Origin of the sequence: Mycobacterium sp. 852014-50255_SCH5639931, assembly GCF_001665605.1 — a bacterium.
GTDB lineage: Bacteria > Actinomycetota > Actinomycetes > Mycobacteriales > Mycobacteriaceae > Mycobacterium > Mycobacterium paraffinicum.
In genome coordinates this window covers 57,672-114,396 of record NZ_LZSV01000004.1, presented here as the reverse complement: position 1 = coordinate 114,396, position 56,725 = coordinate 57,672, and the positions used below count along the sequence as shown (strand labels likewise).

The following is a 56,725-nucleotide window of genomic DNA, read 5'->3' as shown; positions in this document are numbered from 1 at the left end:
AATAGTGGGCGTCGAGATGGCTCGAGGTTGCAGCGCACTCGACGGATCTATAACGTGCCGTCGGCTGATTGCGACTGGATGGTCAGCTCCGGCATGTACCCAGTATGCGGCCGGCCCGCAAGAGGGTGTTCATCGAATTCCGGCGGTTCGCTCGGGCCGGTGTGCCAACCTGCCACTCTTGCCCTGGTACTCAATTGCCGTAGGCTCGAATTACCAGTCAGGCAGCCCGTAAGGGGGTTTCTCATGGCCTCGGACAGCTTCGGAACGCGTGATCAACTTGCCGTTGGCGGCACCACCTACCAGATCCACCGCCTGGCACGGATCGACGGCGCGGATCGGTTGCCCTACAGCTTGAAAGTCTTGCTGGAGAACCTGTTACGCAACGAGGACGGCCGGCTGGTGACCGCCGAACAGATCGGCGCACTGGCGGCCTGGGATCCGGGGGCCAAGCATGGGCGGGAGGTGGCCTATACCCCGGCGCGAGTGCTGATGCAGGACTTCACCGGGGTGCCGTGCGTGGTGGACCTGGTGGCGATGCGCGACGCCATCGCCGATCTCGGCGGTGACACCAAACGAATCAATCCACTGTGCCCGACGGAGCTGGTGATCGACCACTCGGTGATCGCCGACGTCTTCGGCCGCCCGGACGCCTTCCGGATCAATGCCGAATTAGAGTTCGAACGCAATGCCGAGCGCTATCAATTGCTGCGCTGGGCACAGCAGGCGTTCACGGATTTCAGTGTCGTGCCACCGGATACCGGGATCTGCCACCAGGTCAATCTGGAATACCTGTCCCGAGTCGTGTTCACCCGCCAGGGCCCGGACGGTCCGCAGGCCTATCCGGACACGCTCGTCGGCACCGACTCGCACACCCCGATGGTCAACGGGCTGGGGGTGCTCGGCTGGGGTGTGGGCGGCATCGAAGCCGAGGCGGCCATGCTCGGCCAACCGATGAGCATGCTGATACCGCAGGTGCTGGGCCTGAAGCTGACCGGTGAGCTACCGCCCGGCACCACGGCCACCGACTTGGTGCTGACGGTGGCCGAGCTGCTGCGTCGAACCGGTGTGGTCGGCAAGTTCGTCGACTTCTACGGGCCCGGCGTGGCCAACGTACCGCTGGCCAACCGGGCCACCATCGGCAACATGAGCCCCGAATACGGCGCCACCTGCGCCATTTTCCCGATCGACGACGTCACCCTGGACTACCTGCGGCTGACGGGTCGCCCCGAACACCAGGTCCGGCTGGTGGAGGCCTACGCGAAGGAGCAGGGCCTGTGGCACCACCCCGACCACGAGCCGACATTCTCGCAGACGATCGAACTGGACCTCGGCACGGTCGAGCCGTCGATCGCGGGGCCCAAACGACCGCAGGACCGCATCCCGTTGCGCGTCGCTCCCCAGGCGATCGCCGGGTTGCTATCGGGTCAGACATACACCGAGGCAATGGAATTGGGTCTGGACGAGGCGTCCGCGGAGTCGTTCCCCGCCAGCGATTCGATCGCGGTCAGCAGCGACCACCCCAGCGACCGCCCGCGCGCGCCGCAGACCAACGGCGACGGGACCGACTGGCCGCGCAACCCCGTCGAGATCAGCCTGCAGGGAGACCGGGTCAGCGTCGACAACGGGGACGTGGTGATCGCCGCGATCACCTCCTGCACCAATACCTCCAATCCGTCGGTGATGCTGGGCGCGGCCCTGCTGGCGAAAAAAGCGGTGGAAAAGGGGCTGAACCGCAAACCCTGGGTCAAGACCTCGCTGGCACCCGGCTCCCGGGTCGTCACCGACTACTACGAAAAGGCCGGGCTGACACCATATCTGGATAAACTCGGCTTCAACCTCGTGGGCTACGGATGCACCACCTGCATCGGCAACTCCGGGCCACTGATTCCCGAGGTCAGCCAGGCGGTGACCGAGAACGACCTCACCGTCTGCTCGGTGCTGTCAGGCAACCGCAATTTCGAGGGCCGTATCCACCCGGAGTGCAAGATGAATTTCCTTGCGTCCCCACTGTTGGTCGTCGCCTACGCACTGGCGGGCACCCTGCACACCAACCTGCTGCGCGACCCGCTGGGCACTGGAAGCGACGGACAGCCGGTCTACCTGCGCGACATCTGGCCCACCACCGACGAGATCGCCGAGGTCATCGCCGACTCCGTGCGCTCCGAAATGTTCAGCAAGGACTACGCCGACGTGTATGCCGGCGACGACCGCTGGCGCTCGCTGGCGGTTCCCGAAACCGACACCTTCCAATGGGATCCGAGCTCCAGCTATGTCCGCAAGCCGCCCTACTTCGACGGCATGCGCCGCAACCCGCAACCGGTCGCGGACATCGCGGGGGCCCGGGTGCTGGCCAGGCTCGGTGACTCGGTCACCACCGATCACATCAGTCCGGCCGGCTCCATCAAGGCCGACTCGCCTGCGGGAAAGTACTTGTCCGAACACGGGATTGCACGCAAGGACTTCAACTCCTACGGCTCGCGGCGCGGCAATCATGAGGTGATGATCCGCGGCACCTTCGCCAACATCCGGCTGCGCAACCAACTCGCCCCGGGCACCGAAGGCGGATGGACACGCGACTTCACCCAGCCCGACGGCCCGGTGGCGACCATTTACGACGCCTCGGTGAACTACGCAAAGGCGGGTACGCCCCTGGTCATCCTCGCCGGCAAGGAATACGGCTCCGGGTCATCGCGCGACTGGGCGGCCAAGGGCACCGCCCTGCTCGGGGTGCGCGCGGTAATCGCCGAATCCTACGAACGGATCCACCGGTCCAACCTGATCGGGATGGGTGTGCTGCCACTGCAATTCCCCGAGGGGCAGAGCGCGGACTCGCTGCGGTTGACCGGCGAGGAGACCGTCGACATCACCGACGTTACTGCGCTCAACGAGACCATCCCCGACGCTGTGCGCGTCAAGGCCGGCGGCGTCGAGTTCGACGCGATCGTGCGCATCGACACCCCCGGCGAGGCCGACTACTACCGCCACGGTGGGATCATGCAATACGTCCTGCGAGAATTGCTCTAGCCATGGGTACCGAAAACTCGGTTTCGGAGTCCCGGATTGCCGCGAGTGTTGCATCCTGTGTCATCCGAGTATCGGATCTGGACCGGTCGCTGAACTTCTACTGCGATGTGTTCTCATGCCGGGTGCTCGTCCGCGAGTCCGGCATGGCATTACTGTTGACGCCCAGCGGCTTTCAGCTCTACGTCCACGCGGACAGCAGTTTCCGGCATCGCAGCGCGGCCACGATCGGTGTCCAATATCTGATGTGGGCTACCGATAACGAAGCCGATCTGGAACAGATAGCACAGCGCCTCCGCGCCTACGATGTCGCCACATTCTCCTACACCCAAGGTGGGGTGACTTTCGTCGAAGGTTGCGACCCGGATCGAGAACGCGTAATCGTCGCCTATCCAAGCCCCCGCCAGCTGTCGCGTGAAGTGATTGCGAAGCGGCTTTACGGTTGATCTGGCGCTACGAAGGACACTGCGCGTGTTGGTCAAGGAGTTCACGAACTTGTCGAGGCCCGTCCAGATCGGCAGCACCACGAAGCCGATTCGCAAAAGCCAGAACGCGCGCACGCGGGATCGCTACGGGCAGGTACGTTGCCAGATGCCGGTGGTGCCGTGTATCGATGTGCCGCGTACGTTGGCAGTGCTGACCTCGTTCGCAACTACTCGATTGTCAACCGTCGCTGCTAGATTGAGGTATGTGCAGCGATGCGCGTAACGGCAATGATGTCTTGGCGCGGCTCAGGAGTTCGACTGACCGGGTACGGCGTCGGCTGTATGAATACGTGGCCTCATGCGAAGACCCGGTGGGCCGGGACAACGCGGCCGCCGCAGTCTGCATCAGCCGCACACTTGCCGCCTGTCATCCCCACAAACTCGCCGGGGGGATCCTCGTCGTCAGCTACTCGCGGTTGCCGGCCGGTCAGGCCCCGGGGCGGGGCGTCCGGCAAAGCGATACGGCCCGACGCGACCAGACGTGTCGGTGAGCATCGCCTCTTTCGGCCGGTCACCCGCGACGAAGGTACCGCTGTGTGCCAAAGGGCATCCAATTGGACGTGAAGGAGACAACGAATGGGGACTCACAAGGTGCAGGTGCGTCGGGTCTACGATGCGCCTTCCCGCGGGGACGGAAACCGCGTGCTGGTGGACCGAGTCTGGCCACGCGGCTTGACCAAGGAAAGCGCGCACCTGGACGAGTGGTGCAAGGCCGTCGCACCCTCCACCGAGCTGCGCAAGTGGTACCACCACGATCCGGAGCGGTACACCGAGTTCGCCCGGCGCTATCGCAACGAGCTGACCGAACCCGAGCGGGCGGAGGCGCTGGCACACCTGAGGACGTTGGCGAAGGGCCGAAACCTGACTCTGCTCACGGCAAGCAAGGCCGCCGACATCAGTGAGGCGACGGTGCTCGCGACGATGCTGAGTTGAGCGGTCGTGCAGGACTGCCGGCCTGGGCAACCCCCGTTCGTTCCGTGTCGAACCGTGTTGTCTGCGTTGCACTTTGCTTGAGCAGACGTGCTTGCCCAGACGTCGCTGTTCGCGCTCTGGAATGTGGGCACGTCGATTGACGCGGATATCCCGATGTCAGTACGGTACGTACCGGCGGGAACAGACACGATGACGATGGCCGTGAAACTCAACCGCCGTTCATTACCTGTGCTCAGACGAGAATGCGTAACGGGCGTCCGAGCAGTTTCACCAGGTCTTCCAGGAATACTGCGGCCATGGCACCGTCGAGGACGCGGTGGTCGATGGCCAAAGTCAATTTCACTCTGTTTGCGGCGGCGACTTGACCGTCTCGGATGACGGCTTCTTCCTGGATGGCGCCGACGGCGAGGATCGCGGCCTCGGGCGGGTTGATGACGGCAGTGAAGTGGTCGATGCCGTACATCCCCAAGTTGCTGATCGTGAATGTGCTGCCGGTCATCTCGTCGGGTGTGAGCTTTCCCGCACGCGCTCGGCTGATGAGGGTATGCGCCTCGACGCCAATCTCGTTGAGGCTCTTGCGGTCCGCGTCGCGGATAACAGGCACGACGAGTCCGTTGCCGGTAGCGACGGCGCAACCAATGTTCACGTGGCTGTGGCGCACCAGATGATCGCCGCCCCATGAGGAATTGACGTAGGGGTGGGAACGCAGGGTCACCGCACACGCGCGGATCAGCAGATCGGTGACGCTAATTTTCGGCCCGGTATCCGAAAACTCCGCGTTGAAATCAGCGCGCAACCTCTGCAGCGCACCGGCGTCAGCGACCGAGGTGAGGTAAAAGTGCGGCGTAGCAGCACTTTCGGTGAGTCGCTGTGCCGCGATCCGGCGTATCGATGACAACGGCGCGCGCTCATCGCCGGTGGCACCGGCCGCCTTATCCATTGCCAAGGGAGGCCCGACAGCCGCCGAGCCCCGGCCGATGACTGCTTCAATGTCTGCGCGCACGATGCGTCCGCCGGGGCCGGTTCCTGTGACGCCGGCCAGGTCGATTCCGTGCTCACGAGCCAGCGTGCGCACCAGCGGAGTGGCCCTTACCGGCGCCGCGGGGTGCATCGGTGTCTTTGCGGCAGGCGCGCCATGGGTCGGCACGATCGAGGCTTTTTCAGCGTCACCGGGCCGGGTATCGGGTGCCGCTTCCTGGCCGGCGATGACGGCGATGGGCTGACCGACGGGGACGGTGCTGCCGGGTGATGCGATGATGCGGGCCAGCACGCCGCTGTCGTAGGCCTCGAGCTCCATGGTGGCCTTGTCGGTCTCGATTTCGGCGAGTATGTCGCCACGCTGGACAACGTCGCCTTCGTGCTTGAGCCATTGACCGACAACACCTTCGGTCATGGTGTCCGACAACCGTGGCATCAGCACATCGGGCATAAACGGTCCCTCTCAGTAGGCGAACCGGCTGGCGTCGAGAACCTCGCCGATGACCTTGGTCAGGTCGGCGGCGTCGGGCAGGGCCGCCAGCTCGAGCGGCTTGGCGTAGGGCAGAGGCACTTCGGCGGCGGCGACCCTGCGGATCGGCGCATCGAGGTAGTCGAATGCACCTTCAGCGATCGTTGCCGCGATCTCGGCGCCGACCCCGTAACTGAGCCAGTCGTCTTCGAGGATGACGGCTCTGCCGGTCTTGCGCACCGACGCGCAGATCGTCTCGCGGTCCAGCGGCCGCAAACTCCGCAGATCGACCACCTCGATGGACACCCCGTCGGCCTCGAACTGGCGGGCGACGTCCAAAGCGATCACCGTCGACCGCGAGTAGGCGACAACGGTCAGGTCGGTTCCCGGCTTGGCAATCGACGCTATCCCGATCCGACCGATCTGCTCGCAGTCGGGAACCTCGCCCTTGGTGTTGTACAGCGCCAGGTTCTCCAGGAACAGCACCGGGTCGTCGTCGCGGACTGCGGCGGTCAGCAACGCCTTGGCGTCGGCCGGGGTGGCGGGGGTGAGGACTTTCATCCCGGGCACGTGGGCATACCAGACCTCCAGGTTCTGCGAGTGGGTCGCCGCCAGCTGCTGTCCGCCGCCGCCCGGGGTGCGGATCACCAGTGGAACCGACACCTGGCCCGCGAACATCGCGTGCATCTTGGCTGCATGATTGACGATCTGGTCGAGAGCCAACAGGCTGAAGTTGATCGTCATGATCTCCACGACCGGTCGCATGCCAAGCATCGCCGCGCCGACCGCAGCGCCGACGAATCCCCCCTCGCAGATCGGTGTGTCGACTACCCGGGTGGGGCCGAACTCTGCCAAGAGCCCGGCAGTGATCTTGTAGGAGCCCTCGAAAACGCCGATCTCCTCACCGATCAGAAATACCGACTCGTCGCGCCGCAGTTCGGCACGCAATGTGTCGTGCAGCGCCTGCCGATAGGTCATGATGGTCATGGCTGTTCCACCCGGCCGAGCACCACTGGATCGCCCGGAAGTTGGTGTGGCGCATTGGTTACCGCCGTCGCATAGACGTAGTCGAACAGCTCGCTCGTTTTCGGGTCGGGGCTGGTATCGGCGAATTCCACAGCAGTATCGACCTGCGTCTCGGCCTGCTCCTCGATGTGCTGAGCCGCCTCGTCATCGAGGACGCCCGCCTCGAGCAACCGCACGCGAAATGCCGGAACGGAGTCGAGCCGACGTAGCCGCTCCGTCTCCTCGCGGGACCGGTACTTGGCAGGATCCACCACCGAATGACCACGCAGCCGCTGGCAGACCGCCTCGATCAGACCCGGCTGACGTTCGGTGCGTGCGCGCACCAAGGCGGCCCGGGCGGCGTCGCGCACCGCGACAACGTCGTCGCCGTCGACCCGTTCGCCAGGGAGGCGGTAGGAGCAGCCGCGCTTGTACAGGTCGGGTTCGGCGGCCGCCTTCTCCACCGGGGTCCCCATACCCAAGCCGTTGTTGACGATCACGTACACGATCGGCAACCGCCACAGCCCGGCCAGATTGAGCGATTCGTGAAACGCGCCGATGTTGGTGGTGCCGTCGCCGAGCACACACATCACCGCCTCCGCGTTCCGACCGGGCGGCCCGCGGTGGGCGAGCGCGAGCGCCGCACCGGTGGCCGGCGGGATCTGCCCGCCGACGATGCCGTATCCGCCGAGTAGGCGCAGCTTGCGATCAAACAGATGCATCGAGCCGCCGCGGCCCCCGGACACGCCGGCGGCCTTGCCGAACAGTTCGGCCATGACGCGGCCCGGCTCGACGCCGCGGGCAAGGGCGTAGCCGTGGTCGCGATACGTGGTGAAGAGGTAGTCATGTGGCTCGAGCGCCGCCATCAGGCCAACCACCGTGGCTTCCTCGCCGAGGTTGAGATGGCAATATCCACCGATCTTCGCCCGCTGGTACATTTCCGCCGCCCGCAGTTCGAACGCCCGGATCAAGACCATCTGCCGGTAGTAGTCGCGCAGTGTCTCCGCGGGTTCCCCAGCCGGGAGTCCGCCGGGCGCATCGGGGACGGTTCTCGGATCGATCGGAGTGGGCTGGATGCTCATCTGCCCTCCTGCTTCCCTGCGATCGCCCAACGAGTTAGGCATTGAGACAGCTACTTACGCGCCCGGCGGCTGCTCTTGCAACTCGAATTGCGTGCTCCGCGCGTGACACTTCGGACAGGTGGCCGGGGGCTGCTCACCGCGCACCGGCTCGCCGCATACCTGACACGCCCATTCGGTGGCCATCATGGCCACCAGGTCATGGCGGCTCACGATCCCGACCAGGCGGCCCTCCCGCATCACCGGAACCCGGCGAATACGCCGGTCGATCAGAAGGTGCCGAATATCTTCGGCAGGGCTGCCCGCGGTAACGGTGATAACCGCAGTCGTCATCAGCTCGTGCGCTGCCGCGTCTGCCTTGATCAGCAGGTCGTACTCGCTGACAAGTCCCAGAAGCGTGCCAGCCTCGTCGACGACGGGCACTCCGCTGATCCCGTGCCGGGTCAGGGTGTCAGCCACCTGTTGTCTCGAAGCATCGGGCAGGACGGTGATCACCGGCGAGGTCATGATGTCGCCGGCTGTTACGTGTAGCAGCGAAACCGCTTTGCTGTCCTGCGGATCCACCCTCGCAGGGTACGCCCGTTGGGCGCCGGAGACTAAGCGTCTGCGTGAAAGGTGAACGTCCTGGCCCACGTCACCGCTCGCTCACGCATGGCATGCACCGCGTTCGATGGGGACAGTCGGCGTCGACCATGCTCACCTCCCAGGATCGCTCTAGTCAATGCGCGTGGCGCGGTCTAGAGTTTACACAAGTACCATTTGTAAAAACCTCACGCACCCTGGAAAGGGGTCAAGGAGCATGAGCATTGCCGAACGGGCCACGCAGACCGTATGGGAAGGCCCGCTGGCCTCTGGTCAAGGCACGCTGTCGCGAGGCAGCAGCGCAGCCCTGGATGGCCTGCCGTTGACCTGGGCCTCCCGGACCGAGCAGCCGGGCGGCAAGACCAGCCCCGAAGAGCTGGCGGCGGCGGCACACTCGTCATGTTTCGCGATGGCATTGGCGTTGAAGCTGGGCGAAAACCACACGCCGCCACAGCGACTCGACGTCACGGCCACCGTCACCCTGGACGCGGTCGACGGAGTCCCGACGATCACCACCTCGCGATTGAAAGTCAGGGCGCAGGTCGCGGGCCTGGACGACGAAGCGTTCGCCGCCGTGGTGGGCCAGGCTGCTGCCTTATGTCCGGTATCGCGACTGTTCGCCGGCGCCACGATCAGTGTCGACGCCGAGCTGGACGAAAGCGAATCCGTCCGTCCCGCGGGCTGACGCGAGGTAGCAGATGATGCGCGATCCGACTCTAGCTGCCGATCTGACGCGGGAACACCGCGAAATCGATGTTGCGATAGAGGCTTTCATCGCGAAGCTCGATTGCGGCGGCGTGCAGCACGAACTACTAACCGAGACGTTGGAAACGCTGCGCCGGCACGTCTACCTCGAAGAGGTGTTCCTGTTCCCACCGCTTCGCGACGCCGGAATCGTGATGCCGATCTTCGTGATGATGCGCGAGCATGGCCAGCTGTGGCGCACCATGGACGCGCTGACGGATCTGCTCGCTGACGGAAATGACAGTACGCGGCTCAGGGATACGTGCGTGCAGCTGCTGGACCAACTTCACCAGCACAACTCAAAAGAGGAGCCGGTCATCTATCCCAACGCGGACACCGACGTACCACCACAAACGAACGCGGAACTGCGCCGGTTCATCAAGACCGGCCGCGCCCCGGATGGATGGGTATGCCAGCAAGCGGGTGGGTGAGGTTCGACTGTTGCGCTCCCCACAGCCCATCCGACGGCCCGTGTCGGACTAAAGGAGGATTCTCATGCGCGTCGTGGTAGACCGTGATCGCTGTGAGGGCAACGCCTTCTGTGTCAATGTCGCCCCGAAGGTTTTCCAACTCGACGACGACGAATACGCCGTGGTCATCACCGACCCCGTACCCGTCGAGCAGGAGACGCTGGTCGAGCAGGCCATCGAAGCGTGCCCTCGCGCGGCGTTATCCCGCGCAGACTAGTGTTCGGCTGACGCTGAGTCTGCTGCGTCACAACGGATTTCGAGCTGTCTGTTTGAAGTAGCGGCCGCCTACCGCCTGGTCAGGCGCAGCCGCCAGGCCTCCGGCCCGCGCTGCTCGTACTGAATTTCGAGCCGGCCCGAGGCGCGGTGGTCAAGTTGGTGCAGGAGCGGGATTGGATCATGGGGAGCCACCAGCACCAGCGCGCCGCCGGCCGGAACGGCGTCGAACGCGCCGAACACGGTGGCATGCCGGATCGAGTGCGGCACGTCGCGAACGTCGAGCACGGGAGCGTCGGTATCGGCTTCGCCACAGCCGCAAGTGTGCGATGGCTCGGCGCCGTTGGTTGGGTGGGCATGGCCGAGGAGTTCGTGCATCCCGTGGGTCACCTCGACGAGGGAGACCTCCGGATCGCCGGCCACGATCGGCAGGATCCGCTCGTTCTCGTCGGTCAGGTGGGCGTCGAACACCACCCGCAGGGCGTGGCCGGACGCGGCCGCGCGCAGCGGTGGCTCGATGCGGATGCGCTCGACGAGTGAGCCGATGATGCGGTGCACCGCGATCATCGATTCGACAAGCGGTCGCGCGCGCTCGGTGCGGGTGGCGGCCGGGTACAGGCGGTCCTCTTCGGCGGCGGCGTGCGGCAACAACTCGCCGGTCAGGAAGACCAGGGCCGCGGCCCGCGCCGGCTCGAACTCCGCACCGCGCTCGACCGCCCACAGCATCGCATCGGTGAGCACCGCAAGCTGTCCGGCGAGCTGAGCGTGATGACCCTTGATGGCTTCGACAGCCTCGGCGTCAGCAGCTGTGGACGCGACGATCACATCGTTGGCTGGCATGTTGGTTCCTTCCCGTCGAGTCCAGAAGCTCCGCTGAGCGAATGTGACTCATTGCCCTATGTGCATTCCCCTCTAATTTACTACACTAAATTCCGTGAAAAAAGGTTTGGCTGTTCTGGGGCCCGAACCGACGCCGGTGCTCCGGTCCCCGGTAGCGCTGTCCGGGCAGCGGCTGCGCGTACTCGAATACGTGCGCGCGCACTCCCCGGTCCGGGTCGCCGACACCGCCACCGCCCTTGATCTGCACCCCAACACTGTTCGAGAACACCTCGACGCGGTCGTTGGGCTCGGGCTTGTGGAGCGCTCCACGGCAACCGCACTCGGACGCGGACGTCCGGCGACGTTGTATCGCGTGTCGGCCGCCGACCCCGCGGTCGCGGTCCGCGATTACGCGGGTCTGGCGACCGCACTGGCCGGTCATCTGGCTCGCACCAGCGCCCACCCCGAGCGCGATGCGCGGGCCGCCGGCATCGAGTGGGGGCGCGAACTCATCGACGAGGGGAATCAGGCCGGCAGCGATCCGCGGCAGTCCGTGCTCGAGGCGCTCACCCGCCTCGGCTTCGCACCCGACGACGAAAAAGGCGCCCCGGACGCCCGGCGAGGCATCGCGTTGCGCCGCTGTCCGTTGCTGGACGCCGCACGCCGTTATCCCACCGTCGTCTGTCAGGTCCACCTCGGCATCGTCGGGGGAATGCTGGAGCGGCTGGGCGCCCCCAGCGGCCGCGGACTCGATCTCATTCCGTTCGCCGAACCCGGCGCCTGCCGGCTGTTCCTGCCCGATCCCGTTGTGCGACATGGTGACTGACCGGCGAATCCCAGCCCGAGCGCTGCTACTGGTTCCCGGCGGGTTCGCGCTCTTGGCCGGACTCGATGCGGCGCTGGGGCTCCTCGGCCTGCCCGCACCGTTCACGACGACGCGGCTGGGTGAAGTGCACGGCGTCCTACTGGTGCTCGGGTTCGTCGGCACGGTGGTCGCGCTGGAGCGAGCCGTGGCCGCGCGTCGATGGTGGGCCTACCTGGGCCCGGCATTCCTCGGCGCCGGTGCGGTGCTGTTGATCGGACCGGCACCCCGAAACCTTGGCGGTGTGCTACTGCTCGCCGGGTCCGCGATGCTGGTTGCGGTCTATGTGTCGTTGTGGCGGCGGTCTGCCGACATCGCGATTCTGGTCCAGGTGGCCGGCGCGGTGCTGGCGACCGGTGCGGCGCTGTTGTGGCTGGGCGGTGTGCCGGTTCCCGACCTGTTGCCCTGGCTGTCGGGTTTTCTCATCCTCACGATCGTCGGCGAGCGCCTCGAGCTCGCCCGCGTGACGATGCACGATACCCCCGCCGAGACGCTGCTGATCGTCGTCGCGGTGGTGATGGTCGCCGGTACCGTCGCCGCGTTGCTGTGGCCGGTGCCCGGCTACCCGGTGCTCGGCGCGGCGCTGCTGGCAACGGTGGTGTGGCTGGGCCGGTTCGATGTCGCTCGCCACACCGTGCGCGCGACGGGCCTGACCCGATACATGGCGCTGTGCCTGCTTGCCGGTTACGTGTGGTTGCTGGTGCCGGCGTCGACCTGGCTGCTCATCGGCCAAATCCGTTCCGGTGCCGGCTATGACGCGGTGGTGCACGCGGTGATGCTCGGCTTTGTGCTTTCGATGATCATGGCGCACGCGCCCGTGATCCTGCCCGCCGTGTTGCGTCGCCCGCTGCCCTACACCCCTTTGATGTACGGCCCAGCCGCGCTGTTGCACCTGTCGCTGCTGGTTCGGCTGGCGGTCGGTGACGCACGCGGCGTCCACTGGGCACTCCACGCGGGTGGCGTACTGAACATCTTCGCTGTCCTCGGATTCATTGCGGTGGCCGGTTATTCGGCGGCGCGCGCAGCAACTCGGGTGCCGGCATGAATCGCTCGGGATGGCATCTGCGTGTCGGGGTGGTCGTGTTCGCCTGGCTCGCTGCGCTCGTCGTCGTGGCGATCGCGCACCGGTTCCTTCCGATGTCCGGCTGGCTCCTGGTCCATCTGCTGGCACTCGGCGCGGCCGGCAACGCCATCCTGATCTGGAGCCGCCATTTCGCCGATGCGTTGCTGCGCCGGCCGCCCGATCCGGCACGGACGGCGGAAGTGTTGCACCTCACCGCCTTCAACGCCGGCGCCGTCACGGTGGTCGCGGGCATGCTGGGCCGGTGGTGGCTAGTGGTGTTGACGGGCGGTGTCGTGGTCGGCGTCGTCGCCCTGGCGCACGGAGCGACACTCCTGCGGCAGCTGCGCACCGCGTTGCCCGCCCGCTTCGGCGTCACCGTCCGTTACTACATCGCCGCGACGGGCTGTTTAGCGATCGGCGTGGGACTTGGTGTGGCGATGGCGAATCCGGCGCTGCCCGGCAATGTCCACGAGCGGTTCGTGATCGCGCATGCGGCGCTGAACTTATTCGGCTGGGTGGCGCTCACGGTGCTGGGCACGCTCGTCACACTGTGGCCGACGATGCTGCGCACCCGGATGGCCAACGGAGTCGAGGTGGCCGCCCGCCACGGGCTGCCGGCGCTGCTGACCTCCCTGGCCATCACCGCCGGTGGCGCGGTGGTGGGCTCGCCCCCGATCGCCGGCCTGGGCGCCGTCGGGTATCTGGGTGCAGTCGGGATCGTCCTGCGACCGCACCTCGACGAGATTCGCCGCAAGCGGCCCAACGACTTTGCGACCTTGTCGGTATTGGCCGGTGTCGCCTGGCTGATGGGGTCGCTGGCCTTCGCCACCGTCGCACTGGCGATCTCGCCGACCTGGCCGGTGGCGGTGGCGGCGGCCGGCAAACTCACCGCGCCGGTGCTGGCCGGCTTTCTGGTGCAGGTGCTGCTCGGGTCGCTGACCTACCTGGCGCCCGTGGTGATGGGTGGGCGTGCGGCAACGCTGGTGGCCGGAGCCGAGCTGGAGCGGGGGGCGCCTTGGCGGCTGACGGTCGCCAACGCCGGGCTGCTGCTCTGCGTTCTTCCGACCCCGAGTCTCGTGCGGGTCGCGGCATCCATGCTGGTGCTGGTGTCCTACGCGGCCTTTCTGCCGCTGCTGGTTCGGGCGGTGTGGCGGGTACACCGCGATCGCGACAAGCCCTCGGTTCCGGGCGCACAACAGGTTTCACCACCGCGGCGACGGCTCGGCATCGCCGCCGCCGGACTCGCGGTCGTCGTGCTGGCGACCGCGGCCGCCGTGGCCGCGGACCCCGCGTCTCTCGGAATTGGTACCTCGCCGCAGGTGGCAGTGGCCGCCACGGGCCACACCACCACGGCGTCGGTCCGAATCCAGGGCATGCGTTTCGTGCCGGACACGGTCGAGGTTCCCGCCGGAGACCGGCTGCAGATCCACCTTGCCAACACAGGCACCGACCAACATGACCTGGTGCTGTCCAACGGCACCCGCACCGGACGGATCACGCCGGGCGAGTCGGCCGTTCTCAATGCCGGGGTGATCGGTTCCAGCCTCGATGGCTGGTGCGCGGTGGCCGGACACCGGCAGATGGGCATGACGTTTTCGGTCCGGGTGACCGGCGCGCCGATGCCCCCCACACACCAGGGCCACCACGCCCCGGCGCCTTCCGCGCCGATCTCCGCCGCAGATATCGCGCGCAGCCTCAGCGCAGACCCGGCTCCCGGCTTCGCCGCACGCGACGCCACGCTGCCCCCGGCAGCGGCCCCGCACCGCGTGACGCTGCCGGTGGCCGAGATTCAACGGGAGGTCTCCCCCGGAATCACCCAGCGGCTCTGGACGTTTGGGGGTACCGCCCCCGGCCCCACGTTGCGGGGCAAGGTCGGCGACGTCTTCGAGATCACCCTCGTCAACGACGGCAGTACCGGGCATTCGATCGACTTCCACGCGGGTGCACTCGCCCCGGACGAACCGATGCGGACCATCCAACCCGGCCAGCGCCTGGTATACCGGTTCACCGCGACGCGGGCGGGTATCTGGCTCTACCACTGCTCGACGATGCCGATGTCACTGCACATCGCCAATGGCATGTTCGGGGCGGTGATCATCGACCCGCCAGACCTGCCGCGCGTCGACCACGAGTATCTGATCGTCCAGTCCGAGATGTACCTTGGCGCGCCCGGCGGAGACGCCGACGCCGACAAGGTTGCCGCGGACAAGCCCGACCTGGTGGTGTTCAACGGCTATGCCCGCCAATACGACCATGCACCGCTGCCCGCGCGGGTGGGCGAGCGCGTTCGCATCTGGGTGCTGGCCGCGGGACCGAACCGAGGCACCTCGTTCCACGTCGTCGGTGGCCAATTCGACACCGTATGGTCCGAGGGCGACTACCGGCTGGGAGGCAAGGGAGGCCCGGGCGCGGGCGGTGCCCAGACCCTCGGATTGTTTGCGGCCCAAGGTGGATTCGTCGAATTGACCTTCGGCCAGCCCGGTCGATACCCGTTCGTGTCACACGCGATGATCGACGCCGAACGCGGGGCCCACGGCATCATCGAGGTGGCCGGGCGGTAACCCACCGCAACGGGACCATCACATTTATCTGTTCAATCCTGCTTCAGCTGAACACCTTTGGCTACGGTGAGCAGGATGACGGAGTCTTTGACGGCTTGTACCCCATGCCGGCTCGGCGGGATCACCAGGTGATCGCCCGGCGCGCCGTCCCAGCTGGTCTCGGGCGCTGTCAGCCGGATGCGTCCCTCCAATACCTGCAAGGTAGCCTCACCGGGGCTGTCGTGGTCATGCAGCTCCGACCCGGCGGTCAAGGCGACCATGGTTTGTCGCAGCGTGTGTTGGTGACCGCCGTAGACAGTGTGGGCGCTACGGCCACTGGAGGCTCGGCGCGCGGCCGCCAACTGCTCGCGCGCGAGTGCTGTGAGCGAGATCTTATCCATCGGCAGGCTCCTTCGTCATCGCAAATCATATGCCGCACCGCGGCGGCTTGGCGACGGAGGCGCTGCGAGCGATGAACGCGCTAGCGGGTTGCTGCGGTCAGGGCCCGACTAGTTGTTGACGACGAGTGACAGTCCTCGACGACCACGTATTTTCTTGCTTTGCTTGCTGATTGCCACCAGACGCGCCACCGCTAGTTCGATTCCCCGCGCCAAGGCGTCGATATCGGCCACGGCCTCGTAGTCGGCGAGGACACCGAAGAACAGGTCCTCGGCATAGCTGAGCATCGCCACCCCAGTTCGCAATTGCATCGCGATCGGCGGGACTGGAAACACACTGAGCACCCGTTGGCCCATGAGTTGCAGTGGCAGACGAGGGCCGGGGACATTCGTCGCCAAGGTGGTGACACCGCGCTGCGGTAGCTGGGTCAACAACCGGACCGCCCATGCGGTCAGCGGGAAGGGAATGCGATTGGCCATCGACACGAATGCGTGACCCGCCTGGCGCTGGCCGTGAGACTTCGTGCGGTCCAAGCGGGAATGCACCGTCCGCAGCCGCTCTATCGGGTGCTCCTCGTCGACCGGTAGGTACGGCAGCATCACCGACACGCGGTTATCCGTCTTAGCCAACGCATCGCCAGACCGCATCGATACCGGCACCAGCGCGCGAATCGCGTCCGGCAGCGGCGCTTCGCCCCGCTGAACCAGGATGTTGCGGTAACTCTCCGTGATAGCGGTCAGCGCAACGTCATTGATGGTGACCTCGAAGGTTTGGCAGACCTGCGCGATGTCGGCGAGGGGCACCCGCGCGACGCCGTAGCGCCGCAATGTGGTTATCGGCCCGTTCAGCGACGTCGTCGTGGGGCGCAGCAAACCGGCGGCAATTTCCGCTGCACCCAATGCCGTGCGGGCGGCCGTCGCCGTGATGGTGGCCGACGCGTTCCACAGACCACCCAACGCGCTCAGTGGATTTACACCCCATACGCTTCGCGAGAGTTCTTGTACCTTCGCCGCTTTCGCGGCGCGGATATCGCTTGCAAAGCTCTCGCCGATCCCGTCGTCGCATAGGCCGGCAAGCATGTGGGTGGCCGCGATTCCGTCGGCCATGCAGTGGTGGATCTTGGTGAGCATCGCCCACCGGTTGTCGCTGAGGCCTTCGATGATCCAGATTTCCCACAGCGGGCGATCCCGGTCGAGGCGCCGGGAGATCACGTCGGCGGCCAGCTGCAACAACTCTCGGTCGTCGCCGGGCCGTGGTAAGGCGACGCGCCGTACGTGCCGGCCGAGATCAAAGGTTGGATCGTCCACCCATTCGGGTGCACCGAGGTCGAACGGGCGCGTTCGCAGGCGCTGTCCGAACCGGTCGCACGTGCGGATCCGCTGAGCAAGTGTCTCCATCAACGAATCACGGTCCGGGATCGGCCCCTCGATGACCGCGAGACCACCGATAGCCAGACTCACGTTCCGGTCGGCGTCTTCCGCCTTGAGAAATCCCGCGTCGAGGGTTGTCAATTGATCCACGACCGCCACCTCCGAACTATCTGCAACTAGTAGTAACACCATTCTCCGCCGCGGCCGACCGCGGCAGCAGGGCCGAAAGTCCCAAGCTAAGGCGGCATCTTGCGGCCAAATGCGCTGCAGCAAAAGCATGCTCAGCGAACCAACGGCCTGTTGACGGCCGTCTGCCAACTGTTCGCGACGCTCGCCCAGACGGTCTTTAGCCATTGTGGTCATCCGCCCCAAGCACCCCTTGCCCGGTTGCCCACCACTAATTTAAATGATATTATTCATCTAAACTAGTTGGGGTGCAAGAGCAAGCCTCGAGCAAAGAGGAAACCGGAGACCGTCATGTTGGACACGGTGAAGAAGCACGATCATCGCGAAGGTAGCGATGCTTCATGGACAGACATCAGCGACGCGGTCGCGCTCCTCGATGCGAGAGTAGCTATGGGTCCCGTTGCTGTGAATGCCCGGCATCTCCCGGATGACGAGGTCATCGATGCGGTCCTCGCTCTGGCCGTCCGCGCACCGTCCATCGAGAACACCCAACCGTGGCGGTGGCGGGTGGATCGCACGAGCCTGCACCTCTTCACCGATTCACGCATGCAGTTACCCAACGCCGACCCGGATGGCCGAGACATGATCTTGAGTTGCGGTGCAGCGCTTAACCATTGCGTCGTTGCCCTGGCGGCGATGGGTTGGCTCGCCGACGTACATCGCCTGCCCGATCCGGCCGACCCCAGCCACCTCGCCGCCATCGAGGTATCCCCCTGCGCGCCCGATCGCACCGACATCACGCTGGCGACAGCAATCCCGCAGCGCCGAACCGACCGACGGACCTACAGCGCCCGGCCGGTTGCGCCGAGCGATATCGCCTCGCTGGCTGCCGTGGCTGCTCGAATGGGAGTGCCGCTGCGCCAGGTCGATGCCTTGAAGAGGCTGCACGAGATCGTCAAGCGAGCTGCATTGGCTCACGCGACCGACCGCGATTACCTCGTCGAACTCGCCAGGTGGAGTGGGCGATACCGGTCCCGGGCCGGTGTGCCGGCTCGCAACACAACCGAACATGATTGTGGCGCACCGATACCCGGCCGCATCTTCGCGGGACCGGCCCTGGCGCAGCCGCCGGGTGCCTCACCCGCCGATGACAATGCCGTCATCCTGATGCTCGGCAGCGAAGCGGATGACCGTCTGGGTCAGCTGCGCGTCGGCGAGGCGACCAGCGCGCTACTGCTGACCGCGACGGCGATGGGAATGGCCACCTGCCCGATCACCGAACCCCTGGAAATCCCGGGAACGCGCGACGCCGTCCGCGACGAGGTGTGGGGGGCGGGAGGGTATCCCCAGATGCTGCTACGGCTGGGCTGGGTGCCAGACACCGCCGCCCCGTTGCCGCCGACGCCGCGACGCCCGCTCTCCGACGTCGTGCAGTGGTCACGCCAAACCGAGCAACAGCCTTTGTAACAGCTGAACATCTGAGCCAATTGGCGACGGCGGTATTGAACGATGCGGGGCGGCCGGCGCGGGTACGCGGACCGAAACCGTCAGCTGACGCAAGCTTGCTTGAAAGCTGCCCCGAAACTGACATTGACTAATGTCACCATTTGTTATTGACTGCGTGACATGGCGGACGGCGTTCCGGCCCGCGGGTCATTGCGGTCCCGCGGCGCGGCAGCGGTAAGTGCGTACACCCTGCGGCCGGTCACGGGCCTGATACCCCCGGAGCGGGCATGGGGGTTATGGCTGTCGCGCCAGATCGTCGCCCGGATCATGGGTACGTTCGGCCCCTCGCTGGCGGGCACCCGCGTCGAACACGTCGATACGAAACTGCCCGACGGGCGCCGCGTCAAGGGTGAATGGGTATACGGACCGCGCACGCCGACGAGCGAGGCGCCGCGGTCGTCCACAACCGGGGAAGCCATCTACTACGTGCACGGCAGCGGTTACGCCGTGTGTTCGCCGAAAACCCACCGGCGATTGACATCCTGGCTCTCATCCTTGACCGGCCTGCCGGTGTTCAGCATCGATTACCGACTCGCGCCCCGCCACCGCTTTCCCACCGCGGCCGACGACGCACGGGCGGGCTGGGACTGGCTGGTGCAATCGTGCGGTGTGTCGCCGAAACAAATTGTGGTCGCGGGAGATTCGGCGGGCGGACACCTGGCCGTCGACCTGTTACTGCAACCCGAGATCGCCGCCGATCACCCCGCCGCGCTGGCGCTGTTCTCCCCGCTGTACGACGTCACCTTCGCGCTGTGCCTCGCCCGTGAACGGATGCGTCGCGATCCCGCGATCCGGGCGGTCGACGCGGCTCGCCTGGTCAGCATGTATCACGCCGGAGTAGACCCCGCCCACCAGCGGCTGACACTCAATGTGGCCGGCGGACCGCCGCTTCCGCCGACGCTCATCCAGGCCGGCGGAGCCGAGATGCTGCAAGACGACGCCCGGCAGCTTGCCATCGACATCCAAACCGCGGGCGGCCGATGCGAACTGCAGATCTGGCCGCACCAGGTGCACGTCTTTCAGGCACTGCCACGCATGACGCCCGAAGCCGCCAAGGCCGTGGCCTACGTCGCGCGGTTCATCGCCCACGCGTTGCAGGATGCGCGCGCCGTGACTCAGGAGGTGCACTGAGGGATGTTGGACAGATTGCTGGGTAGGTCGAAACCCAGCCGCGCCGCGTCGGCCGTGGTGACCGGCGCCGGAAGCGGCATCGGCGCGGCCTTCGCCATCGAACTCGCCCGCCGCGGCGGCGCTGTCGTCTGCAGCGACATCGACGAAGCCGCCGCCCAACGGACGGCCGACACGATCACCGAACAGGGCGCCAGGGCCATCGCCATCCGTTGCGACGTCTCGAAATTCGAGGATGTCCAGGCGCTGGCCGAGCAATCGCAGGCCTGGTTCTCCGGGCCGCCGACGTTGGTGATCAACAACGCCGGTGTCGGTGCCGGCGGCGCGGCCATCGGCGATGCACCGCTGGACGATTGGCGGTGGACGCTGGGCATCAACCTGTGGGGGCCCATTCACGGCTGCCATGTGTTCACCCCGATCCTGCGGGGTCCGTCGCACGCTGCCCGCGGCATCATCAACGTCGCCTCGGCGGCCGCATTCGGCGCGGCCCCGGGCATGGCCGCCTACAACGTCAGCAAGGCCGGCGTGCTGTCACTTTCGGAGACTTTGGCCGCCGAATTGGCTGGCACCGGGGTGAGGGTCACGGTGTTGTGCCCGACCTTCGTGAAGACCAACATCGTCGAGTCGGGGCGCATCAGCGAGGAATCCAGCCAGCTGGCCAATAGATTGATGCGCTGGACCGGATTCTCGGCGGACAAGGTCGCGCGGATCTGCCTGGACGCGCATGACCGGGGCGAGCTGTACTGCATGCCGCAACTCGACGCCAAGATCGGCTGGAACATCAAACGCATGGCCCCGCAAGCCTATACGCGCGCAGCTGGCCTGATATCCCGAATCAACCTGCCCTGATCACCCAACGCAAAGGAGCTCCCGGTGGCCATCGACATGGAAGCTATGCTCGCCAAGATCAAGGATCGGCAATGGGCCCTCGCCGACATCGATTGGGACGCGCCCGGTGCCGATACCATCCGGCCGGAGTTCCGCCCCAAGCTCAAGGCGTTCATGGCCGATCTGTGCTGGATCGAAAACGTGGGCGCCCGTGGGTTCGCGGCGCTGGCCAAGAAGGCGCCCGACCCCACCCTGGCGGAGATCTACCGGTATTTCCACGCCGAGGAACAACGGCATGCCAACGCGGAGATGGCGCTGATGAAACGCTGGGGGATGCTCGACGAGGGCGAACTGCCCGAGCCGAACATCAACATCCGGCTGGCCATCGAGTGGCTCGACGCGTTCTCCGACAGCATGCCGCTGTCCGTGCTGGGCACCGTCATCCCGATGCTCGAGGTGGCCCTCGACGGCGCACTGTTGAAGTTCCTGCTCGATACCGTGGAAGACCCGGTGTGCCATCAAGTTTTCGAGAAGATCAACAACGATGAATCACGGCACATCGCGGTCGATTTCGAGGTGCTCGACCTGATCGGACACGCCAGGGCACGCCGAATGGCCATCGAACTCGTCGGCCGCATGGCGTCCCCGGGCCTCATCATCGGCATGCTCATGTACGTTCCGCTGCTCAAACGCATCTACGGTGAGATGGCCGAGATGGGACTGGAGCCGGAGCGACTGAACAATGCGGTCAAGCGCTTCAAGCAGCTTGGCGAGCGTGGCGAACACACCTGGCGCGTGCCCACCTACCAGCTCCTCAAGCGGCACGCCACGATGGTCGTTAATCCGCGGCACCCCTATCAGGTCCTGGCCAGTTCGATGGTGTGGCTGTCGGATCGCTATCCCAAAACGCTGCTGAGACCGGTGCCCAGTTGGTTCAAAGAACTCACCTACAAGCCGGCGGCGTGACCATGACAGACGACCGCACCCACGCGGTGCTCATCATCGGGGCCGGCTTCACCGGGCTGGGAGCCGCGATCCGATTGGCCGACACGGGAATCGACGACATCGCCATCCTGGAACGCGGCGACCGGGTTGGCGGAACCTGGCGCGACACAACCTATCCGGGCGCCAGCTGCGACGTCCCCTCGCTGCTGTATTCGTACTCGTTCGTCAAGAACCCCACGTGGTCGCGCACCTACTCTCCCGCCCCGGAGATCTGCCGGCATCTCGAAGACATGGCGACCAGATTCGACATCCGGCGCCACATTCGATTCGGCCATGAGGTCAGCGGCCTCGCCTTCGACGAGGACAACGGGATCTGGACCGCAACCACCAAACGCCGCAAGCGATTCCGCGCGCGCACCGTCGTGCTGGCATCCGGACCACTGTCGGACGTCAGCTTCCCCGACATTCGCGGTCTGGACAGCTATCGCGGACACAAGATTCACAGCGCCCGCTGGGACCACGACTACGATTTCGCGGGCAAGCGGGTCGCCGTCATCGGCACCGGCGCCAGCGCGATCCAGATCATCCCCGAACTGGTGAAGCGGGCCGGCTTAGTCAAGGTTTTCCAACGCACCCCCTGCTGGGTGCTGCCGCGCCTGGACACCGCCACCCCGCCGGCCGTGCAGGCCCTGTTCACCAAAGTGCCCGCCGCCCAGCAGCTTGCGCGGCAGGCCATGTTCTGGGGTCACGAGGCGAGCGCCACGGCCCTGGTGTGGGACACGCCGCTGACGTCACTGGCCGCGCGCTTGGGGCGGGCACACCTGCGCGCCCAGGTGAAGGACCCTTGGCTGCGACGCCAGCTGACGCCGGACTTCCGGCCGGGGTGCAAGCGCATGCTGGTCTCCAGCGACTACTACCCCGCTCTGCAGCGCGACAACTGCAAGCTCATCGACTGGCCGATCGCCACCATGAGCCCGGCCGGTATCCGCACCAGCGACGGCATCGAGCACCACCTCGACTGCATCGTCTTCGCGACCGGCTACGACGTCCATCTGACCGGACCGCCGTTTGCGGTCACCGGGCTCGGCGGCCGGTCGCTGGCCGACGAATGGGCCGATGGCGCACAGGCTTACAAGAGCATCAACGTGCACGGGTACCCGAATCTGTTCGTTATGACCGGACCCAACTCCGGGCCGGGGCACAACTCCCTGCTGGTTTACATCGAGGGTCAGCTGGAGTACGCGGTGCGCGGCATCACCGCCATCCTCGACAACGACCTGCGCTATCTCGATGTGCGCGAAGAGGTCCAGCGCCGCCACAATGACAGCCTCCAGCGCCGCCTCACCAAGACGACGTGGATGTCCGGCTGCCGCAGTTGGTACCTCACCAAGGACGGATACAACGGGTCGATGTACCCGGGTTTCGCGACACAGTATCTTCGGCAGATGAGGAATTTCCGCTACGAGGATTACCAAGCGGTGGCGCGCCGCACCCGGGCGCTCGCCGCCGCGTCGGGCTGACGCATGACACCGGACCGCCCGCCGCGTCCCGAACCCGGCACCATCGCCAGCGTGCTGTACAACGTGCGGCGCGCGCCCAAGCGCGTTCGGCGCCAATCGCGGGAGTACCGTCAATTGATTGAGACGGCGGTCTCGCAGCTTTTCGACGCGGCGGTCCGCCACCCCCACGGCGTCCCCGCGTCCGGTGAGTACCGGATCGATGACCTGGCCCGGCTGGCCGGCACCACCACCCGCAACATCCGCGTCTACCGCGACCGCGGATTGCTCCCCCCGCCGTTGCGGGTCGGCCGCATCGCATTGTTCAACGACACCCACCTGACCCGGCTGCGACTCATCACCTCGATGCTCGATCGCGGATACAACATCGCCCACGTTCGCGAAATGCTCAGCGCCTGGGAGCAGGGCAAGAACCTGGGCGACGTGCTGGGCCTGGAGACCGCCATCGCGGGCCCCTGGACCACCGAGAAACCGGAGACCATGCCACTGGCCGAGGCGCAGCGACTCGTCGACGACCCGGACGCGTTCGAGCGCCTGGTAGCGCTGCACGTCATCCGGGTCGACGGAGCCCAAGCCACCGTCACCCGCCCCAAACTGATCGAGGCGTTCAACGAAATCCGCGGCTACGGCGTCAAATTGGAGAAGCTCGTCGACTTACACGAGCAGATCGTGCCCGAAATCGACAAGATCAGCGATATGCTGGTGCGCGCCGGAGCCGAGCACGTGCTGGACCGCATCAAGCCGGGCGAGCCGTTGCCGCCGGATGCCGAGATCGCCGAGCTGATCACGATGCTGGTGCGCTTCCGCACTCAAGCCGTGGCGACGGTCACCGCGACGCTTGCGTCGTCGATCGAGTCCAACATCGAGTCACTAGTGGGCCAGATACTCGCCGACTACCTCGAGTCCAGCTCTTCGGCAGAAACGGCGTCGGGCTAAGCCATATTGGAGTGGCGAGAGCCTCGTCAACGGAAAATCACTGTCAGTGCCCGCTCAGGGTCAGTGTCCCTTCGGTTTTCAGTACCTTGCTGGCGGTGATCCTCTCGGTCTTGCGGGCCTCGCGCTCGAGATAACGCTGCTTGGATTCGTCGAACTTGTCGGAGGCCTGCTCGAGCTCCTTGACCAACACGGCGAGATCGTCGCGCATCCGCGCGGCCTCCCCGGTGAAGTCTTCGCGCTCGAAGATGCGCCACTTCCTGAGCACCGGCATTACCACCTCGTCAAGATGGATGCGCGGGTCGTAAACACCGCCGACGGCGATGATTACCGCCTTGCGCCGGAATTCGGGCACCGTGAATCCGGGCATCTTGAAGTTGCGCAAGATGCGGTGCACCGACTTCATCGCCTGGTTCGGAGCGATGTCCAGACCCGCCCCGCTGACGTCCCGGTAGAAGATCATGTGCAGGTTCTCGTCATGCGACACCCTGGCCATCAGCTGCTCCGCGATGGGGTCTTGAGACGCCTTACCCGTGTTGCGGTGGGAGACCCGGGTGGCCAGCTCCTGGAACGAGACGTACATGACCGAGTCGAACAAACTCTCGGCAAACATGTCACCCTGCTGATTCTGCCCCGGGCTGAAGCCCCGGGTCATTTGCTCTAGCCGGAGTTTCTCCAGCTCCAGGGGGTCGACGGCGCGGGTGACTACCAGGTAGTCGCGCAACGCCGTGCTGTGCCGAGCCTCCTCGGCCGTCCACCTGTTGACCCACTGCCCCCAGGGGCCGTCCATGCTGAAGTTCATCGCGATCTCGCGGTGATACGACGGCAAATTGTCCTCTGTGAGCAGGTTCTGCACCATCGCCACCTGCGCGACGTCGGGGAGCCGGCTATGTCCGGGCTCCCAATCCTGACCGTCCAGCGCGTAGAAGTTCTTGCCGTCCGACCACGGGACGTAGTCGTGCGGATTCCACTCTTTGAACATCGACAGGTGGCGGTTGAGCAGGTCCTCGACCACCGGCTCGAGTTCGTGCAGTAGCTGCAGGTTGGTCAGATCGTTAGACACAAAGCCCTCCAGTTATGTGTGCCGTCAAGTAACGCACAATGTATCTGTGTCATGCGGTTACATAAAGATGACACGCCGGAAAGCCGGCGAACTAGGGCCAAAGGTCCCTATGGCGGGGATGGGGCCACCCCGCCGGACGGCTCCGACGGGGCACGAGTCAGTCGCGCAAGCGCTACCGGCGCGGAACCAGGTAGGGCGCGAGGGTGGAGAGCTTTTCGCAGGTCTCTTCGAATTCACGCTCCGGCGTGGACTCTTCGATGATGCCCGCCCCGGCCCGCAACCATGTCATGCCGTCGCGTTCGTAAGCCGCCCGCAACGTCAGCGCTGCGTCCAGGCCGCCGTCGGCCGAAAACATCACGACCGCACCGGAATACAATCCACGCGGCGCGCCATCGAGGCGCAGGATCGCCTCCACGCCGCCCGCCTTCGGGATGCCAGACGCGGTGACCGCGGGGAAAAGCGCTTCCAGCGCGTCCATCCGGTCATGCGACGGACTTAGCCGCCCGCTGACCGTGGAGCCGAGGTGCTGCACGCTCCCGCGTTCCCGGACCGTCATGAAGTCGGCGACCACCGCACTGCCGGGTTCGGCGATCTCGGCCATCTCCTGCAACGAGCTTCGCACCGAGATCGCGTGCTCGACAATTTCTTTGGAGTTCGATTCCAGGTCGTCGCGGGCCTGCCGGTCGCGGGCCACGCCGCGACCCAGCGCCCGCGTTCCCGCCAGCGGCTCGGTGACCACGATGCCGTCGTCATGGACGGCCGCGACAAGTTCGGGGCTGTAGCCGACGGCGCGAATTCCGCCCAGCCGCAACAAGAACGACCGTACCGGGGTGTTGTGTCGACGACCCAGCCGGTAGGTGGACGGGAAGTCCAGCCGGAAAGGCACCTCTAGACAGCGGGAAAGGATCACCTTGTGGTAGCGGCCCGCCGCAATCTCGCCGACGGCCGACGCCACCCGATCGCGGTACCCAGACGAGTCGGCGATGACGTCGACGGCGCGAGCCTGCCGCGCCTCCGGCACACCGTCACCCAGCAATCCGAGTACCGCGTCGCGATGCGCCGCGGTCGCGTCCCACAGCTGGACCGCCTCCCGGTCCACCACGATGCGCGTGCGGGGCCAGAACACGCGAGCCAGCGGGGTTCGCGGCGCCAGCCGCTGCTGCAGCTTGTAGCGGTAGACGCCGAACTCGAAGGCGATCCACCCGAAGAGTTGGTCGGTTTCCAGCAACAGCCTGTCGACGGCCTCGCCCAGCACGGCCCCGGGCCGCCCCGACCACTGCTGCCGCTGAACCACCCCGTCCCGGATGACCCGCACCTCATCGCTGTCCAGCTCGACCATCGCGCGCACACCGCTGGCCAGCACCCATTGACCGCCGCGCTCGTAGAGCAGGTATTCCTCGCCGACTCGTTCGGGGAGCAACGCGGCAAGCTCGGCGGCCAGGTCGGCCGGGTCGACGTGCGCGGGGAGGGGAATCGGCGATGACGTGGAGCCGGCGGAACTCATCTGAACGCTGACCTCGGTCACGGTTAGTAAATGTAGCCTAACCTATGTAGGAGCGCGCAACTATTCCCCGCAAGCCCCGGCAAATCCGGCCGGCCCACTAAAATTCCCTTCGAGTCAATGCACCAGCGATCCCGAGGGCGGCGCCGGGCTCAACACCACGGCGGCCGGGCCAGTAACAGTTTCCGCAGGTAAACGATGCGGCAAAACTGGGGTCGCCGGCACCCGCACCCCCGAGTGTGCACCTCGACACCCCAAAGACACCCCGAACGTTTCCCCACTGTTTACGTCGTGACCGAACATCGACCGACCACGGTGACGTGACTTCTCCTAAGATCGAGTCGATCCGTGCAAACTCGCCAACCGGGGCTTCAGTAGGGCGCGGAGGCTCGGTGAGTTCCATCGCAGTAGGTAAAGGAGTGGCGCGTGAGCTCCTATCTCGACGACTATTCGAGAGCAACGCCATGTTCGTGATCCGGCTTGCGAACGGCGAAGAGGTCCAGGGCGGCGAAAGCGACGAACTCGAAATCAACCAGGAAACCGGCGTGCTTACGGTTTCGCGCGTTGACGGTTTCGAGAAAATCACCACCCATTACTCACCAATGGCGTGGCTGTCGGTGACACACCGCCAGAAGGGCGTCGGGGTCCGGCCGTCGGTTATTTCGTCGGCGCGTTGATTCTGGGCTGACCCCACAGCAAATACACAGCACTTTCCCACCAAATCCACGCCTACCAAACCGCCGGTGCGCGTTCGAAAGATCGCCGGCTACAGGCCTTTGAACAGGGGTTTTTCCGCGCGCCGGCCCGCCGGAAGCGCTTCGACACGCTCGTACTACACGCTTTGCATTCGAGTGGCGGTTTGACACCGGCGGGGATAGGTTTTGCTCGGTCGTCGGGATGTTCGTGGTGGCTCCGCTTGCGGACGGTGCTTTCCCTGATCACCGCACTCATCGAGGAAGGCATCGAATGCTGCAAGAGTTCTGGCAGAACTTCACCCATAACCTGTTCAAGCCGCTCCTGCTGTTCTTCTACTTCGGATTCCTCATCCCGATCCTGAAGGTGCGCTTCGAATTTCCCTACGTGATCTACCAGGGCCTGACCATGTACCTGCTGCTGGCCATCGGCTGGCACGGCGGTGAAGAGCTCGCCAAGATCAGCGCCGGCAGCATCGGGGTGATCGTGGGCTTCATGGTGTTGGGGTTCGTGCTCAATTTCGTGATCGGCGGTCTCGCCTACCTGCTGCTGAATTGGTTGACAACGCTACGAAGAATCGACCGAGCTACGGTCGCGGGGTATTACGGGTCCGACTCGGCCGGCACGTTCGCCACCTGCGTGGCCGTCCTGACGGCCATCGGCATGGCGTTCAACGCCTACATGCCGGTCATGTTGGCCGTCATGGAGATTCCGGGCTGCCTGGTGGCGCTGTACTTCGTGGCGCGGCTTCGCCACCGCGGCATGGACACGGCGGGAAACATGATCGACGAGCCGGGCTACATCGCGCCGGTCAGGGTCGGAGTCGGGCCCGGCACCGCGGCCCAGCCCCCGCACGGCCAGAGCCTCGAGGCCGAGCACGAGCGCGGGATCGAGGAGGAGCTCGAATTCTCCCTGGAAAAGCTCGACCATCCGGACTGGGAGCCCGACCAGAGCCCGCCCCGCACGTCGGGCAAGCGGGTGCCGATCTTCTCGCGGGAGCTCTTCCAAGAGGTTTTCCTCAACCCCGGCCTCGTCCTGCTGATGGGAGGCATCATCATCGGCCTGGTCAGCGGGCTACAGGGGCAGAAGGTTGTCGCCGACGACGACAAGTTCTTCGTCATGGCGTTCCAGGGCGTGCTCTGTTTGTTCCTGCTCGAGATGGGCATGACGGCCTCCCGGAAGTTGAAGGATCTGCGAACGGCAGGCCCAGGTTTCATCCTCTTCGGCCTGCTGGCGCCGAACCTCTTTGCGCCACTTGGCATCCTGGTCGCCCACATCTACGCCTCGCTCACCCACGTCGATTTCAAGCCGGGAACCTATGTGCTCTTCGCCGTGCTCTGCGGCGCGGCGTCCTATATCGCCGTCCCGGCGGTCCAGCGGCTGGCGATCCCCGAGGCCAGCCCCACCCTGCCGTTGGCCGCATCACTCGGTTTGACGTTCTCCTACAACGTGACGATCGGGATCCCGCTTTACATCGAGGTCAATCGGCTAATCGGCCATTGGTTCTAGTTGCGCTCGATGCGGGCCGGCATCGGCGAATCGTGGTGGGCGACAGTTCCTTTGACCGGCCGGGCCGGACCTGAGTCGACGCCCGATCCAGCTGGTTGTTAATTGTTCGTAAAGACGGGTTGAGTCGGCTGCCGAAGCCCCTGGGTGTCCATTAAGTTCGTGGGCGCCGCGAGTCGCTTGCTGCCGCCCGCTGCGCCGGACTGCGTCGCCAGGAGGCGCCCATGCTTTACGAGTTGTGGCAGAACTTCGTCCACAATCTCTTCAAGCCACTGTTGCTGTTCTTCTACTTCGGGTTCCTCATCCCGATTCTGAAGGTGCGGTTCGAGTTTCCCTACGTGATCTACCAGGGCCTGACCATGTACCTCCTGGTGGCGATCGGCTGGCAGGGTGGCGAGGAGCTCGCCAAGGTCAAACCGGCCGACATCGACAACATCGCCGGGTTCGTGGCGCTGGGCTTCGCGCTGAATTTCGTGATAGGTGCACTCACCTACGTTCTGCTGCGCTATCTGACCCGGCTGCGGCGCGTCGACAGGGCGACGGTTGCGGGCTACTACGGATCGGACTCGGCCGGCACGTTCGCCACCTGCGTGGCCGTCCTGACCAGCGTCGGGATCGCCTTCGACGCCTACATGCCGGTCCTGCTGGCGTTCATGGAGATCCCGGGCTGCCTGGTGGCGCTATACCTGGTGGCCCGACTGCGGCACCGGGGAATGGACGACTCCGGCTACCTGCCGGACGAACACGGCTACACGGCTCCCGTCAAGGTCGGGCCGGGCGCGGCCGCCCAGCGAGAGCGCGCAGAAAGCGTGGACGAGCGAATCGAGCGTGGGATTGAAGAGGAGCTGGAGTTCTCGCTGGAAAAGCGAGAACATCCCGAGTGGGACGGGGACACCCTGCAGCGCAAGAAGGCACCGCTGTTCTCGCGCGCGATTTTGCAGGAGGTCTTCCTCAACCCCGGGCTGATCCTGCTCGTCGGCGGCATCGCCATCGGTTTCATCGGTGCGCTACAGGGCCAGAAGGTTGTGCACGACCAGAACGAGCTGTTCGTCGCGGCGTTTCAGGGTGTGCTCTGCCTGTTCCTGCTCGAAATGGGCATGACGGCGTCCCGCAAGCTACGGGATCTCAAGCTGGCCGGCAGCGGGTTCATCGTCTTCGGCTTGTTGGCGCCCAATGTCTTTGCCACGCTGGGCATCCTCGGTGCCTACTGCTACGCGAACCTCACCGATACACACTTTCAGCCGGGTACCTACGTGCTCTTCGCCGTGCTCTGCGGCTCGGCGTCCTACATCACGCTGCCCGCGGTGCAGCGGCTGGGAATCCCCGAGGCGAGCCCGACCTTGCCGCTGGCGGCCGCGCTGGGCCTGACATTCTCCTACACCGTCACCATCGGGATCCCGCTGTACATCGAAATCAATCACGCAGTCGCGCACTGGTTCCCAAGCAGCTGAGCACTACCCCAGGACGGTGCGCACCACGGCGTCGGCCAACAGCCGACCGCGCGGCGTGAGGACGAACCGATCGCCGTCGGATACCAGCAACCCGTCGGCGACCGCGCCTTCGGCGCGTTCGATTTCGGCGGCGCTCAGCACGTCACGCGGAAGACCTTGCCGCAGCCGGGTTTTCAACAGCACGTCTTCGGTGTGCAGCGCGTCGGCGTCCAGCCGCTCGAATCCTCCCACCGGCAGCCTGGGAGCGGCCAGCCTCTCCGCATAAGCGTTGGGGTGCTTGACATTCCACCACCGCGTAGCTCCGGCGTAGCCATGGGCTCCGGGTCCCGCACCCCACCACTGGCCACCGTCCCAATAGCCGAGGTTGTGTCGGCATTCGCCGCCGGGCCGCGACCAGTTGGACACTTCGTACCAGGTCATTCCGGCCTCGGACAACCGGGCATCGACCAGCTCGTAGCGGTGCGCGAGCACGTCGTCGTCCGGAGCCGCCAGCTCGCCACGCCGAACGCGTCGGGCCAGCGCGGTGCCCTCCTCGACGACCAGCGCGTATGCCGAGACGTGATCGACGCCGGTCTCGATCGCCGTGTCGACCGAGCGCAGCAGATCGTCGTCGGACTCCCCCGGCGTCCCATAGATCAGATCGAGACTGACGTGCTCGAAGCCCGCATCCAACGCTTCGCGTGCGGCGGCGGCCGATCGGTTGGGGGTGTGAATGCGGTCGAGGACTCCCAGCACCCTAGGTGACACCGACTGCATGCCGAGCGACACCCGCGTGTAGCCGGCCGCGCGGATGGCGTCGAAGAAGTCCGGCCAGGCCGACTCGGGGTTGGCCTCCGTGGTGATCTCGGCGTCGGGCGCCAGCGCGAAATGCTCACGCACCATGTCCAGCAGCGCCGCCACGCGCGCCCCGCCCAGCAGTGACGGCGTACCTCCCCCGACGAACACCGTGTTCACGGTCGGCCCGGAAAGCCGCTCGGCAGCCAGCTTCAACTCGGTCCGCAGCGCCGCCAGCCAAGCGTCGGGGTTCACACCGCCCAACTCGGCGGGCGTGTAGGTGTTGAAATCGCAGTAGCCGCAACGAGTTATGCAGAACGGAACGTGGATGTACACCCCGAACGGCCGCCCGGGGACGGGCTGCAGCTCGGGCAGCTCGACCGTTTCCTCGCGAAGTGCCATGCCAAATGATCCCACGGCGCTCGGTACCCGGCCGCGGTGTCGATCCCGGGACCGCAGTCGCGGCCCACAGCGTTTTCCTGGCTTTTCTCACCGGCGCGGCCAGCTTAATCCGAATTCCGCTCATCGTGAGCGGATATTTGACCTGGTTGTATGGCCCCCCCGACAGGCATGGCACAATGGACGCGTGACCGTCGCTCAGCCTAGCCTTCGCATTGCGCTCGTGGCGCGGCGGCACATTGATTTCAAGCGTGTTTGCAGCTGTTGCTGTCTCCCTTGATTCCGTAGACCCGCCCACCTGTACGTCCAGCTGGCATCGGATCTGCGCCGCCGATACCACCGGTGAGCTGCGCCTCTATGCCTGCGATGTCGAGAAGGAGTCCTCTTCAATGACCACAGCCCGTCCCGCGAAGCCTCGTAACGAGGGCCAGTGGGCGCTGGGAGACCGGGAACCGCTCAATCCCAACGAAGAGATGAAGCACGCCGGCGCCCCCCTCGAGGTGCGCGAACGCATCGAGAACGTCTACGCCCAGGCCGGGTTCGCCAGCATCGACAAGAGTGACCTGCGCGGACGCTTCCGCTGGTGGGGGCTCTACACCCAGCGCGAACAGGGTTACGACGGCACCTTCACCGGCGACGAGAACGCCGACCTGCTCGAAGCCAAGTACTTCATGATGCGGGTGCGCTGCGACGGCGGCGCGCTCTCGGCCGCCGCGCTGCGCACGGTCGGCCAGATCTCGACCGAGTTCGGCCGCGACACCGCCGACATCTCCGATCGCCAGAACGTGCAGTTGCACTGGATCGAGGTCGAAAACGTCCCCGAAATCTGGCGGCGGCTCGCCGACGTCGGCCTGCAGACCGCCGAGGCGTGCGGCGACTGCCCGCGCGTAATCCTGGGTTCGCCACTGGCCGGCGAGTCACTCGATGAGGTGATCGACCCGACCTGGGCGATAGACGAGATCGTGCGTCGCTACATCGGCCAGCCGGACTTCGCCGACCTGCCGCGCAAGTACAAGACCGCGATCTCGGGTCTGCAGGACGTCGCGCACGAGATCAACGACATCGCATTCATCGGCGTCAACCATCCCGAGCATGGGCCTGGCCTGGACCTGTGGGTCGGCGGCGGCCTGTCCACCAACCCGATGCTGGCCCAGCGGGTCGGCGCCTGGGCCCCGCTGGACGAGGTGCCCGAGGTGTGGGAGGCCGTGACGTCGATCTTCCGCGACTACGGCTACCGGCGACTGCGGTCCAAGGCCCGGCTGAAGTTCTTGATCAAGGACTGGGGCATAGCCAAGTTCCGTGAAATTCTCGAGACCGAGTACCTCAAGCGGCCGCTGATCGACGGCCCCGCCCCCGAACCGCTCAAGCATCCGATCGACCACATCGGGGTGCAGCGGCTCAAGAACGGGCTCAACGCCGTCGGGGCGGCTCCGATCGCGGGACGGGTCTCGGGCACCATCCTCTCGGCCGTGGCCGACCTGATGGACCGGGCCGGCTCGGACCGGATCCGGTTCACTCCGTACCAGAAGCTGGTCATCCTCGACATAGCCGACGACAAACTCGATGACGCGCTCGCGGGCCTGGAGGCGCTCGGGTTGCAAACGAAACCGTCCCAGTGGCGCCGAAACCTGATGGCCTGCACGGGGATCGAGTACTGCAAGTTGTCGTTCGCCGAAACCCGGGGCAAGGCTCAGGTCTTGGTGCCCGAGTTGGAACGCCGGCTCGAGGACATCAACTCTGTGCTCGACGTACCGGTCACGGTCAACATCAACGGCTGTCCGAACTCGTGCGCGCGAATTCAGGTGGCCGACATCGGTTTCAAGGGTCAAATGGTCGACGACGGCCACGGGGGCTCCGTCGAGGGCTTTCAGGTGCACCTGGGCGGCAGCCTCGGGCTGGACAGCGGATTCGGGCGAAAGCTGCGCCAGCACAAGGTCACCAGTGACGAGTTGGGCGACTATATCGACCGGGTGGTACGCAACTTCATCAAAAACCGCAGTGCGGGAGAACGGTTCGCGCAGTGGGCGATTCGGGCGGATGAGGACGATTTGAGATGAGTGAACGGGCAACGAAACGGACCGAAGCCGAACTGCGGGAACTGGCGGCGCGCGGCGCCGCGGAGCTCGAGGGCGCCAGCGCGACGGAGGTGTTGCGGTGGACCGATGAGCATTTCGGCGGCATCAACGGGCCCCGCGGCTGGGCGACCTGCAACTACGTGTTGACCTCCAGCATGCAGGAGGCCGTGTTGATCGATCTGGCTTCCAAGGTTCGGCCGGGTGTACCGGTGGTGTTCCTGGACACCGGCTACCACTTCGCCGAAACCATCGGGACCCGGGACGCGGTCGAGTCGGTCTACGACATCCACGTCCTCAACATCACCCCCGAGCAGACGGTGGCCGAGCAGGACCAGCTGCTGGGGAAGAACCTCTTCGAGCGTGACCCGGGCGAGTGCTGCCGGTTGCGCAAGGTCGTGCCGCTGCGCAGGGCCCTCAGCGGATACTCCGCCTGGGTGACCGGGTTACGCCGGAGCGAAGCGAAGACCCGTGCCAACGCCCCGGTGATCGGCTTCGACGAGGGCTTCAAGCTGGTGAAGATCAACCCCTTGGCGACGTGGACCGACGAGGACATGCAGAACTACATCGACGACCACGGTGTGCTGGTCAATCCGCTTGTCTACGACGGATATCCGTCGATCGGCTGCGAACCGTGCACGGCCAAGCCGCTCGCGGGTGCCGACCCGCGCAGCGGGCGCTGGCAGGGGCTGTCGAAAACCGAGTGCGGGCTGCACGCCTCGTAACGGAGAGCGGGCGTTACGCCGACGTCAGCGTGGCTTGATCCTCGCCGGCGCCGGCGGGACGGTCGTTGCCGTTGTCCGCCGAGTTAACGGCAAGGGACGGGATTCGGGTCGCGCGCACGTAGACGGTGTCCCCCTCGCGTAGGGCCAGGGCCTCGGCGTCGCCGCGGGTGATCTGGGCGGTGAACGCCCCACCGGTGGCGGCGCTGGTCAACTCCACCCGCACCTCGAAGCCGAGCACGACCACGCGGTCGACGGTGGCGCGCACCACCCCGATGGACTCTGCGGTGCCATCACCGCCCGCGATGGCCATTTCGGGGTTGCGGCCCACCCGGATATCGTGCGGGCGAACCAGATTGCCGTTCAGGGTGGATACCGCGCCGAGGAACGACATCACGAAGGCGCTCGCCGGTGCGTCGTAGACCTCGGTCGGCGATCCCACCTGTTCGATACGACCGTGGTTCAGCACGGCGATGCGGTCGGCGACGTCCAACGCCTCCGCCTGGTCGTGGGTGACCAGAACAGTGGTGACGTGCACCTCGTCATGAAGGCGACGCAACCACGCGCGCAGGTCCTCGCGCACCTTGGCGTCCAGCGCGCCGAACGGCTCGTCGAGCAACAGCACCTGCGGGTCGACCGCCAGCGCCCGCGCGAGCGCCATCCGCTGTCGTTGACCGCCGGAGAGCTGATTGGGATAACGGTTCTGAAATCCGCTCAGCCCCACCACTTCCAACAGGTTGTCGACCTTGGCCTTGACCTCCGCCTTGGGGCGCTTGCGGATCTTCAGGCCATAGGCGACGTTGTCGCGGACGGTCAGGTGCTTGAACGCGGCGTAGTGCTGGAATACGAACCCGATGCTTCGCCGCTGCGGCGGCACCCGCGTGACGTCGTGACCGTTGATGGTGATCGTCCCGCTGTCGGGTTGATCGAGTCCGGCGATGGCCCGCAACAGGGTCGACTTGCCGGAACCACTGGGGCCCAACAGTGCCGTCAGCGAGCCGGAGGGCACGACGAAATCCACGTTGTCCAGGGCCACGAAGTCGCCGTAGCGCTTGTAGGCGTTGCGCACGACGATGGCTTGGTCGACGGACCGGCTGTCGTTGTCTGTCATATCCGAGTCTCCATGTCAGGCTACCTGGCCGCTCTCGCCCGGCGGATGTCCAGAATCACTTGGAAGATCAGGACCAACACCGCGACGCCCATCAACAATGTCGACAGCGCGTAGGCGCCGTACTCGGCACCGCGGTTATACCGATCCGAGACCAGCAAGGTCAGGGTTTGGGACCTTCCCGGGAGGTTCGACGACACGATGATGACCGCTCCGTATTCGCCGAGGGTGCGGGCGATGGTCAGCACGATGCCGTAGGTCAGACCCCACCGGATCGAGGGCAGGGTGATCCGCCAAAAAGTCTGCCACCAGCCCGATCCCAAGGTCGCGGCCGCCTCCTCCTGGTCGGTCCCCAATTCGTGCAGGACCGGTTCCACCTCGCGCACAACGAAGGGCAGGGTGACGAAGATGCTGGCAAGGACGATGCCGGGCAACCCGAAGATGATCTTGAATCCGAGGTCCTTTTCCACGAAGCCGAATGCGCCGGCCGATCCCCACAACAGGATCAGGGCAACGCCGACGATGACCGGCGACACCGCGAAAGGCAGATCGATGACCGCCTGCAGCACGCCCTTGCCACGAAACCGATTGCGGGCGAGCACCAGAGCGGTGGGAATGCCGAAAACTACGTTCAGCGGCACCACGATGGCGACCACCAGCAAGGTCAGGTTCAGCGCCGAGATCGCCGCGGGAGTGCTCACCCAGTCGAAGAACTGGCCAAAGCCGGGCCGAAACGTCCGCCACAAGATCAGGGCAACCGGAACGACCAGCAATACGAAAAGGTATGCGAGCCCGACGAATCGGATCAGGTATCGAACCCTGGGCGATGAGGTCACGCCGCCAACTCCTCACGCTTGGCCGCGCGTCCGCCCACGATCCGCAGAATGAACAGCACCACAAACGAAATCGACAGCAAGACGATGGATATCGCGGCGGCACCGGTGCGGTCGTCGTTCTCGATCAGGGTGCGTATCCACTGCGATGACACTTCGGTCTTGCCCGGTACCGCGCCACCGATCAGGACCACCGACCCGAACTCGCCGATCGCTCGTGAGAAAGCCAGGCCCGCGCCGGACAGCAAGGACGGTGTCAACGACGGCAGCACGACAGAAGTGAAAACCTTTGCGCCGCTGGCACCCAACGACGCGGCCGCCTCTTCGGTCTCCCGATCGATTTCCAGCAGCACCGGCTGCACGGCGCGCACCACGAATGGCAGCGTGACGAAGGCCAGCGCCACGGCCACGCCCCACGCCGTGTGCTGCAGATGCAGGCCTACCGGGCTGTTGTTGCCGTAGAGGGCCAGCATCACCAGGCTCGCGACGATGGTGGGCAGCGCGAAGGGCAGGTCGATGATCGCATCGACGAGCCGCTTGCCGACGAAGTCGTCCCGCACCAGCATCCACGCGATGATCAGGCCGAACACCAGATTCACCAAGGTCACCCCGGCGGATATGGTCAGGGTGACCCGGAACGACTCCAACGCGGCGTTTGACGTCACCGCCAACCAGAAGGCGTGCCACCCACCGCCCGCGGCCTGCCATGCGATGGCGGCCAGCGGCAGCAGCACGATCACCGAAAGCCACAGCGTTGCCACTCCCACCCGCAGTGACGTGGTACCCGACCAGCGACGCCCCGAATTCGCTTGGCGGTGCCCGGCGTCACCGGCCGGGTGACCGAGCTCCGGCCTGATTGCCTGAGGGTCGGGCGTGATCGCGGCCGTCATCCGGTGGCCTGCATGTAGATCTTGGTGATGCTGCCGGTGGTCTTGTCGAACAACTGCGGGTCCACCGCGCTCCAGCCACCGAGGTCGGCAATCGTCCACAGTTTCGCCGGCGCCGGAAACTGATCACGGAATTCGGCGGCGATGGCCGGATCGACCGGCCGAAAGCCCGCCTGCCCCCACACCTTCTGCGCCGTGGCCGTGTACTGGAAGTTCTTGAAGGCGACCGCGGCGTCCAGGTGGGGGCTGGTGGTTACCACCGCAACCGGATTGTCGATTTTGAAAGTCTGCGGCGGGTTGATGTGCTCAACCGGTTTGCCTGCGCGCTCGGTGGCGATCGCCTCGTTCTCGTAACTGATCAAGACATCCCCGCTGCCCTGAACGAAAACATCGGTGGCCTCCCTCCCCGAACCGGGCCGCAATTTGATGTGTTCATGCACCAGCTTGCTGATGAAGTCGACGCCGGCTTGGGTGTTGCCGCCGCCTTCGCTCTTGACGGCGTACGGTGCGAGCAAATTCCACTTGGCCGACCCCGAGCTCAGCGGACTGGGCGTGATGACCTCCACCCCCGGCCGCAGCAGGTCATCCCAGTCCTTGATGTTTTTGGGATTGCCCTTACGCACCACCAGGGTTACCACCGACCCGAACGGAATTCCCTTGGTGGCGTCGGTATTCCAATCTTTGGATACCTTGCCGGCCTTCACCAACCGCGTGATGTCCGGTTCGACCGAGAAATTCACGATGTCGGCCGGCTTGCCGTCGACGACTCCGCGCGACTGGTCGCCGGAGGCGCCGTAGGAGGTGATCACCTGGATGCCCTTGCCCTCCTCGGCGGCGTTGAAGGCGGGGACGACCTTGCTCCAGCCGGGTTCTGGGACTGAATAGGCCACCAGCGTGATACTGGTGCGCGCGTTGGTCGGGCCGCCCCCGCCCACGACGTCACTGGCGCCGCCACTACACCCCGAGATGACTGCGACGATGAGGGCGAGCGCACTCACCGGCCGCCAGCGCGAAGCGATGTCGTGGAGCATTCGGGCCTTCCAGTACGGGGACTTAGGTGATAGTGGTCCCGTTGCTGCGGAAAGGCGCCTAAACGACTGGGAGGCCTGACGAACCCCATACCAGACCGCACACGGGATTGGCGGTCAGCGACAACAGTGCACGAAGACATGGCGTTCTACGACACCGGATGTCACGTGCATGGCGGGAAGCCTAACAGGAATCGCCGGGCCCGCCACCGCTCGCGTCGCCGTGCGCGCACGCCGCGCGAAGTCGCGCAATCAGTGCGTTAGCCACCACGCGACGATCACCAGCACCACGAGCGAGACCAGAATCAACGTCACGTGTGACCGAGGCATAGGCGTTACCCGGGCGCCTCACCGGCGTGGCGGGCCCGGCGCATCAGGGCGATGCTTTTGCCGAGCAGGCCATCGAGCAGTCCCGCCGTGACCGCGGCCACTACCAGCACGACCGGCATCACCACCATGGCCTGGAGTACGAAAGCGAGCCCGGAAAGCCACAGCTCGTTGCCGTCCCACCAATTCAGGAAAGCGGTCACGGGGCTCACCCTATTCGGCTCTGCAGCCGAAAACCAATGTGCCAAGATCGGCCCATGTCCGCCACGTCGTCCCCACCCGCGGCAACGGCCTGCCTGATCGCCGGCGGCGGCCCGGCAGGCATGGTGCTGGGCCTGCTGCTGGCACGCGCCGGTGTAGACGTCACGGTGATGGAAAAGCACGCCGACTTCCTGCGTGATTTTCGCGGAGACACGGTGCACGCGAGCACCTTGCGACTGCTCGACGAACTGGGTCTCGGCTCACGATTCGCGGAAATTCCACATCGCCTCATCGACACCGTCCACATGGAGATAGAGAACGCACCGCTCGGCCTCGACCTGACCCGCCTTCCGGGGGCGCACAAGCACATCGCACTGGTGCCGCAATGGGACTTCCTGGAGCTGGTGGCCACCGCCGCCGAGGCAGAACCGAGCTTCCGGCTGTTGCGCAGCACCGAGGTGATCGGCGTCATCCGGGACGCGGACCGCGTCGTCGGCGTCACCTACCGGGACCCGGCCGGCCAGCTCAAGGAGATGCGCGCCGAATTGACCGTGGCCTGCGACGGTCGCTCTTCGACGGTGCGTTCCTCGGTCGGCCTCAAACCGCACAGCTTCGGCGCGCCCATGGACGTGTGGTGGTTCCGGTTGCCCCGCCACCCCGGCGATCCGCGGGGTCTGGCCGGCGTGTTGCGGGCCGGACACGCCGTCATCGTGATCGATCGCGGCGATTACTTCCAGATCGCCTACATCATCCCGAAGGGAACCGACGCCCGGCTGCGGTCGGAGGGCGTCGAAGCGCTGCACCGAGCGCTGGTCGGCATGGTGCCCTGGCTCGGTGACCGCGTGCAGACGCTGACGTCTTTCGATGACGTGAAACTGCTTGACGTACAACTGAATCGGCTTCGCCGCTGGTATGCCGACGGCGTCTTGTTCATCGGCGACTCCGCGCACGCGATGTCGCCGGTCGGCGGGATCGGCATCAACCTGGCGGTGGCCGACGCGGTGGCGGCCGCCCGCATTCTGGCCGACGCGCTGCGGGCGGGACGGGTGCCCACCCGGCGACTCGCCCGCGTGCAGGCGCGCCGCTGGTTTCCGACCGCGCTGCTGCAGACCGCGCAACGGTTGATCCATGCCAACGTGATCGCCGCGGCGGTAGGCGGAAACGCCCAGCGTGCGCCGCTGGGCGTGCGGCTGGTGGGCCGCTCGCCGGCGCTGCGGCGAGTACTCGGCTACCTCGTCGCGATCGGCCCGCTTCCGGAGCACGCCCCGAGGTTTGCCCAGCGCCGCGGGTGACCCGAAGTCGCGCCACGTCGGCGAAAGAATGGACGCCGGGCCGCTCAACAGATGATGATGTCGGGATGGTCCTGCACGCCCAGCCCGACGACCAGCCGGCCGACGCCATGCCCGAGGAGGCATTTCAAGCGGAGACGGCGGCCTTGCCATCGCCGATCGACTTCAGCGCACCGGCGCCGCTGGCTTCGAGCGGGGCACTGCGGAACCCGTTCCCGCCGATCGCGGACTACGCGTTCTTGTCCGACTGGGAGACGACCTGCCTGATCTCCCCGGCCGGCTCGGTCGAATGGATGTGCGTGCCGCGCCCGGACTCCCCCAGCGTCTTCGGCGCCATCCTGGACCGCAGCGCCGGCCATTTCCGGCTCGGCCCCTACGGCGTTTCGGTGCCCTCGGCCCGCCGCTACCTGCCCGGCAGCCTGATCATGGAGACGACGTGGCAGACCCACACCGGGTGGCTCATCGTGCGTGACGCGCTGGTGATGGGGCCGTGGCACGACATCGAGCGCCGGTCCAGGACCCACCGCCGCACGCCGATGGACTGGGACGCCGAGCACATCCTGCTGCGCACGGTGCGCTGCGTTAGCGGCACCGTCGAGCTGATGATGAGCTGCGAGCCCGCGTTCGACTACCACCGCGTGGGCTCCACCTGGGAATACTCGGCCAACGCGTACGGCGAGGCGGTCGCGCGGGCCGCCAAGCAGCCCGATGCCCACCCGACCCTGCGGCTCACCACCAACCTGCGGATCGGGCTGGAGGGCCGCGAAGCCCGCGCCCGCACCCGGATGAAGGAGGGCGACGACGTGTTCGTCGCCCTGAGCTGGACCAAGCACCCGGCGCCGCAAACCTACGAAGAGGCCGCTGACAAGATGTGGCAGACCACCGAGTGCTGGCGGCAATGGATCAACATCGGCAACTTCCCCGACCACCCGTGGCGCGCCTACCTGCAGCGCAGCGCGCTCACGCTGAAGGGGCTGACGTACTCGCCCACCGGGGCGCTGCTGGCGGCCGCCACCACCTCGCTGCCGGAAACGCCGCAGGGCGAACGCAACTGGGACTATCGCTACGCCTGGGTGCGCGACTCCACGTTCGCGTTGTGGGGGCTGTACACGCTCGGACTGGATCGGGAGGCCGACGACTTCTTCGCGTTCATCGCCGACGTCTCGGGCGCCAACAGCAACGAACGCCACCCGCTGCAGGTGATGTACGGCGTGGGCGGCGAACGCAGCCTGGTGGAAGAAGATCTGCACCATTTGTCCGGTTATGACCACGCCCGGCCGGTGCGCATCGGCAACGGCGCCTACGACCAGGTCCAGCACGACATCTGGGGCTCGATCCTCGATTCGTTCTACCTGCACTGCAAATCCCGTGAGCAGATCCCGGAAAGCTTGTGGCCGGTGCTCAAGAAACAGGTGGAAGAGGCCATCAAGCACTGGCGGGAGCCCGATCGGGGCATCTGGGAGGTCCGCGGCGAACCGCAGCACTTCACCTCGTCGAAGGTGATGTGCTGGGTGGCGCTCGACCGCGGGGCGAAGCTGGCCGAGCGGCAGGGCGAGAAGAGCTATGCCCAGCAGTGGCGGGCCATCGCCGAGGAGATCAAGGACGACATCCTGCAACACGGGGTGGACTCCCGCGGGGTGTTCACCCAGCGCTACGGCACCGACGCGCTGGACGCCTCACTGCTGCTGGTGGTGCTCACGCGATTCCTGCCGCCGGACGACCCCAGGGTGCGCAACACGGTGCTGGCCATCGCCGACGAACTCACCCAGGAAGGCCTGGTGCTGCGCTACCGCGTGGAGGAGACCGACGACGGGCTGTCCGGCGAGGAAGGCACGTTCACGATCTGCTCGTTCTGGTTGGTGTCGGCGCTGGTGGAGATCGGCGAGGTGGCGCGCGCCAAGCGATTGTGCGAGCGGCTGCTGTCCTACGCCAGCCCGTTGCACCTCTACGCCGAGGAGATCGAACCCCGGACGGGCCGGCACCTGGGCAACTTCCCGCAAGCGTTCACCCACCTGGCGCTGATCAACGCGGTGGTGCACGTGATCCGCGCCGAGGAGGAGGCCGACGGCTCCGGGATGTTCCAGCCCGCCAACGCGCCGATGTAGCGGCGATCGCAAGCACGGCTGTGGCGATCGCAAGCGTGGCGAAGCCGGGCGAAGCGGGTCGCCACCATGGGATGTATTACCGCGTCAGCTCAGCGCGCTGACCTTGTCTCGCATGACTTGCGCGATGTCCAGCGCGCTGGATCCTTCTTGCGATGCGCCCGGTGAGTTGACAAAGTCGACCTCGACTTCGACGAGGCAATTGTCTCGCACACCGATGGCCCGCGCGGCGGGAACGGATGGCGAGACGAAGCCGGGCGCGCTCCACTCCGTCGAAATAGTCGCCGCAACAACGGAAGTGGCGCTTTGGACGTCACTGACTTTCACTTCCAGCGGTAACGTTCCGCCGACGATGGGCACCGTCTTGCCATCACATTCGTGCCACTGCCTGGAGAACGTCGCGAACAGCGCGTTGGCGTCGGCAGCCGTGGGCAAGCTGATGGCGGCCTCGTCCACCCCGGCCACCGTCGCGGCCGGCACGGCATCGGGCCGCCACGTCTTGAGCGCAACGCCTTTCACGTTGGCGGATCGATAGGCGGCCCCCTGCATCATCACCGCTACTCCCAGGCAATCTCCGGGCCAACCGGTATCTCCCGGCAACATCTCCGGCCCGCCGAAAAGCGGGGGGAAACGCGGGTCGATCTCAAGGGGCTCCTTGACCATTCGGGATAGCGCACTCTCGCCCAGCAGCACCCGATTCAGCGTCTGCCCATCAAGGAACCGTGCCGCAAGGTTCGCCGCCGGCCGCGCGGCACCATCGACCGTGGCGGAGCAGCTCAAGGTCAACATCAAGAGGGCGAATAGTGTTGCCCACCAACGGCTTCGTTGCCTGCCGGGGCTACGCGACAACGCGGCGACAAACGCGTCCCCAGACACGCCGATGCGACGGATGCTTCCCATGAGCTTCCCGCTCACCTCCTACTTAACCCAAATGTAGGTTCGAGGTGAGGCGAACGCCGTAGGCCACACCGCAAGCACAGCTCAACCCCAGAAATGTCCCAGGTTTCGCCGGTGCCCGCGTCAGCTCAGCGCGCTCACCTTGTCCATCAGCGCGTGCGCGAGCTCGATGGCGCTGCGGTGCACATCGCCGGACCCCTCGTCCGACGGGCTCGTCGAGCCGAAGAACGCCAGCTCGACCTCGACAAGGCAGTTCCCCCGGAGGCCGAGGGCGCGCGCCTCGGGCCTGGGCCCGCTGGAAGGCAAGCCGGGCAATTGGGTATCGATCGAAAGGGTCGCCGCGAGAACCGAATCGGAAACACGCACGTCGGAAATGGTGTCCAGGAAGACGATCGCGGGGCGGTCGGCGATGATGCTGGGGCGCCCGATGGTCACGGTCGTGCCGTCGCAGTCGCGCCATTGCTGCGAGAACTGTTGGAACAGCGCGGTGGCCCCGGCGGCGCTGGACAGGGCGACCACGCCCTCGGCGACACTGATCACCTTCGCCGGCCCGTGCTGGTTCCACCACGTCTCCCGCGCCGCATTCTTGACGTCGGCGGATCGGTAGGCATCCTTCACCATCATCGAGGCGACACCGACGCAGTTGGCGGGCGAAACCGCGCCGAAGGCCGGCGGCAGCACCTCGGGACCGCCGAACCGCGCCGGGAGTTCGTTCTTGCTTCCGAAGGACTGGCCCAGCAGCTTCGACAGCTCAGCGTCGTCGAGGAGCACTTTCTTGACGGGTTGGCCGGTTACCGGGTGCGGTTTCAGATTCGGCGCGGGCCGCGCGGTGCCGTCGACGGTGCAGCCGGTGGCGAGCACGACGGCCAACAGGCCCGTGAGGATGGTTCGGCGCGTCGACATCAGTTGGTGCTCGAGACTTTTCGCAACATCGCCTGAACGACTTGGATGGACCGGGTCCCGGCCTGCGCGTGTGGCCCGACGGCGACTTTGACGTCAGCGATGACGTCGCCCGTGGTGCCGACTGCCCGCTCGTTCGGGGATGGCGGCGTGTGATGGTTGTCCCACGCGATGACGGTAGCGGAAAGTATCGGTCCGTCGACGCGGACGTCGGTCACCTTCGAGTACAACTCGGTGTTGCTTCGGTCGTGTGTGTACATGGTGACGGTGGTGTCCGTGCAGCGTTGCCATTGCTGGACGAACGACGCGAAGAGTCGTTGCGCGTCGGATGTGGTCGCCAGCTCGATCGCCGCTGCTGTTGCGCTGGACGCTTGTCTGCCAGAGCCGTAGTTCCAATAGTCCTGCGTCGCAACGCGGCGCACCGGGCCCTTTTCGTAGACGAGACGCATCGCGGGGGCGAGGGCCCCGAGGCATTCGATGGGGGCGGCGCCACCAGCGTCACGAATCCCGTCGGGCAGCACATCGATACCACCCACCAGCGGCGGACTGTGTGGCGGGAGCTCGTTTCCGACGGCGGCGCTGACCTCGGCGGCGTCCGGTAAGACCTGTGAGAGCGGCAACGCGGCTCCACCGAGGGGGCCAGTGCGCGTGGGGGTTCCGGCCACTGTCGTGACGCATCCCGTGCCGAGCAGGCTGAGACCGACAACACCAATGGCTCGCATCAGCATCACGACTACTTCTTGCCCTTGTCCCCCGCGGTGTCGGTGGACAACGCCGCGACGAAGGCTTCCTGCGGCACGTCCACCCGGCCGATGGTCTTCATCCGCTTCTTGCCCTCCTTCTGCTTTTCCAGCAGTTTGCGTTTGCGGGTGATGTCTCCGCCGTAGCATTTCGATAGCACGTCTTTGCGGATCGCCCGAATATTCTCGCGCGCAATGATTTTCGATCCGATGGCCGCCTGCACCGGCACCTCGAACTGCTGGCGCGGAATGAGCTCTTTCAGCTTGGTGGTCATCTTGTTGCCGTACGCCGAAGCCCCGTCCTTGTGCACGATCGCAGAGAACGCGTCGACGGCCTCGCCCTGCAGCAGGATGTCGACCTTGACCAGTTGGGCCTCCTGCTCGCCGGCCTCCTCGTAGTCGAGGCTGGCGTAGCCGCGGGTGCGCGACTTCAGCGAGTCGAAGAAGTCGAAGATGATCTCGCCGAGCGGCATCGTGTAGCGCAGTTCCACCCGTTCGGGTGACAGGTAGTCCATGCCGCCCAACTCGCCGCGGCGCGATTGGCACAGCTCCATGATGGTGCCGATGAACTCGCTGGGCGCGATGATGGTGGTCTTGACGACCGGCTCATACACCGTGCGCACCTTGCCTTCCGGCCAGTCCGACGGGTTGGTCACCACGATCTCGCTGTCGTCCTCTTTGATGACCCGGTAGACGACGTTCGGCGAGGTGGAGATCAGATCCAGGTTGAACTCGCGCTCCAGGCGTTCGCGGGTGATCTCCATGTGCAGCAGGCCCAGAAAGCCGCACCGGAACCCGAAGCCCAGCGCCACCGACGTTTCCGGCTCGTAGGTCAGGGCCGCGTCGTTGAGCTGCAGCCTGTCCAGGGCGTCGCGCAGATCCGGGTAATCGGAGCCGTCCACCGGATACAGGCCCGAGTACACCATCGGCTTGGGCTCGCGATACCCCGTGAGGGCCTCGGTGGCGCCGTGCCGGGCCGTCGTCACCGTGTCGCCGACCTTGGACTGGCGGACGTCCTTCACACCGGTGATCAGGTAGCCAACCTCGCCCACCCCCAGGCCGTCGCTGGCCTTGGGTTCGGGCGAGACGATGCCCACTTCGAGCAATTCGTGGGTGGCGCCGGTGGACATCATCAAGATGCGCTCCCGCGGGACGATCTTGCCGTCCATCACCCGGACGTAGGTCACCACACCGCGGTAGATGTCGTAGACGGAGTCGAAGATCATCGCGCGGGTGGGCGCGTCGGCGTCGCCTTTCGGATGCGGCACCAGCCGGACCACCTCGTCGAGAAGGTGAGCCACGCCCTCGCCGGTTTTGCCGGACACCCGCAGCACGTCGTCCGGCTCGCAGCCGATGATGTGTGCGAGCTCGCCGGCGTAGCGGTCCGGGTCGGCCGCGGGCAGGTCGATCTTGTTGAGCACCGGGATGATGGTCAGGTCCCGATCCAGGGCCAGGTACAGGTTGGCCAGCGTCTGCGCCTCGATGCCCTGGGCCGCGTCGACCAGCAGCACCGCGCCCTCACAGGCTTCCAGCGCCCGCGACACCTCGTAGGTGAAGTCGACGTGGCCCGGGGTGTCGATCAGGTGCAGGACGTAATCTTCGTCCCCCACTTTCCAGGGCAGCCGGACGTTCTGCGCCTTGATGGTGATCCCGCGCTCCCGCTCGATGTCCATGCGGTCCAGGTACTGGGCCCGCATCATCCGCTCGTCGACGACGCCGGTGAGCTGAAGCATCCGGTCCGCCAGCGTGGACTTGCCGTGATCGATGTGGGCGATGATGCAGAAGTTCCGAATCTGCGCCGGCGCGGTGAAGGTCTTGTCGGCGAAACTGCTGATGGGAATCTCCTGGTCTGGACACGCTCGCGGCCGCTTGAACGTCGGCTCATTGGTATGTCCAGGGTATCTAGGCAGGGTGCCCGAGACATACTTGGACACAATCGCACCCGCGCGCCCGCGTCTATGCTGCGAATATGGCGTCGGCCCGCAAATCCCAGTGGAAGACGTTCCAGCGGTTCGCGGAAAACCTGGTCTTCGATCGGGCCCCGCGGCTGGCCCGGCACGTGCAGAACTCGCAGACCGTGCTGCGCGAACTGCAGCACGCCGTGAAGATCACCGCGAACGTCATCGCCGCCGCCGCGCCGCAACCGCCCGCGGTCACCGCGGGGCGCCCGGTGACCAGTACAAGCTTCCCGACCACGCAGCGCGCGCGCAAGCTGGTCTACGCCCCCGACCTCGACGGCCGGGCCGATCCCGGCGAGATCGTCTGGACGTGGGTGGTTTACGAGGACGACCCGACCCAGGGTAAGGACCGGCCCGTGCTCGTAGTCGGTCGTGACCGCCGCGTCCTACTGGGGTTGATGGTGTCCAGCCAGGAGCGCCACGCCGAGGACCGGGACTGGATCGGAATCGGTTCCGGCGCATGGGATTACGAGGGCAGGCCTAGCTGGGTTCGGTTGGACCGGGTGCTCGACGTTCCCGAGGAGAGCATTCGCCGCGAGGGCGCGATCCTGGACCGCGAGATCTTTGAAGTGGTGGCCGAGCGGCTGCGCGCGGACTACTCCTGGAGCTAGTCGCCCAGCGTGTAACCAGTGCGAAAAAACGCCCGCATCTCCGCGCCGAACGCACGCTCGGCGAAGACGCAGTCAGCCCCGCCCGGCGACGATGCGCGGCGTGGAACGGCGTGACGTGGGGCGCCCCCAGCCGCTAAGCGGCGAGGGGGCGAGCCGGACAGTCAGCCTTGCGTGATGTAGGACTGCAGCTGCTGCTGCTCGGCCTCGAGCTCTTCCATCCGGGTCTTCACCACGTCGCCGATGCTCACGATTCCGATCAGCCTCTTGCCGTCCAACACGGGCACATGGCGCACCCGGTTCTTGGTCATCAGCACGCTCAGGGAGTCGACTGTGTCGGCTTTCGTGCAGGTGGCGACGGTGGTGGTCATGATCTTCGAGATCGGGCGCGACAGCACGCTGGCGCCATGGGTGTGCAGCTCGCGCACGACGTCGCGCTCGGAGACGATGCCGACGACGCCCTCGTCGCCGACGACCACCATGGCGCCGATGTTCTGCTCGGCGAGGCCGGCGAGCAGCTCTTTCACCGTCGCCTCGGGGTTGATGGTCACCACCGCCGCGCCCTTGTTCCGCAAGACGTCTGCAATCCGCATCAAAGGCCTCCAGCTGGTTGTGATCCGCTTCACAACAGGCTACGGCTAACTCGTGCGGCGCAAAAGCCCGACGAGAACCGGTAGCCGATCCGTGTCCATACCCTGACGTCGCCGTTCGAAAACTGGGCGCTCGATCGGTCGGATCGCCGGATTGGGCCACTGGACAGGGGCGCGGCTTGCAAGATAGGGGCCATGATCGAGATCACGCTGCTGGGAACCGGGAGCCCGATCCCGGACCCGAACCGGGCCGGCCCGTCGACTCTGGTGCGGGCCGGCGGGCAGGTGTTTCTGGTGGACTGCGGGCGTGGGGTGTTGCAGCGCGCGGCGGCGGTGGGCGTGGGCGCCGCCGGATTGACGGCGCTGCTGATCACCCATCTGCACAGCGACCACATCGGAGACCTCGGCGACCTCCTGATCACCCGCTGGATCAGCACCTTCGCGCCGGATCCCGCGCCGCTGCCGATCATCGGACCGCCCGGGACCGCGGAGACCGTCGAGGCGACGCTGCACGCGTTCCGCCACGACATCGAGTACCGGCTCGCCCATCACGCCGACCTCAACGCGCCACCGTCGGTCGAGGTCCACGAGTACACCGAGGGGGCGGTGTGGGACCGCGACGGCGTGTCGATCCGGGTGGCACCGACCGATCACCGACCGGTGACCCCGACCATCGGGTTCCGCATCGACTATGGCACGGCGTCGGTGGTGCTCGCCGGGGACACGGTGCCCTGCGCCGGCCTCGACCAGCTGGCGGCCGGCGCCGGCGCTCTGGTGCACACCGTGATCCGTAAGGACATCGTCGGCAACATCCCGCAACAGCGGCTCCAGGACATCTGTGATTACCACTCGTCGGTCGAGGAGGCGGCGGCAACCGCGGCCCGCGCCGGGGTGGGCACCCTCGTCATGACGCACTACGTGCCCGCGCTGGTGCCGGGCCAAGAAGAGCAGTGGCGGGCCCTGGCGGCTTCGGCGTTCGACGGGCGGATCGAGCTCGGCGACGACCTGCATCGCGTCGAAATCAACGCGCCGTAACGGTCACTCTCCAATGCCGTTGCGGCGCAACGGCAGCAGCGCCCCGGCCAGCACCAGCCAGGACAGCGCCAACACCCTGGCAACCGGCAGGATGACGCCCAGGTCCGGCCAGACCAACACCGCCGTCGCCGCTTCGGCGAGGGCGGCGATCACCAGGCCGGCCCAGGCCACCGGGCTCGGCAGCAAACCCCGGCTCAGGCCGGGTCCCGCGATCCCGGCGACCAGCAGGCCCAGGGCCACGATGTGCCCCGGGCCGCCGACCAGAAAGATCAATAGGTACAGCGCGCGGACCAACGTCGCGTCCGCGGCGACTTCGGGCCGCGACAGCGGCCAGGCCAGCAAGCCGCACAGCCCCAGCGCGCCGGCGGCCACGACGCCTCCCGTGAGCGCGATCGCGGCCCCCGGCCCGGCGGCGCCGAGCCGGCGCAGCCGGACGCTGACCGTCGCCGCGTAGGCCGCCAACGGGACCGACGCCGCAAACGTCGCCACGGCGATGACGCGCACGGCGACCGGCTCCGCACGGACGTAGGCCACCACCGCGGCCACCGGGCCGTATGGCAACGGCATCACACCGCCCAGGGCGACCCCGACAGCGATCCCACCGAAGAGCACCGCGACACACAGCACGGACAGCAGCAGCAACCACGGGCAACCGCGGTGAGACGCAGTGTCGTTCATGGCGTGAACGCTATGCCCGCGCCGGCTAAGCCAGCCGGGTGACCTCCACGACGACGTCGAGATCGGTCGCCCCCTGACCGGAGTAAATGCCTTTCAGGGGAGGGACGTCGGTGTAGTCGCGGCCGGCGCCCACGCCGACGTATTGCTCCGAGATCTCGGTTCCGTGGGTGGGGTCGTAACTCCACCAGCCGCCCGTCCACGCCTGAATCCACGCGTGGCTGCGCCCGTCCACGGTGTCCCCGACGACGGCGTCGCGCTTCGGATGCAGGTAACCCGACACGTAGTACGCGGGAATCCCCATGGCCCGCAACAACATCAGCGACAAGTGCACGAAGTCCTGGCAGACACCCCTGCCCGCGTTCAACGCGTCCAGCCCCGACGAGTGCACGCTGGTGGTTCCCGGGAGATATTCCAGCTCACCGCGCACCCAATCGCCGGCGGCGGCGACGGCCTCGGCGGGCTGGTGCGACTTGGCGATCTTCTTGGCCACGGACGCAACCTTCTTGCTCGCCGGGGTGTGCCCGGTGGGGCGAAGCAGTTCGTCGAACCGATCGATCACCGCCTCGGACTTGAGGTCACCCCAGTCGACTTCGCTCACCGGCGGTTCCGGCTGCTCGGTCTCGACCACCGACGACGACGTCACCGTGAGGTCGGTGTGCGGCGCGTGCAGATCGAATGCCGTTACGGCGGTGCCCCAATAGTCGATATAGCGATAGGACCGGGTCGCGGGGATCGTTTCGACGCGATTGAGGATGACGTTTTGCCTGGTGTTCGACCGTGGGGTCAACCGCGCTTCGTTGTAGGACGCGGTCACCGCCGACTGGTAGGCGTACCCGGTGGTGTGCACCACCCGCAGCCGCCACATCAGCCGTCCCCTTTCCTGCTGACCAGGCGGCCGCGATCCCCGGCATCCGACCACGCCACCCACGGGGTGACGTGAAAGTACTGCACCGACAACGCTTCTCCGACATCGTGGCAGGTTCGCTGCAGGCCCCCCAGGCGCGTCTCCAGGGACTCCAGCAGTACACCGGGTTGCACGAATTCGAGTTCGCTTCGGGCCTGCCCGAGCAGCCGCTGCGCCTCCCCGGTTGCCCCGATCCGGCTCTGCCGAGAGTGCAGCAATTCGTCGAGGTTGTGTTCGGCGAGCCGCAGCGAATAGAACACCGAACGCGGGAACAACCGGTCCAGCAGCATGAATTCGACGACCCGCCCGGCGTCCAGCACGCCACGGTAGGTGCGCAGGTAGGTGTCATGCGCACCTGCCGAACGCAACAGCGTCACCCACGCCGGGGACGAAGCGCTGTCCCCCACTCGCGAAAGCAACAGCCGCACCGTCATGTCCACCCGCTCGATCGCGCGGCCCAGCACCATGAAGCGGTATCCGTCGTCGCGGGACAGTGTCGAGTCGGCCAGGCCCGCGAACATCGCCGCCCGGCCCTCGATGTAGGACAGGAATTCATGGGGCCCAAGGCGTTTCGCGGCGCGCTCGCGCTCGGCCAGGGCGTGGTAGGTGGTGTTGAGGCACTCCCAGATCTCGCTGGACGTCACCTCGCGCGCCGACTTCGCGTTTTCCCGCGCCGCCGTGACGGCGTCGACGATCGAAGAACCACCCGCAGCGTTGGTGCTGAAGGCCACCAGGTCGGTCAGCGACCAGACGTCGAGGTCGTAGCTGGGGGGATCGATGCCGAGCACGCGCAGCAGCAACCGAGACGCCTGGTCCGGGTCGACGCTGGATTCCTCGAGCAGTTGGTGCAGCACCACATCGAGGATGCGGGCGGTGTCGTCGGCCCGTTCGACATAGCGACCGATCCAGAACAGCGCCTCCGCGTTACGGGCCAGCATCAGCGCTTCGCCCGCCGCTCTTGCTGCTGAAGCTGCTGTTCCTGGGGCGATTCCGTGGGTTGCGTCTGGGTCTGCGCGAAACGCTGCGCGCCGTCCAGCACCGGGTCGGACATCGACTCCGGCAGCGAGCGCACGACTTCCGCCGCGCCGAGCTCATGGTCACCGCCCGAGGTCCGCGACGCCAGCACCCAGGTGTCCTTCGAGCCACCGCCCTGGCTCGAGTTGACCACCCGCGAGCCCTCGACCAGGGCCACCCGGGTCAGCCCGCCGGGCAACACCCAGACGTCGTCGCCGTCGTTGACCGCGAACGGCCGCAGGTCGACATACCGGGGCGCCAGCGTGTTCCCGATCTGTGTCGGCACGGTCGACAGCTCCATCATCGGCTGGGCGATCCAGCTGCGCGGGTCGTCGCGAACCTTCTTGGCGACGGTGGCCAACTCTTTCTCGGAGGCTTCCGGCCCGAACACGATGCCGTAACCGCCGGACCCCTCGACCGGCTTGAGGACCAATTCGTCGATCCGGTCCAGCACCTCTTCGCGTTCGTCATCGAGCCAGCACCGGTACGTCTCGACGTTGGCCAGCAGCGGCTTCTCCCCCAGGTAGTACTCGATCATCGTCGGCACATAGGTGTAGACGAGCTTGTCGTCGCCCACACCGTTGCCGATGGCGCTCGAGACGACCACGTTGCCGGCACGCGCGGCGTTGACCAGGCCGGCCACCCCCAGGACCGAGTCGGCGCGGAACTGTAGCGGGTCCAAGAAGGCGTCGTCGATGCGCCGGTAGATGACGTCGACCTGCACCTCCCCCTCCGTGGTGCGCATGTAGACCTGGTTGTCGCGGCAGAACAGGTCGCGACCCTCGACCAGCTCGACCCCCATCTGGCGGGCCAGCAGCGAGTGCTCGAAGTAGGCCGAGTTGTACACCCCGGGAGTGAGCACCACCACGGTCGGGTCGGCCTCGTTGGTGGCCGCGGAATTGCGCAAGGCGCGCAGAAGGTGCGACGCGTAATCGTCGACTGCACGCACCCGGTGGGTGGCGAACAGATTCGGGAAAACCCGCGCCATGGTCCGCCGGTTCTCCATGACATACGACACCCCGGAGGGCGAGCGCAGGTTGTCCTCGAGGACCCGGAAGCTGCCCTTCTCGTCGCGGATCAGGTCGATGCCGGCGACGTGGATGCGGACGCCATTGGGTGGGACGATGCCCATCGCCTCGCGGTGGAAATGCTCGCAGGAAGTGATCAGGCGGCGCGGGATGATGTCGTCGTTCAGGATCTCCTGGTCGCCGTAGATGTCGTCGAGATACATCTCGAGCGCCTTGACGCGCTGGATGATGCCGCGCTCCAACCGGCTCCACTCGGCGGCCGAGATCACCCGCGGAACCAGATCGAGCGGAAAAGGCCGCTCCTGACCCGACAGCGAGAACGTGATGCCCTGGTCGATGAACGCGCGACCCAGCGCTTCGGCGCGGGCCTTCAGGTCCGAGGCGTCCGACGGCGCGAGCTCGGCGTAGATGCCCTTATAGGGACCCCGAACGGTGCCGTGGGCGTCGAACATCTCGTCAAATGCCATCGAATAGATGTCTGAGGACGTGTTGTAGCCGCCGAAAATGCGCTCGGCACGCGCGGCACGCAACCCCCGCCCGGTTTCCTCGAGCTGGCTCGGAAGACTCACTTTTTAGATGCTGCCTCAAATTGACGTTATGGCAGGCCACGGGTTCCCGTTTTGGGAGAAAACGTAACCGACTGATAACCTGGGCAGTCGCTGTGGTGATATCCGGCGCCCCCAACAAACGTCGAAGCGGAGAAGGAACTAGAAGCGTGGCCAACATCAAGTCGCAGCAGAAGCGCAATCGCACCAACGAGCGCGCTCGACTGCGCAACAAGTCCGTGAAGTCGTCGCTTCGCACCGCCGTCCGCGCGTTCCGTGAGGCCGCCCACGCCGGTGACAAGGAGAAGGCCTCGGAGTTGCTGGCCGCGACCACCCGCAAGCTGGACAAAGCGGCCAGCAAGGGCGTGATCCACAAGAATCAGGCGGCCAACAAGAAGTCGGCCCTGGCGCGCGCGCTCAACAAGATCTGACCCGCCCGCTCATCGGTTCCGGTTCGCGGCCAGCTCGGCCACCTTCCTGACCGCCGATTCCAGCGCATAGTCGGCGTCCGCCACGGCTCCTTTGACATTGGCGTTGAGCGCCGCCACCACCTTCATCGCCGCCGCGACGCTGTCGCGCGACCAATACCGCGCCTGCTTCTGGGCCTTCTGCACCCGCCACGGCGGCATTCCCAGCTGCGACGCCAGCCGATAGGGATCGCCCGACAGTGGCCCGACCCGACCGATCGTGTGGACCGCTTCGGCCAGCGCGTCGGCCAGCACCACCAGCGGCTCCCCGCGCATCATCGCCCACCGCAGCGCTTCGGCCGCTCCCGCGACGTCGCCGGCCACCGCCTTGTCCGCGATGTCGAACCCCTTCACCTCGGCTTTACCGCTGTGATAGCGGCGGACCGCGGCGGCGTTCACGACCCCGCCCGTGTCGGCGACCAGCTGCGAACAGGCTGCCGCCAGCTCCCGCACGTCGGAGCCGACCGCGTCCAGCATGGCGGTGACGGTCTCCTCGTCGACCTTGACGCGCAGCACACGAAACTCCTTGCGGACGAAGTCAATTCGCTCGCTGGCCTTGGTGATCCGCGCGCACGGATGCACAACGGCGCCCAGTGACTGCAACTCGGCGGCCAGCGCCTTGGCCCGCCCGCCGCCCGAATGCACGACCACCAGCATCGTGCCCAGCGGGACGTCGGCCGCGGCCGAGGCGATCACCGCGGCCGCCTCCTTGCCGGCTTCGCCGGCGGATTCCAGCACGACGATGCGCTCGTCACCGAACAGTGACGGACTCAGCAGCTCGGCGAGTTCGTAGGTACTGACGTCACCGGCCCGCATGCGGCTGACCGGAACGTCGTCGATCCCGGCCCGCTGGCGCGCCGCCCGCAATACGTCGGCCACCGCCCGCTCGACCAGCAGCTCCTCGTCTCCCAGGACCAGGTGCAACGGCGAAACCTCTGTCACCCCACGATGGTGTCACGACGGACCGACTACGCCGCCGCGGGATCCACCAGCTTCGACAACCACCAAGCCAGCGCGCAGAGGGCAGCCGTCAACCCGCCCAGGCCAACCGCGGCGGCAAACCAGCGCCGGCCGCGCAGCCTCGTGACCGCCAGGACGATCAGCGCGGTCACCCCGGCGACCAGCACCACTCCCGGCACCCCGGACGGAACGGGCAGCGTTGCCCCGGGCGCGCCCGCCGACCATTGCGCCACCCGCACCACCCACCACAGTTCGGGGCCTGTGAAACGGACCAACACTTGTGCGCCGGGTGGCCACACCACGCTCAGCACGGCCGCCGCGCTGCCGAGCACGGTGATCGGCGCGATGACCGGCGCCGCCGCGAGGTTGGCGCCCACTGCCACCAGGCTGACCCGCCCGGAGATGCCCGCCACCAGTGGAGCGGTCACGACATGTGCGGCCGCCGCGATCGCCAGGGCGTCGGACAGCGGCTTGGGGCAGCCTCTCCCCGCCAGGCACCGCGACCAGATCGGCGCGACCAACACCAACGCCGCAGTCGCGATCGCCGACAGCGCGAAGCCCACGTCGACGGCCAACTGCGGGGCCAGCGCCAGCAAGACCAGCACCGCGGCGCAGAGCGCCGGGATGGCTTGCCGCCGCCGCGAAGACAGCAACCCCGCCAGCCCGATGGCACCCATCACGGCCGCCCGCAACACGCTCGCCGTCGGTTCCACGAGAATGACGAACGCGACCAGCGTCATGGCGGCGAGGACGACGGCCGCCCGGGGACCGATCAGGCGCGCCGAGAACAGCACGGCCGCGCACACGATCGTCACGTTGGCGCCCGACACCGCCATCAGGTGCGTCATCCCCGCCGCGCGAAAGTCCCGGTCGGTCTCGGCGGGAACCGCCGAAGTGTCGCCCAGCACCAGCGCGGGCAGCATCGCCGCCTGGTCGACGGGCAACGCGCCGCGAACCGCGGCGACGAATCGGCCCCGCACCGTGTGCGCCGCCCGGTGCACGGCGCCGGCGGTGCCCAGGGTCGGGTGGCCCGATGCGTTGAGCACAGCGACGGTGAGGTCGCGGCGGGTCGGGCGGCTGATCCGTGCGGTGAACCGCATTGGCCGGCCCACCATCAACCCGTCGGCTTCCGATTCGAACTCCGAGGCGCGCGCGAAGACGACCACCCGCCCCGAGATCTGCGCGTCGCGCAGGCGCTGCAGCGTGGCGCGAAACATGAGCCGGCCGCGACCCAACGACACCGGGCTCTCCGTGGGGGTGACCGTCACCGGGGCGGCCGTCCCGAACGCCGCCGTGATCGGGTGGTGATCGACCGCTTCGGCGCGCAGCGCGACCGCAAAGCCGAACCCCGCGCCGGTGACGCCGACCGCGACCAGGCCGGCGCTGACGGCCCGGTGCCTCCCGGTTTCGCCCCGCCGGCACGTGGCGCGCCACACCAGCGCGCCGGCGGCGGCAACCAACAAAAGACAGAACCCCGCGATCACCCGGCCGATCGGCCACCAGATCCCGGCGGCGGTCACCACCCAGCAGGTGAGCCCGGCCGGCACCAGGCGCGCGTCAACGCGTGCCCCCGATTCGGCGCGACCGGATTCCCGCACCGGTGTTCAGACACGGACCAGGGCGCGCAACTTCTCCAACCGCGCGGGCCCGATGCCGTCGACGTCGGCGAGCTGGTCGACGGTGGTGAATTTGCCGTTGGCCTGCCGCCAGGCCACGATCGCGGCGGCCGTGACCGGCCCGACGCCGGGCAGGGCGTCCAAGTCCGCCACGGTCGCGGTGTTGAGGTCGAGCACCTCCCCCGCCTTCGGCTTCCCCGGCCCTGCTCCGGTCCGCGGTGGCGGCGGCTTGGACGTCGGTGTGGAACCGGAGGCCACCGAGCTTCCCAACGCCGCCGGCCGCCCGGGGACGGGCGGAAGCCCGACGACGATCTGCTCGCCGTCGCCGAGCGGACGCGCCATGTTCAGCCCGACGGTGTCCGCGCCGTTCACCGCGCCGCCCGCGGCCTGCAGCGCGTCGGCGACGCGCGCCCCGGGCGCCAGGGTGACCAGTCCCGGGCTGTGCACCAGGCCCACCACGCTCACCACCACTGGCCGGTCGGGGCCGGCACTGGGGTTCGCCGACGACTTGGGGCTCGCCGTCGACGCCTTCTCGACCGGCGGCAGTTTGGCCGACATCACCGGCGCCGGCCGGTCGCGCAGCAGCGTGAACACCGTGACCAGAACGGCCAGCGCGGCCACGATCGCCAACCCGATGGCACCGGCACGCCCCGGGTCGGCGCGCAGCCTGCCCACCCAACCCCTATCCGGCGACACATCGGGCAGCCACCGCGGCAGCAGCGAATTCTGGTCCTCGTCCACCGCCTGCCCGGCCGACGTCGACGCGGCGCCGTCGGGCTCGGCGTCCGGTTCGGCACCGAGTCGCCGCTGCAGA

The 56,725-nt window shown here is 66.5% G+C and carries 53 protein-coding genes (1 of these 53 running past the window's edge); 26 read left to right on the top strand and 27 right to left on the bottom strand.

Features of this window, described 5'->3' with window-relative positions; genetic code table 11:
- Window positions 1-243: 243 nt before the first annotated feature.
- The 3 genes from acnA to A5758_RS03725 all read left to right on the top strand — a co-directional run bounded on the left by acnA (window position 244) and on the right by A5758_RS03725 (window position 4,439).
- Complete coding sequence (gene acnA / locus A5758_RS03735) at window positions 244-3,024, top strand: aconitate hydratase AcnA (RefSeq protein WP_067736594.1); 2,781 nt, start codon at window positions 244-246, stop codon at window positions 3,022-3,024.
- 2 nt (window positions 3,025-3,026) lie between these two features.
- A complete protein-coding gene (locus tag A5758_RS03730) occupies window positions 3,027-3,467 on the top strand; it encodes a VOC family protein (protein WP_067736591.1) in 441 nt (146 codons plus the stop codon).
- Window positions 3,468-4,082: 615 nt separating this feature from the next.
- Window positions 4,083-4,439 carry a DUF488 domain-containing protein gene (locus tag A5758_RS03725; protein WP_067736587.1) on the top strand — a complete coding sequence of 119 codons (357 nt, stop codon included), beginning with the start codon at window positions 4,083-4,085 and terminating at the stop codon, window positions 4,437-4,439.
- Between the two features lie 232 nt (window positions 4,440-4,671).
- Here A5758_RS03725 and A5758_RS03720 read toward each other — a convergent pair whose 3' ends face one another.
- Genes A5758_RS03720 through A5758_RS03705 form a run of 4 tightly spaced genes read right to left on the bottom strand, consistent with a single transcriptional unit; the run spans window position 4,672 to window position 8,534 of the window.
- Window positions 4,672-5,868 (bottom strand): dihydrolipoamide acetyltransferase family protein, encoded by a 1,197-nt coding sequence (locus A5758_RS03720; RefSeq protein ID WP_067736584.1) that lies wholly within the window; start codon window positions 5,866-5,868, stop codon window positions 4,672-4,674.
- A 12-nt stretch (window positions 5,869-5,880) separates the two neighbouring features.
- Window positions 5,881-6,864, bottom strand: coding sequence for an alpha-ketoacid dehydrogenase subunit beta (locus A5758_RS03715; protein ID WP_197503745.1), 984 nt, complete (start codon window positions 6,862-6,864; stop codon window positions 5,881-5,883).
- 5 nt (window positions 6,865-6,869) lie between these two features.
- Window positions 6,870-7,973 (bottom strand): pyruvate dehydrogenase (acetyl-transferring) E1 component subunit alpha, encoded by a 1,104-nt coding sequence (pdhA, locus tag A5758_RS03710; RefSeq protein WP_082939243.1) that lies wholly within the window; start codon window positions 7,971-7,973, stop codon window positions 6,870-6,872.
- Window positions 7,974-8,027: 54 nt separating this feature from the next.
- Window positions 8,028-8,534 carry a CBS domain-containing protein gene (locus A5758_RS03705; protein WP_197503727.1) on the bottom strand — a complete coding sequence of 169 codons (507 nt, stop codon included), beginning with the start codon at window positions 8,532-8,534 and terminating at the stop codon, window positions 8,028-8,030.
- 235 nt (window positions 8,535-8,769) lie between these two features.
- Between A5758_RS03705 and A5758_RS03700 the strand changes: the two genes are divergently transcribed.
- The 3 genes from A5758_RS03700 to A5758_RS03690 all read left to right on the top strand — a co-directional run bounded on the left by A5758_RS03700 (window position 8,770) and on the right by A5758_RS03690 (window position 9,983).
- Window positions 8,770-9,237, top strand: a complete 468-nt coding sequence (locus tag A5758_RS03700) for an OsmC family peroxiredoxin (RefSeq protein WP_067203254.1) — start codon at window positions 8,770-8,772, stop codon at window positions 9,235-9,237.
- A gap of 16 nt (window positions 9,238-9,253) precedes the next feature.
- Window positions 9,254-9,727 carry a hemerythrin domain-containing protein gene (locus tag A5758_RS03695; RefSeq protein ID WP_067203448.1) on the top strand — a complete coding sequence of 158 codons (474 nt, stop codon included), beginning with the start codon at window positions 9,254-9,256 and terminating at the stop codon, window positions 9,725-9,727.
- Window positions 9,728-9,791: 64 nt separating this feature from the next.
- Window positions 9,792-9,983: a ferredoxin gene (locus A5758_RS03690; RefSeq protein WP_067203256.1), complete on the top strand. Its 192-nt coding sequence runs from the start codon at window positions 9,792-9,794 to the stop codon at window positions 9,981-9,983.
- A gap of 68 nt (window positions 9,984-10,051) precedes the next feature.
- On the opposite strand, the gene A5758_RS03685 is transcribed toward A5758_RS03690, so the two are convergent.
- Entirely contained in the window at window positions 10,052-10,819 is a 768-nt protein-coding gene (locus tag A5758_RS03685; RefSeq protein WP_067203259.1) for a DUF2249 domain-containing protein, read from the bottom strand.
- 94 nt (window positions 10,820-10,913) lie between these two features.
- Between A5758_RS03685 and A5758_RS03680 the strand changes: the two genes are divergently transcribed.
- Genes A5758_RS03680 through A5758_RS03670 form a run of 3 tightly spaced genes read left to right on the top strand, consistent with a single transcriptional unit; the run spans window position 10,914 to window position 15,284 of the window.
- Window positions 10,914-11,624 carry a metalloregulator ArsR/SmtB family transcription factor gene (locus A5758_RS03680; protein WP_067203261.1) on the top strand — a complete coding sequence of 237 codons (711 nt, stop codon included), beginning with the start codon at window positions 10,914-10,916 and terminating at the stop codon, window positions 11,622-11,624.
- Window positions 11,614-12,705, top strand: a complete 1,092-nt coding sequence (locus A5758_RS03675; RefSeq protein ID WP_197503719.1) for a hypothetical protein — start codon at window positions 11,614-11,616, stop codon at window positions 12,703-12,705. The genes A5758_RS03680 and A5758_RS03675 overlap by 11 nt, the downstream gene beginning before the upstream one ends.
- The gene (locus tag A5758_RS03670; protein WP_067736576.1) at window positions 12,702-15,284 is read left to right on the top strand and encodes a multicopper oxidase domain-containing protein; all 2,583 of its coding nucleotides are present in this window, start codon (window positions 12,702-12,704) and stop codon (window positions 15,282-15,284) included. The genes A5758_RS03675 and A5758_RS03670 overlap by 4 nt, the downstream gene beginning before the upstream one ends.
- A 32-nt stretch (window positions 15,285-15,316) precedes the next feature.
- Here the strand turns inward: A5758_RS03670 and A5758_RS03665 are convergent, their stop codons facing one another.
- Together A5758_RS03665 and A5758_RS03660 are read right to left on the bottom strand one after the other, a co-directional pair.
- The gene (locus tag A5758_RS03665) at window positions 15,317-15,664 is read right to left on the bottom strand and encodes a cupin domain-containing protein (protein ID WP_067203269.1); all 348 of its coding nucleotides are present in this window, start codon (window positions 15,662-15,664) and stop codon (window positions 15,317-15,319) included.
- 108 nt (window positions 15,665-15,772) lie between these two features.
- On the bottom strand, window positions 15,773-17,182 hold the full coding sequence (locus A5758_RS03660) for a wax ester/triacylglycerol synthase family O-acyltransferase (RefSeq protein ID WP_067736766.1): 1,410 nt from the start codon (window positions 17,180-17,182) through the stop codon (window positions 15,773-15,775).
- A gap of 426 nt (window positions 17,183-17,608) precedes the next feature.
- Between A5758_RS03660 and A5758_RS03655 the strand changes: the two genes are divergently transcribed.
- The 6 genes from A5758_RS03655 (at window position 17,609) to A5758_RS03630 (ending at window position 24,018) form a co-directional block, all read left to right on the top strand.
- Entirely contained in the window at window positions 17,609-18,625 is a 1,017-nt protein-coding gene (locus tag A5758_RS03655) for an NAD(P)H nitroreductase (RefSeq protein ID WP_067736573.1), read from the top strand.
- Between the two features lie 159 nt (window positions 18,626-18,784).
- Window positions 18,785-19,795 (top strand): alpha/beta hydrolase, encoded by a 1,011-nt coding sequence (locus A5758_RS03650; protein WP_082939560.1) that lies wholly within the window; start codon window positions 18,785-18,787, stop codon window positions 19,793-19,795.
- Between the two features lie 3 nt (window positions 19,796-19,798).
- The gene (locus A5758_RS03645; protein ID WP_067736570.1) at window positions 19,799-20,641 is read left to right on the top strand and encodes an SDR family NAD(P)-dependent oxidoreductase; all 843 of its coding nucleotides are present in this window, start codon (window positions 19,799-19,801) and stop codon (window positions 20,639-20,641) included.
- Window positions 20,642-20,665: 24 nt separating this feature from the next.
- The gene (locus tag A5758_RS03640) at window positions 20,666-21,586 is read left to right on the top strand and encodes a reductase (protein WP_067736566.1); all 921 of its coding nucleotides are present in this window, start codon (window positions 20,666-20,668) and stop codon (window positions 21,584-21,586) included.
- A 2-nt stretch (window positions 21,587-21,588) separates the two neighbouring features.
- On the top strand, window positions 21,589-23,085 hold the full coding sequence (locus A5758_RS03635) for a flavin-containing monooxygenase (protein WP_369816377.1): 1,497 nt from the start codon (window positions 21,589-21,591) through the stop codon (window positions 23,083-23,085).
- A gap of 3 nt (window positions 23,086-23,088) precedes the next feature.
- Window positions 23,089-24,018, top strand: a complete 930-nt coding sequence (locus A5758_RS03630; protein WP_067203280.1) for a MerR family transcriptional regulator — start codon at window positions 23,089-23,091, stop codon at window positions 24,016-24,018.
- Window positions 24,019-24,061: 43 nt separating this feature from the next.
- Here A5758_RS03630 and A5758_RS03625 read toward each other — a convergent pair whose 3' ends face one another.
- Window positions 24,062-25,078: an acyl-ACP desaturase gene (locus A5758_RS03625; RefSeq protein ID WP_067203282.1), complete on the bottom strand. Its 1,017-nt coding sequence runs from the start codon at window positions 25,076-25,078 to the stop codon at window positions 24,062-24,064.
- A gap of 172 nt (window positions 25,079-25,250) precedes the next feature.
- Entirely contained in the window at window positions 25,251-26,582 is a 1,332-nt protein-coding gene (locus A5758_RS03620; protein ID WP_369816376.1) for a salicylate synthase, read from the bottom strand.
- A 461-nt stretch (window positions 26,583-27,043) separates the two neighbouring features.
- Between A5758_RS03620 and A5758_RS03615 the strand changes: the two genes are divergently transcribed.
- From A5758_RS03615 to A5758_RS03605, 3 genes are all read left to right on the top strand, one after another.
- Entirely contained in the window at window positions 27,044-27,256 is a 213-nt protein-coding gene (locus A5758_RS03615) for a hypothetical protein (protein WP_067203288.1), read from the top strand.
- Between the two features lie 289 nt (window positions 27,257-27,545).
- Entirely contained in the window at window positions 27,546-28,781 is a 1,236-nt protein-coding gene (locus tag A5758_RS03610) for a sodium-dependent bicarbonate transport family permease (protein WP_067203290.1), read from the top strand.
- A gap of 221 nt (window positions 28,782-29,002) precedes the next feature.
- Window positions 29,003-30,229, top strand: coding sequence for a sodium-dependent bicarbonate transport family permease (locus A5758_RS03605; RefSeq protein ID WP_067736556.1), 1,227 nt, complete (start codon window positions 29,003-29,005; stop codon window positions 30,227-30,229).
- Window positions 30,230-30,232: 3 nt separating this feature from the next.
- Here A5758_RS03605 and hemW read toward each other — a convergent pair whose 3' ends face one another.
- Window positions 30,233-31,405: a radical SAM family heme chaperone HemW gene (hemW, locus tag A5758_RS03600; RefSeq protein WP_067736552.1), complete on the bottom strand. Its 1,173-nt coding sequence runs from the start codon at window positions 31,403-31,405 to the stop codon at window positions 30,233-30,235.
- Here hemW and A5758_RS26455 point away from each other — a divergent pair.
- The 3 genes from A5758_RS26455 to A5758_RS03590 all read left to right on the top strand — a co-directional run bounded on the left by A5758_RS26455 (window position 31,314) and on the right by A5758_RS03590 (window position 34,199).
- Entirely contained in the window at window positions 31,314-31,682 is a 369-nt protein-coding gene (locus A5758_RS26455) for an Ms4527A family Cys-rich leader peptide (protein ID WP_369816368.1), read from the top strand. The two genes, hemW and A5758_RS26455, sit on opposite strands and share 92 nt — an antisense overlap.
- A 109-nt stretch (window positions 31,683-31,791) precedes the next feature.
- Entirely contained in the window at window positions 31,792-33,459 is a 1,668-nt protein-coding gene (locus A5758_RS03595; RefSeq protein ID WP_067736549.1) for a nitrite/sulfite reductase, read from the top strand.
- Window positions 33,456-34,199: a phosphoadenylyl-sulfate reductase gene (locus tag A5758_RS03590; protein ID WP_067203299.1), complete on the top strand. Its 744-nt coding sequence runs from the start codon at window positions 33,456-33,458 to the stop codon at window positions 34,197-34,199. The genes A5758_RS03595 and A5758_RS03590 overlap by 4 nt, the downstream gene beginning before the upstream one ends.
- Window positions 34,200-34,212: 13 nt before the next feature.
- On the opposite strand, the gene A5758_RS03585 is transcribed toward A5758_RS03590, so the two are convergent.
- From A5758_RS03585 to A5758_RS03565, 5 genes are all read right to left on the bottom strand, one after another.
- Window positions 34,213-35,307, bottom strand: a complete 1,095-nt coding sequence (locus A5758_RS03585) for a sulfate/molybdate ABC transporter ATP-binding protein (protein ID WP_067203301.1) — start codon at window positions 35,305-35,307, stop codon at window positions 34,213-34,215.
- 20 nt (window positions 35,308-35,327) lie between these two features.
- Entirely contained in the window at window positions 35,328-36,140 is an 813-nt protein-coding gene (cysW, locus tag A5758_RS03580; protein ID WP_067736543.1) for a sulfate ABC transporter permease subunit CysW, read from the bottom strand.
- Window positions 36,137-37,027, bottom strand: coding sequence for a sulfate ABC transporter permease subunit CysT (cysT, locus tag A5758_RS03575; protein WP_067203306.1), 891 nt, complete (start codon window positions 37,025-37,027; stop codon window positions 36,137-36,139). The genes cysW and cysT overlap by 4 nt, the downstream gene beginning before the upstream one ends.
- Complete coding sequence (locus A5758_RS03570; RefSeq protein WP_067203307.1) at window positions 37,024-38,055, bottom strand: sulfate ABC transporter substrate-binding protein; 1,032 nt, start codon at window positions 38,053-38,055, stop codon at window positions 37,024-37,026. Before A5758_RS03570 ends, cysT begins: the two co-directional genes overlap by 4 nt.
- A 332-nt stretch (window positions 38,056-38,387) precedes the next feature.
- Window positions 38,388-38,582, bottom strand: a complete 195-nt coding sequence (locus A5758_RS03565; protein WP_066952819.1) for a hypothetical protein — start codon at window positions 38,580-38,582, stop codon at window positions 38,388-38,390.
- A gap of 54 nt (window positions 38,583-38,636) precedes the next feature.
- On the opposite strand from A5758_RS03565, the gene A5758_RS03560 reads away from it, so the two are divergent.
- Window positions 38,637-39,872, top strand: a complete 1,236-nt coding sequence (locus A5758_RS03560; RefSeq protein WP_067736538.1) for an FAD-dependent oxidoreductase — start codon at window positions 38,637-38,639, stop codon at window positions 39,870-39,872.
- A 65-nt stretch (window positions 39,873-39,937) separates the two neighbouring features.
- Complete coding sequence (locus A5758_RS03555; protein ID WP_067736535.1) at window positions 39,938-41,974, top strand: glycoside hydrolase family 15 protein; 2,037 nt, start codon at window positions 39,938-39,940, stop codon at window positions 41,972-41,974.
- Window positions 41,975-42,058: 84 nt separating this feature from the next.
- Here the strand turns inward: A5758_RS03555 and A5758_RS03550 are convergent, their stop codons facing one another.
- From A5758_RS03550 to lepA, 4 genes are all read right to left on the bottom strand, one after another.
- Window positions 42,059-42,760 (bottom strand): sensor domain-containing protein, encoded by a 702-nt coding sequence (locus tag A5758_RS03550; protein ID WP_067736533.1) that lies wholly within the window; start codon window positions 42,758-42,760, stop codon window positions 42,059-42,061.
- Between the two features lie 231 nt (window positions 42,761-42,991).
- Window positions 42,992-43,771: a sensor domain-containing protein gene (locus A5758_RS03545; protein ID WP_067736529.1), complete on the bottom strand. Its 780-nt coding sequence runs from the start codon at window positions 43,769-43,771 to the stop codon at window positions 42,992-42,994.
- Complete coding sequence (locus A5758_RS03540; RefSeq protein ID WP_231987212.1) at window positions 43,771-44,388, bottom strand: sensor domain-containing protein; 618 nt, start codon at window positions 44,386-44,388, stop codon at window positions 43,771-43,773. Before A5758_RS03540 ends, A5758_RS03545 begins: the two co-directional genes overlap by 1 nt.
- A gap of 113 nt (window positions 44,389-44,501) precedes the next feature.
- Window positions 44,502-46,496, bottom strand: coding sequence for a translation elongation factor 4 (gene lepA / locus A5758_RS03535; RefSeq protein WP_156622481.1), 1,995 nt, complete (start codon window positions 46,494-46,496; stop codon window positions 44,502-44,504).
- Here lepA and A5758_RS03530 point away from each other — a divergent pair.
- On the top strand, window positions 46,478-47,077 hold the full coding sequence (locus tag A5758_RS03530; RefSeq protein WP_067203321.1) for a type II toxin-antitoxin system PemK/MazF family toxin: 600 nt from the start codon (window positions 46,478-46,480) through the stop codon (window positions 47,075-47,077). The genes lepA and A5758_RS03530 overlap by 19 nt on opposite strands.
- A 161-nt stretch (window positions 47,078-47,238) precedes the next feature.
- Here the strand turns inward: A5758_RS03530 and A5758_RS03525 are convergent, their stop codons facing one another.
- Window positions 47,239-47,667, bottom strand: a complete 429-nt coding sequence (locus A5758_RS03525) for a CBS domain-containing protein (protein WP_067736525.1) — start codon at window positions 47,665-47,667, stop codon at window positions 47,239-47,241.
- A 192-nt stretch (window positions 47,668-47,859) separates the two neighbouring features.
- On the opposite strand from A5758_RS03525, the gene A5758_RS03520 reads away from it, so the two are divergent.
- The gene (locus A5758_RS03520) at window positions 47,860-48,699 is read left to right on the top strand and encodes a ribonuclease Z (protein ID WP_067736521.1); all 840 of its coding nucleotides are present in this window, start codon (window positions 47,860-47,862) and stop codon (window positions 48,697-48,699) included.
- A gap of 3 nt (window positions 48,700-48,702) precedes the next feature.
- On the opposite strand, the gene A5758_RS03515 is transcribed toward A5758_RS03520, so the two are convergent.
- The 4 genes from A5758_RS03515 to A5758_RS03500 are packed head-to-tail and all read right to left on the bottom strand — an operon-like array spanning window position 48,703 to window position 52,892.
- Entirely contained in the window at window positions 48,703-49,377 is a 675-nt protein-coding gene (locus A5758_RS03515) for a hypothetical protein (protein WP_067736519.1), read from the bottom strand.
- A gap of 25 nt (window positions 49,378-49,402) precedes the next feature.
- A complete protein-coding gene (locus A5758_RS03510; RefSeq protein ID WP_067736515.1) occupies window positions 49,403-50,242 on the bottom strand; it encodes a transglutaminase family protein in 840 nt (279 codons plus the stop codon).
- Window positions 50,242-51,219 (bottom strand): alpha-E domain-containing protein, encoded by a 978-nt coding sequence (locus tag A5758_RS03505; protein WP_067203331.1) that lies wholly within the window; start codon window positions 51,217-51,219, stop codon window positions 50,242-50,244. Before A5758_RS03505 ends, A5758_RS03510 begins: the two co-directional genes overlap by 1 nt.
- Window positions 51,219-52,892, bottom strand: a complete 1,674-nt coding sequence (locus A5758_RS03500) for a circularly permuted type 2 ATP-grasp protein (RefSeq protein WP_067736512.1) — start codon at window positions 52,890-52,892, stop codon at window positions 51,219-51,221. The genes A5758_RS03505 and A5758_RS03500 overlap by 1 nt, the downstream gene beginning before the upstream one ends.
- 146 nt (window positions 52,893-53,038) lie before the next feature.
- Here A5758_RS03500 and rpsT point away from each other — a divergent pair, with 146 nt between their 5' ends.
- Complete coding sequence (gene rpsT, locus A5758_RS03495) at window positions 53,039-53,299, top strand: 30S ribosomal protein S20 (protein ID WP_066952793.1); 261 nt, start codon at window positions 53,039-53,041, stop codon at window positions 53,297-53,299.
- A 9-nt stretch (window positions 53,300-53,308) separates the two neighbouring features.
- On the opposite strand, the gene holA is transcribed toward rpsT, so the two are convergent.
- The 3 genes in view from holA to A5758_RS03480 are tightly spaced (at most 26 nt apart) and all read right to left on the bottom strand, a layout consistent with a single transcriptional unit that may run on beyond the window.
- Entirely contained in the window at window positions 53,309-54,277 is a 969-nt protein-coding gene (gene holA, locus A5758_RS03490; RefSeq protein ID WP_067203339.1) for a DNA polymerase III subunit delta, read from the bottom strand.
- Between the two features lie 26 nt (window positions 54,278-54,303).
- Window positions 54,304-55,893: a ComEC/Rec2 family competence protein gene (locus A5758_RS03485; protein ID WP_067736509.1), complete on the bottom strand. Its 1,590-nt coding sequence runs from the start codon at window positions 55,891-55,893 to the stop codon at window positions 54,304-54,306.
- A gap of 6 nt (window positions 55,894-55,899) precedes the next feature.
- Window positions 55,900-56,725, bottom strand: the 3' portion of a protein-coding gene (locus A5758_RS03480) for a ComEA family DNA-binding protein (RefSeq protein ID WP_067736508.1). It continues 26 nt past the right edge of the window; only the last 826 of its 852 coding nucleotides appear in the window; the start codon falls outside the window, past its right edge; its stop codon occupies window positions 55,900-55,902.

Bases quoted from the DNA above. Each gene is read 5' to 3' on its own strand.
- acnA (WP_067736594.1), top strand. From the start codon at position 244: ATGGCCTCGGACAGCTTCGGAACGCGTGATCAACTTGCCGTTGGCGGC.
- A5758_RS03730 (WP_067736591.1), top strand. From the start codon at position 3,027: ATGGGTACCGAAAACTCGGTTTCGGAGTCCCGGATTGCCGCGAGTGTT.
- A5758_RS03725 (WP_067736587.1), top strand. From the start codon at position 4,083: ATGGGGACTCACAAGGTGCAGGTGCGTCGGGTCTACGATGCGCCTTCC.
- A5758_RS03720 (WP_067736584.1), bottom strand. From the start codon at position 5,868: ATGCCCGATGTGCTGATGCCACGGTTGTCGGACACCATGACCGAAGGT.
- A5758_RS03715 (WP_197503745.1), bottom strand. From the start codon at position 6,864: ATGACCTATCGGCAGGCGCTGCACGACACATTGCGTGCCGAACTGCGG.
- pdhA (WP_082939243.1), bottom strand. From the start codon at position 7,973: ATGAGCATCCAGCCCACTCCGATCGATCCGAGAACCGTCCCCGATGCG.
- A5758_RS03700 (WP_067203254.1), top strand. From the start codon at position 8,770: ATGAGCATTGCCGAACGGGCCACGCAGACCGTATGGGAAGGCCCGCTG.
- A5758_RS03695 (WP_067203448.1), top strand. From the start codon at position 9,254: ATGCGCGATCCGACTCTAGCTGCCGATCTGACGCGGGAACACCGCGAA.
- A5758_RS03690 (WP_067203256.1), top strand. From the start codon at position 9,792: ATGCGCGTCGTGGTAGACCGTGATCGCTGTGAGGGCAACGCCTTCTGT.
- A5758_RS03685 (WP_067203259.1), bottom strand. From the start codon at position 10,819: ATGCCAGCCAACGATGTGATCGTCGCGTCCACAGCTGCTGACGCCGAG.
- A5758_RS03675 (WP_197503719.1), top strand. From the start codon at position 11,614: ATGGTGACTGACCGGCGAATCCCAGCCCGAGCGCTGCTACTGGTTCCC.
- A5758_RS03670 (WP_067736576.1), top strand. From the start codon at position 12,702: ATGAATCGCTCGGGATGGCATCTGCGTGTCGGGGTGGTCGTGTTCGCC.
- A5758_RS03665 (WP_067203269.1), bottom strand. From the start codon at position 15,664: ATGGATAAGATCTCGCTCACAGCACTCGCGCGCGAGCAGTTGGCGGCC.
- A5758_RS03655 (WP_067736573.1), top strand. From the start codon at position 17,609: ATGGGTCCCGTTGCTGTGAATGCCCGGCATCTCCCGGATGACGAGGTC.
- A5758_RS03650 (WP_082939560.1), top strand. From the start codon at position 18,785: ATGGCGGACGGCGTTCCGGCCCGCGGGTCATTGCGGTCCCGCGGCGCG.
- A5758_RS03645 (WP_067736570.1), top strand. From the start codon at position 19,799: ATGTTGGACAGATTGCTGGGTAGGTCGAAACCCAGCCGCGCCGCGTCG.
- A5758_RS03635 (WP_369816377.1), top strand. From the start codon at position 21,589: ATGACAGACGACCGCACCCACGCGGTGCTCATCATCGGGGCCGGCTTC.
- A5758_RS03630 (WP_067203280.1), top strand. From the start codon at position 23,089: ATGACACCGGACCGCCCGCCGCGTCCCGAACCCGGCACCATCGCCAGC.
- A5758_RS03620 (WP_369816376.1), bottom strand. From the start codon at position 26,582: ATGAGTTCCGCCGGCTCCACGTCATCGCCGATTCCCCTCCCCGCGCAC.
- A5758_RS03615 (WP_067203288.1), top strand. From the start codon at position 27,044: ATGTTCGTGATCCGGCTTGCGAACGGCGAAGAGGTCCAGGGCGGCGAA.
- A5758_RS03610 (WP_067203290.1), top strand. From the start codon at position 27,546: ATGCTGCAAGAGTTCTGGCAGAACTTCACCCATAACCTGTTCAAGCCG.
- A5758_RS03605 (WP_067736556.1), top strand. From the start codon at position 29,003: ATGCTTTACGAGTTGTGGCAGAACTTCGTCCACAATCTCTTCAAGCCA.
- A5758_RS26455 (WP_369816368.1), top strand. From the start codon at position 31,314: ATGCAGAACGGAACGTGGATGTACACCCCGAACGGCCGCCCGGGGACG.
- hemW (WP_067736552.1), bottom strand. From the start codon at position 31,405: ATGGCACTTCGCGAGGAAACGGTCGAGCTGCCCGAGCTGCAGCCCGTC.
- A5758_RS03595 (WP_067736549.1), top strand. From the start codon at position 31,792: ATGACCACAGCCCGTCCCGCGAAGCCTCGTAACGAGGGCCAGTGGGCG.
- A5758_RS03590 (WP_067203299.1), top strand. From the start codon at position 33,456: ATGAGTGAACGGGCAACGAAACGGACCGAAGCCGAACTGCGGGAACTG.
- A5758_RS03585 (WP_067203301.1), bottom strand. From the start codon at position 35,307: ATGACAGACAACGACAGCCGGTCCGTCGACCAAGCCATCGTCGTGCGC.
- cysT (WP_067203306.1), bottom strand. From the start codon at position 37,027: ATGACGGCCGCGATCACGCCCGACCCTCAGGCAATCAGGCCGGAGCTC.
- A5758_RS03570 (WP_067203307.1), bottom strand. From the start codon at position 38,055: ATGCTCCACGACATCGCTTCGCGCTGGCGGCCGGTGAGTGCGCTCGCC.
- A5758_RS03560 (WP_067736538.1), top strand. From the start codon at position 38,637: ATGTCCGCCACGTCGTCCCCACCCGCGGCAACGGCCTGCCTGATCGCC.
- A5758_RS03555 (WP_067736535.1), top strand. From the start codon at position 39,938: ATGGTCCTGCACGCCCAGCCCGACGACCAGCCGGCCGACGCCATGCCC.
- A5758_RS03550 (WP_067736533.1), bottom strand. From the start codon at position 42,760: ATGTTGACCTTGAGCTGCTCCGCCACGGTCGATGGTGCCGCGCGGCCG.
- A5758_RS03545 (WP_067736529.1), bottom strand. From the start codon at position 43,771: ATGTCGACGCGCCGAACCATCCTCACGGGCCTGTTGGCCGTCGTGCTC.
- A5758_RS03530 (WP_067203321.1), top strand. From the start codon at position 46,478: ATGGCGTCGGCCCGCAAATCCCAGTGGAAGACGTTCCAGCGGTTCGCG.
- A5758_RS03525 (WP_067736525.1), bottom strand. From the start codon at position 47,667: ATGCGGATTGCAGACGTCTTGCGGAACAAGGGCGCGGCGGTGGTGACC.
- A5758_RS03520 (WP_067736521.1), top strand. From the start codon at position 47,860: ATGATCGAGATCACGCTGCTGGGAACCGGGAGCCCGATCCCGGACCCG.
- A5758_RS03515 (WP_067736519.1), bottom strand. From the start codon at position 49,377: ATGAACGACACTGCGTCTCACCGCGGTTGCCCGTGGTTGCTGCTGCTG.
- A5758_RS03510 (WP_067736515.1), bottom strand. From the start codon at position 50,242: ATGTGGCGGCTGCGGGTGGTGCACACCACCGGGTACGCCTACCAGTCG.
- A5758_RS03505 (WP_067203331.1), bottom strand. From the start codon at position 51,219: ATGCTGGCCCGTAACGCGGAGGCGCTGTTCTGGATCGGTCGCTATGTC.